Origin of the sequence: Pseudoduganella namucuonensis (assembly GCF_900116645.1) — a bacterium.
GTDB classification, from domain to species: domain Bacteria; phylum Pseudomonadota; class Gammaproteobacteria; order Burkholderiales; family Burkholderiaceae_D; genus Rugamonas; species Rugamonas namucuonensis.
Genome location: NZ_FPBO01000010.1, coordinates 1 through 55,882 on the forward strand (window position 1 = coordinate 1; position 55,882 = coordinate 55,882).

Below are 55,882 nucleotides of genomic sequence, written 5' to 3' on the forward strand. Positions count from 1 at the left end.
GATTGAACGTTTTGCGGCACGCCCGACACCGGTAGCGTGGAAGCCCGTGAGCCTGGCCATGTCGGTATAGCTCGGCCCCTCCACAATGAGGACAGCTCGTGCACGTGGTGGCGAGCATATCCCGGATCTCCCCAGCTTCAGCTCCCTTGCTCCATTCATTCAGCATTTCACGAATGACGCCCCGCTGCTCCGGTGACAGCTCAATTAATTGTGCCGCTAGCGCACTGAACTCACTCTTCTTCATCGCCGCCTCCCATGTCTGCAAGTACTTGTCAGACCTGAGTTTGGGCGGGCAGTTCCACACCTAGCCGCGACATAGCCAAAAAAAACGCCCCGCGGAAGGCGGGGCGTTCGGTGGTGGTGGGCTCAGCAGCAGCCGCCGCGCTTGCCGGCGCCGCCGTAGCGGGCCTCCTGGCGTTCGCGGAAGAACTCCTCGTAGCTCATCATCGGCTGGTCCGGATGGATCCTCTCGTGATGCGCCACATACGTGTCGTATTCCGGCAGCCCCACCATCAGGCGCATGCTTTGCCCGAGGTAGCGGCCGGCCTGGACCAGCTCGTCGAACATTATTGCACCGCCGGCATGGCGACCATCGGGCTTTCGTTCGCGGTCGGATGGGCCGCGGCGCGGGCGGCCAGCGCGGCGCGCACGCCGAAGCACAGCACGCTCAGCACCACCAGCATGAAGAAGCCGGCCAGCGACGCGTCCAGGTAGTCGTTGAAGACGATCTGGTGCATCTGCGCCATCGACTTGGCCGGGGCCAGCACCTTGTCCTCGGCGATGGCCGCCGAGTACTTGGCGGCGTGCGCCAGGAAGCCGATTTTCGGGTTGGCGTCGAAGATCTTCTGGTAGCCGGCGGTCAGCGTGCACAGCAGCAGCCACACGGTCGGCGCCATGGTCACCCAGGCGTAGCGGCCGCGCTTCATCTTGAACAGCACGCAGGTCGCCAGGATCAGCGCGATTCCGGCCAGCATCTGGTTGGCGATGCCGAACAGCGGCCACAGCGTGTTGATGCCGCCCAGCGGATCGACCACGCCCTGATACAGGAAGTAGCCCCAGGCCGCCACGCAGATCGCGGTGGCGGTCAGGCCGGCGAAGACGTTGCGCGAATCCTTCATCGACGGCGCGAACGCGCCCAGCAGGTCCTGCAGCATGTAGCGGCCGGCGCGGGTGCCCGCGTCCACGGCGGTCAGGATGAACAGCGCCTCGAACAGGATGGCGAAGTGGTACCAGAAGGCCATCATGGCCTTGCCGCCGATGACGTTGGACAGGATGTGGGCCATGCCCACCGCCAGGGTCGGGGCGCCGCCGGCGCGCGAGATGATGGAGTGCTCGCCGACGTCCTTGGCGGTCTGGGTCAGCATCTCGGGCGTGATGTGGAAGCCCCAGCCGGAGATCACGGCCGCGGCCGCCTCGGGCGTGGTGCCCAGCAGCGCGGCCGGGCTGTTCATGGCGAAATAGATGCCCGGGTCGATGGTGGACGCGGCCACCAGCGCCATGATGGCGACGAAGGACTCCATCAGCATGGCGCCGTAGCCGATGAAGCGGGCGTGGGCCTCGTTCTCGATCATCTTCGGCGTGGTGCCGGACGAGATCAGCGCGTGGAAGCCGGACACGGCGCCGCAGGCGATGGTGATGAACAGGAAGGGGAACATATTGCCCGACCATACCGGGCCGGTGCCGTCGACGAACTTGGTCACGGCCGGCATCTGCAGGTAGGGGGCGACGATGACGATGCCCAGCGCCAGGCCGGCGATGGTGCCGATCTTGAGGAAGGTGGACAGGTAGTCGCGCGGCGCCAGCAGCAGCCACACCGGCAGCACCGAGGCGACGAAGCCGTAGCCGACCAGCATCCAGGTCAGCTCGGTGCCGGTGAAGTCGAACAGCGGCGCCAGCGCCGGGTTCTCCTGCACGAACTGGCCGCCGACGATGGCCAGCATCAGCAGCACGAAGCCGATGATGGAGACCTCGCCGATGCGGCCGACGCGGATGTAGCGCGAATACACGCCCATGAACAGCGCGATCGGTATCGTGGCCATCACGGTGAAGCTGCCCCACGGCGAGTGGGTCAGGGCCTTCACCACGATCAGCGCCAGCACCGCCAGGATGATCACCATGATCATGAAGGTGCCCAGCAGCGCGATGTTGCCGGGGATGGGCCCCAGCTCGGACTTGATCAGGTCGCCCAGCGAGCGGCCGTCGCGGCGCATGGAGATGAACAGGATGATGAAGTCCTGCACCGCGCCGGCGAACACCACGCCGGACAGGATCCACAGCATGCCGGGCAGGTAGCCCATCTGCGCGGCCAGCACCGGGCCGACCAGCGGACCGGCGCCGGCGATGGCGGCGAAGTGGTGGCCGAACAGCACGTTCTTGTTGGTGGGCACGTGGTCCAGGCCATCGTTGAACTTGTAGGCCGGGGTCATGCGGCCGGCGTCCAGGCCGATCACCTTGGTGGCGATGAACAGGCTGTAAAAGCGGTAGGCGATCAGGTACACGCAGACCGCCGCGACGACGATCCAGACGGCGTTGATGCTCTCGCCCCGTTTCAGGGCGATGAAGCCGAGGGCGCCGGCGCCCAGCAGCGATAGCGCCGCCCAGCCGGCGCGGCTCAGGTTTTTGTTCATGCTTCCTCCAAGATGGTGTGTGGTTGTGCGCGCCGTTGTCGGACCCATGCACGGCTTATGGACAGTATTCAGGAATCAAATATCTGCCACAAGCGCAGCACTACGCAGTTGGGCTACGTACAAATACGGAGGGGGAGCAAGCCCGCCCGGCGTACAATTCGGCCATGAAACTGCGCCAAAAAGTCATCTTCCTCGCGATCGTCCCGCTGGTCCTGGCGCTGTTCGCGATCGCCCTCACGGTGCGGCACCAGGTCAACATCCTCGGCCAGCAGCAGCGCGATACCATCCAGCAAGCCTACTTGGCCAGCAAGGAGGCCGAGCTCGAGCACTACGTGACCCTGGCCAGGCACTCCATCAAGCGCCTGTACGAATCCGGCCGCGACGACCCGGCCACCCTGGACGAGGCCAAGCGCATCCTCGGCTCGCTCAGTTTCGGCGACGATGGCTATTTCTTTGTCTACGACATGCAGGGCCACGCGCTGATGCACCCGCGCCAGCCCGAGCTGGTGGGCCAAAACCTGTGGTCGCTGAAGGACCAGAACGGCACGCCGACCATCCAGCGCCTGCTGGCGCGGGCGAAGGAGGGCGGCGGTTTCGAGCGCTACTACTGGGTCAAACCGTCCAGCCACCAGGCCGCGCCCAAGCTGGGCTATGTGATCCCGATGGAAAAGTGGGGCTGGATGCTGGGCACCGGCATCTACCTGGACGACGTCGACCGGGCGCTGGCCAAGATAGACACCCAGCAGCGCGGCAACATCCAGGGCACCATGCTGTGGATCGCCTTCATCGCCACCGCCGCCGCCGTGGTGGTCGGCATCTCCGGCCTGGCGCTCAACATCAGCGAGTCGCGCGTGGCCGACGCCAAGCTGAAGGCGCTGGCCCAGCGCGTGGTGGAGTCGCAGGAGGAGGAGCGGGCGCGGCTGTCGCGCGACCTGCACGACGGCATTTCCCAATGGCTGGTGTCGATCAAGCTGCAGATCGAGGCCGGCATCATCCGCCTCGGCGGAAAGGCCGAGCAGCGCGAGAAGGCCCAGGCCGTGTTCGAGCACACGGCCGAGCAGCTGAACAACGTGCTGGGCGAGGTGCGGCGCATCTCGCACAACCTGCGCCCGGCCATCCTGGACGATCTGGGCCTGGCGGCCGCGCTGGACCACTTGGCCGAGGAATTCCGCGAAGGCAGCGCCATCCCCGTGCTGTTCACCACCGACGGCTGCACCGAGGAACTGGCGGACGTCGCCAACACGGTGCTGTTCCGCATCGCCCAGGAGGCGCTGACCAACATCGAGCGCCACGCCGGCGCCAGCCACATCGAAATCAGCCTGGTCGAGGACGTCCGCGACGAGCGCCGCGGCGTCACCCTGCGCATCGCCGACGACGGCCACGGTTTCGACGCCGACGGCATCGCGGTCCATCCCAAGCGCGGCATCGGATTGCGCAATATGATGGAGCGCATGGACGCGATCGGCGGAAAATTCAGCATCGCCTCCTCGCCGGGCGGCACCGTGGTGCTGGCCCATGTCGCCAACGAAACCTGAACGCCAACGAACCTGAAGCGGCCCATGACGATCAAGATACTTCTGGTGGATGACCACCCACTTGTGCGGGACGGCCTGCGGGCCCGCCTGGAAGCCGTGCCCCAGTTCGAAGTCGTGGCCGAGGCCGGCGGCGCGCAGGAGGCGCTGGAGCAGGCGCGGCACTGCGCCATCGACCTGGTGCTGATGGATATCAATATGCGCGGCGGCAACGGCATCGAGGCCACCGCCCAGTTCCGCCAGCTGTTTCCCGCCATCGCCGTGCTGATCCTGTCCATGCACGACAAGCTCGAATACGTGTCCCAGGCGATCCAGGCCGGCGCCCGCGGCTACGTGCTCAAGGACGCGCCCGGCAAGGACATCGTGGTCGCCATCGAGACCGTCATGTCCGGCGGCATCTATTACAGCACCGCGCTGGCGCGCCAGCTGGCCAAGCCGCTGACCCAGGACTCCCAGCTCACCTCGCGCGAGCACCAGGTGCTGCAGCACATCGCCAACGGCCAGTCCAACAAGCAGATCGCGCGCGACCTCGACCTGTCGGTGCGCACGGTGGAGACCCACCGCCTGAACATCAAGCGCAAGCTCGGCATCGAGGGCCAGGCTGAACTGATCCGCTACGCCGTCCAGTTCGCCAGCGGCCAGCCCTGAGCGGGGAGCGCGCACGCCAGCGCGCAAAACCTGTCCAATCAGCAATTTCTGATATATTCCTGCATCTTGATTCCCAAGAATATAGATTGATTGTTCGCATAGGATTGTGTGTTGCTTTTTGGTAAGCAAAATATTGCCTATCGTCAATATTTGTACTACCATGACAGACACTGCCAACACCGAGATACCGATGTCTTCGTCCGAACCGAGCCCGTTTCCGTTGGTGGGCCTCCAAGCGGTGTCCAACGCTCAGAACGAGTGGGTGGCGCTGTCTTTCCGCGTTCCGGCCGCCCCCGGCGACGCCCTGGCTGCGTTGCTGGCGGCGCTGGCGTATCCCGACGTCCACGCCGCGCTGGCGCCGCTGGACTACGTCGTCTCGCTGCCCGACCCGCTGGCGCTGGACGCCACCCACCTGGAACAACTGCCGCCGGCGCGCGTGGTGCTGGTGGTGCCGGCCGCCGCCTGCGCCGAGCCCGCCGTGCAGGCGCGCTGCAAGCAACTGGCCGAGCGGGGCTACCGCGTGCTGGTCGACGGCGAGGCCGGGATCCACGCCGGGCGCTGCGCCATCCGCGGCATGGCCCACGACTGCGCCCGGGAACTGCCGGGCCCGCTCGCCATGCTGACCATGTCCGGCCCCAACCTGGCGCGCAACGTCGGCGACGCGGCGCGGCTGGCCGAGGCGCGCCAGGCCGGATTCGACTGGTTCAGCGGCGACTACGCCCTGCATCCCGAGCGCGACGGCAACGGCGGCGACGGCACCTCGCGCAAGCGCCTGCTGGCGCTGCTCGGCCTGCTGGCGCGCGACGCCGACTCGCGCGAACTGGAAATCCTGCTCAAGCAAGACCCGGCGCTGGCCTACCACCTGCTCAAGGTGGTCAACTCCGCCGCGTTCGCCCCCAGCTCCCCGATCCACAGCTTCGGCCAGGCCATCAACGTGCTGGGCCGGCGCCAGCTGCAGCGCTGGCTGCAACTGCTGCTGTACGCGCGCCAGGCCGAGGACGGCGCCGCCAACGCGCTGCTGCCGCTGGCGGCCGTGCGCGCCGCGCAGATGGAGGCGCTGGTCAAGCAGCGCGGCGGCGACCGCGACCAGCAAGACATGGCCTTCGTGGTCGGCGTCTTCTCGCTGCTCGACGTGTTGCTCGACATGCCGATGACCGAGATCGTCAGCGCCCTCAGCCTGGACCTGGAAGTGGTGATGGCGCTGCTCGACCGCGCCGGCGCGCTGGGCGAGCTGCTGGCGCTGGTCGAACGCGACATCGCCGACGGCGGCGCGCTGCGCGGACTGGGGCTGGACCACGAAAGCTGGTGGGCCAGCCAACTGCAAGCCCACCACTGGGCCATCCAGGTCAGCAGGAACCTCTAACCATGCTAGCGCACCCGGTCGCCGACTTCCTCAGCAGCAGCGCAGCCTTGTGCGACGCGGTGCTGCGCCTGCGCGGCGCCGCGCTGGCCGACGAGTTGGGCCGGATCGCGCGCGGCGTCGTCAACAGCCCCGAGGGGCGCTACGTGGCCGCCGGCAGCGAAGCGCAGGCGCCCTACCAGGGCAGCCTGGTGCAGGAAATCCAGTTCGAGGACCAATACTTCGGCCACTTCGAAGTGGGCGGGCGCGCCCACTACAGCGACAGCGAGCGCCAGCACCTGGCCAGCCTGGCCACCCTGGCCGCCAGCGTGCTGCAAGTGCACTCCATCGCCCAGCGCAGCGCGCACGCCTACGTGCAGGTCGAGGCTCAACTGCAACACCAGTCCCAGATCCTCGACCAGATCCACGAATCCGTGCTCACGATGGACCTGAACGGCTTCATCACCAGCTGGAACAAGGGCGCCGAGCGGCTGTTCGGCTACAGCCCGGTGGAAGCGCTGGGGCGCAACATCCTGTTCCTGTACGACGACGAGGACATGGGCTTCCACGACGCCTTCCTCGAGCAGGGCGGGCGGCTGATGGAGGTGCGGCGCAAAAAGAAGTCCGGCGAAGTGTTCTGGGCCAGCCTGTCGCTGTCCACGCTGCACGACCAGGACAACAAGCCGGTGGGCCTGATCGCCTACCTGACCGACATCACCGAGCGCAAGCTGGCCGAGGAGCGCATCCACCACCTGGCCTACTACGACGCGCTGACCAACCTGCCCAACCGCACCCTGCTGACCAAGCTGGTCGACCAATCGCTGACGGCCGCGCAGCGCAACAAGACGCACGGCTGCCTGCTGTTCATCGACCTCAACCGCTTCAAGCTGATCAACGACACGCTGGGACGGCGGGTGGGCGACGAACTGCTGCGCGAAGTCGCGCAGCGCTTCCGGGTCGCGCTGCGCGACCAAGACCTGGTGGCGCGGCTGGGCGGCGACGAATTCGCCGTGGGGCTGTTCGACATCCACCAGCACTACGAAGCCAGCATGGTCGCGCAAAAGCTGCTCGCCACCCTGAGCGAGCCGTTCCTGATCGGCGGACAAGACCTGCGCGTGGGCGCCAGCATCGGCATCAGCGTCTTCCCGCAGGACGGCGCCGACGCCGAGACCTTGCTGAGGCTGGCCGACATCGCCATGTACCGCGCCAAGCAGCAGGGCGGCGACACCGATGGCGAGCACGTCGCCTTCTACAGCCGCGACATGAACCAAGGCATGCAAGAGCGCATGCGCATCGAAAGCGGGCTGCGCGCCGCGCTGGGCAGCGGCCAACTCGAACTGCACTACCAGCCCAAGTTCTCGATTTCCAGCGGACAAATCATCGGCGCCGAAGCGCTGGTGCGGTGGCGGCATCCCGAGCGCGGGCTGGTGCCGCCGGCCGAATTCATCCCCCTGGCCGAAGCCACGGGGCTGGTGGTGCAGGTGGGCGAATGGGTGCTCGAAGCCGCGTGTTCGCAGGCGCAGACGTGGAAGCAGGCGGGGCTGCCGCCGATACGGCTGGCCGTCAACGTCTCCGCGCGCGAATTCACCTCCGCCTTGCCCGGGCGGGTGACCGAGACGCTGAAGCGCTACGGACTCGAGCCGTCCTGGCTCGAGCTCGAGATCACCGAAAGCACGCTGATGCACAACATCGACCGGGTGATCGGCATCATGGACCGCATCACGGCGCTGGGCGTGACGTTATCGCTGGACGACTTCGGCACCGGCTATTCGAGCCTGTCATATCTGAAGCGGTTCCCGATCGACACCCTGAAGATCGACCGCTCCTTCACCACCGGCATCCCGAGCGACGCCAACGACTGCGCGATCGCCAGCACCATCATCAGCATCGCCCAGCAGCTCAAGCACAAAGTGATCGCCGAAGGGGTGGAGACGGTGGAGCAGCTCGCGTTCCTCAAGACATCCGGATGCGACGAAGTGCAAGGGTACTTGTTCTCCAAGCCCTTGCCGGCGGTCGAGTTCGAGAAGGCGCTCAGGGAGAATTGGACGCCGGTGCAAGTCCCTGTATAATGCTGCGGTCTAGGAAACGTGGCCGAGTGGTTGAAGGCAACAGTCTTGAAAACTGTCGACGGGGAGACCTGTTCGTGAGTTCGAATCTCACCGTTTCCGCCAAGAAATAAAACAAAGCCGCGTCAGCGGCTTTTTTTTATTCTCTTGGCGGAAACGAGCAGGGCGCCTGCGCGCCCTGCGCGTGAGATTCGAAGGTCCCGAGCGTACTCGCGAGGGGCCGCTCCGAATCGCCCAATTGCTGCCCGCGGGGCGGGCAGCTTCGCGCGCCGAGGGCGCGCGTCGTATCCCCTGACTTTCGGCCGCGCCAGCGGCAGTTTTTCCAAATAACAACAATTCCGACGCCATAGCCGGATGCTCGTCAAATCGAGCCTTAGCGCCATAACGGGTGATTTAACGAGCATGAAAGTGCGACAGTCGGCGGTACTCAGCACGAATGACGCCTTCGACATCGAGCAACGATGACGACCACTTGCGTAACCAAGACAAAGTGTCTACTGGTGGGGATGCCGATCCCAAGGGGCGCGAATGAAAAATGCCCGGAGATACCGGGCATTTTTGATTTCGCCGGGGTGATGGCTTCACTGATCCATTTTCTTCAACAGCTTCGCCACCACATTCGCCGCCTTCTTCGCGGTAGCCTGATCCGGATGCAGCCCATCGCCGATATGCGTAAAGTCCCGCCACATATCCACCACAACCGCGTTCGGCAACTCATCCTCCAAGCGGGTGCGAACCAGATCCCTGAGCAAATTGTAATCCTGCTCCCCGATCACCCAGGCCACCCCTGAAGAAGAGTGAAACAGCGGCAAATTCAAATCCTCATACTTCGGATACACATCAAAAATAGGCGTCAACCCCTTCGAGACAGCGAACTCCCCCAGCGCCACCAGCCGATCGGCAACCGCGTGCAACTCACCCAGCGAGCACGGAGCCGACTGCGGCTGCGGCACCCCCGCCCCGCCCGCGTGCAGACAATCATTACTGATGGTAATCACCACATACTTCGCGTTAAAGCTGGCGAAAGTCGGCGGCAGCGCCACGCGCGCCAGCGCCCGCTGAAGCTGGGTCTGATAACCGTCCCAAGCCGCCGGCCCGCAAGTCGGCGACCCCGGGGGGCACTGCAAACGATCAAAAGTCCCCGCGCCCGCCTGCGCCTCGTTGACGACATACCCCGGCAGTTGCTGGTCGCGCGTCAGCGCCTGTCCCAAGCTCAGATAAGTGCCGAACGCCACGGCCCCGCCGCCGCGCGGCGCGATGCCATTATTAAACGGCGTCTTGCCCTCGGAATAAGAGGCCCCGATCACCAGCAAAGGCAGTTGCGACGGCTTTTGCGACGCCGCCTGCTGCGCGACCGCGCCATGCATTGCCAGCACACTGAAAACGGCGACAGACCATTTTTTGATTTGCATTTTTATAATCCCCCATGGTGGTGACTGCTCCATGACCGACGTTTGTCATGAACAGTAATAATGACACCAAGGAAACGAAGATTGATAAAAATCAACACAAAAAACATGTATGTTGGCAACAGACAAGTGGCTAATCTTATGCTAGGGAGCTCGGCCAAAGCGCGCTGCGCGCCTCAGCGGCTGCGCAGCGACACCGCCGTCCCCCGCAACCCGTCCGCCTCCGCGCGCACGGTGATGGCGCCGGCGGTTCCCGGCTTGGCGCGCACGATGGCCAGCACGTGGCCGTTGAAGGCGCGCCGCGCCGGCGACTGGAAGGGCTCGAAGCTGGTCGGATCGCCGTTGTCGGTGGCGACGATCTCGCCCGGCCCCTCGACGCTGAAGCGCACGCTCTGGCTGGCGCGCGGCGCCGTGCGGCCGTCCCGGTCCACCAGCCGCACGGTGACGAAGGACAGGTCCTTGCCGTCGCCGGCGATCTCGGCGCGGTCGGCCTCGGCCCGCAGCGCCGCCGGCTCCCGCGCCGTCCGCACGGCGTCCCGCGCCCACTCCTTGCCATCCTTGTACGCCACCACGCGCACCTCGCCCGGCGCGTAGGTCACGTAGTCCCAGCGCAGCCGGTACTCGTACGGCGCCTTCTTCTTGCGCCCCTGCGACTTGCCGTTGACGAACAGCTCGGCCTCGTCGCCGGACGTGAACACGTGCACCGGCGTCACCTCGCCCTCGCGTCCCGGCCAGGTCCAATGCGGCAGGATGTGCGCCATCGGCAAGTCCGGCCGCCAGCGCGACTGGTACAGATAGAAGCGGTCCTTCTTGAACCCGGCCAGGTCGATGATGCCCGAGTACGAGCTGCGCGCCGAATAATAGGGCGTGGGCTCGCCGATGTAGTCGAAGCCGGTCCACACGAATTCGCCCGCCACGTAGGGATTCTGGTCCTGCGCCGCCCACGAACGGTCGGCCGAGCTGCCGAAGTCCGCCGCGAACAACTCGTAGGCGCTGACCTGCGCCGTCTTCGGATCGCCGCCCGATCCCGGCCGCACCGGCGCGCTGTTCACGCCCGGCACCGGGAACTGGTACTCGCCCCGGCTGCTCAGCGCCGACGCGCTCTCGGCGGACAGGATCATCTTGTCCGGGAACCTGGCGCGGAAGGCCGGGAACTGGCCGGGGAAGGCGCGGATGCCGGCGCCCTGGTAGTTCAGGCTGATCACGTCCATCGTCGCCGGCAGCGGCATGTCGGCCTTGGCGAAGTTCATCGCCGTGGTGGCCGGGCGCGTCGGGTCCTCCTCGCGCGTGATGGCCACCAGCCTGCGGCCGATGGCGGCGCCGGCTTCGCCCGTGTACTGTTCGCCCACCTCGTTCCCCACGCTCCACATGATCACGGACGGATGGTTGCGGTCGCGCCGCAGCATGGCGCGCAGGTCCTGCTCCTGCCAGTCCGGGAACAGCAGGTGGAAGTCGTGCGGCGTCTTCTTGCGCTCCCAGGAATCGAACACCTCGTCCATCACCAGGATGCCCATGCGGTCGGTCAGCTCCAGCAGTTCCGGCGCGGGCGGGTTGTGGCTCATGCGCAGGGCGTTGGCGCCCATCTCCCTCAGCAGCTCCAGCTGGCGCTCGGCCGCGCGCACGTTGAAGGCCGCGCCCAGCGCGCCCAGGTCGTGGTGGTTGTTGACGCCGTTGATCATGACCTTCTGGCCGTTCACATGCAGGCCGTGGTCCGGATCGAAGCGCAGCGAGCGGATGCCGAACGGCGTCTCGTAGCGGTCCAGCGTCCGGCCGTCGCGCGACACGGTGGTCACCGCCACGTAGCGGTTGGGGCGCTGCTGCGGCGGCGGGCCCCACAGCTTGGGCCGCGCCACGCGCGCGGCGCCGTTGACGGTGGCGCTGGCGCCCGCGCCCACCCGCACGCGCTCGGGCGCGATGGCGGCGACGGCGTTGCCGGCCGGCTTGCCGTCCGCGCCCAGCTCGAAGATCCGGGTGGCCACGTCCAGCTCGGCGGCGGCCGCGCCGTCGTTGTCCACCTTGACGGCCAGCTCCACGCGGGCCGCCTCCGCGGACACCTCCGGCGTGGTGACCACCGTGCCCCAGTGCGCCACGTGCACCGGCTGCGTCTTGGTCAGCCACACATTGCGGTACAGGCCCGCGCCGGGATACCAGCGCGCCGATTCGGCCGGGTTGTCCAGCCGGATGGCCAGCTGGTTCACGCCGCCCGGCACCACGTGCGGCGTCAGGTCGACGCGGAACGAGGCGTAGCCGTAAGGCCAGCCGCCCACCAGCCGGCCGTTGAGCCAGACCGTGGCGTGCGACATGGCGCCGTCGATGTCCAGGAACAGCGATTTGCCCTTGTCGCCGGCCGGGATGTCCAGCGCCTTGCGGTACCAGGCCGGCCCCCAAGTCTTGAGGCGGCCCATGCCGCCGTACGGCCCGCTCTCCAGGAACGGCCCGGCGATGGCCCAGTCGTGCGGCAGCGTGACGGCGCGCCACGCCTTGTCATCGAAATCGTGCCGGAGGTAGGAGACGTCGGGCGTGGGCGCAGCCGACGGCGGCCGCGCGCGGCGCGCGGGATCGGCCACGAAGGCGTTGCCGAAGGAGAGGACCCAGGGCTTCAACAGGCCCTCGGCGGGGCGCAGCGGCTTTTCCGCCTCGTCGGGCCGGGCGTCGGCCACCTTGCCGTCCGCGCTCTCCCGGATCTCCGGGCGCGTGTCGTACTGGAGCAGGGCGGCGGCGCCCTCCGGGTCGCCCATCTGGAAGCGCCAGCCCTCGTTGAGGGACAGGCGCTGGCGCGGACCGGCGGCCGGGGAATCCGCCAGCGACGCGGCGGCGGCGGGCCGGACGATCCAGCCGGCGCCGCCGTCGGGCAGGGCCAGCAGGCCGGAACAGGCGAGCAGGGCGAGTACCCCGCGCGCGGCGGGGACAGTGTAGGGTGTCAAACGGCTCTCCTTTATGTGCGGCGTGCTACCAGCTCATAACAATTTATGATAGCGCAACCATTTTTGGAGTCTAAGCAGTTTGACCGGCGCTGTCAATCGGGAAGGGGTCAGTAGTCGAACTTCGTGCTGCGGCCGGCCTTGACGCGCCGGGGCCGCACGATTTCAGGCTCCGCGGCCGCCGCGGCGGCGGCCTGCAGCCGCTGGGCGCGGCGTTCCTCGCGCGCCTGCTCGCGCCGCGCGTTTTCCTCGTCGATGCGCTGGCGCACCTTGAGGCGGTCGCGGCAGTCGAGCAGCAGGTTCAGCTTCTGCATCAGCGCCGCCAGCCAGGCCAGCGCGAAGGCCAGCAGCGCCACGGCGTAACCGTTCTGCCACAGGCCGAAATTCTGGTCGATCATAGGAAAGATGGGGCGCGCCTGCTCCAGGCAATGCTGGCCGAAGATGGCCAGCGCGGCCGCCATCACGCCCCACATCACCGTGGTGACGATTTGCCAGCTGGTGGCTTTCAGGCGTTCCTCCAGCAGGAGGCAGGTTTCCGAGACGTGGTTCATGGTTCCGGTGCGGCTAAAATAAAGCGTTCATGCGTGGGCAAATTATGTCACAAAATTGCCTATCCTTGAAGTAATGTTTCCTCGCGGAATTGATTTATATCGACCTCCACGCGCCGCGCCGTGCGACCATGGACGCCCACAAGGAGCCCCCATGGACATCGCCGTCTTCAGTACCCAGCCCTACGACCGGCGCTTCCTCGACGAGGCGCTGCGCCACCACCACGGGGACGGCGGCGCCGTGGCGCTGCGCTACCACGAGGCGCGGCTGACGCTGGAGACGGCGGCGCTGGCGCGGCGGTGCGGCGCCGTGTGCGTGTTCGTTAACGACGCGCTCGACGCCGCCGTGCTGGAGGCGCTGGCGGCGCAGGGCGTGCGCGCGGTGCTGCTGCGCTGCGCCGGCTACAACCAGCTGGACGTGGAGGCGGCCCGCCGGCTCGGCCTGTTCGTCGCCCGCGTGCCAAGCTATTCGCCCGAGGCGGTGGCCGAATTCACGCTGGCGCTGGTGCTCACCCTCAACCGCCACACGCACCGCGCCTACGCCCGCGTCCGGGAAGGCAACTTCGCGCTGGACGGGCTGTTGGGCAGCAATCTGCACGGCAAGACCGTGGGCCTGGTCGGCGTCGGCCAGATCGGGCTGGCGGCGGCACGCATCTTCCGCGGCTTCGGCTGCCGCGTGCTGGGCGCCGACCCGGCGCCGCTGCCGGAGTTCGCGGCGCTGGGCGAGCTGGTGCCGCTGCCGCGGCTGCTGGCGGAGTCGGACATCGTGTCGCTGCATTGTCCCTTGTTCCCCGAAACTCGCCACCTGATCGACGCCGCCGCGCTGGAGCGGATGCGGCCGGGCGCCATGCTGGTCAACACCTCGCGCGGCGCGCTGGTCGACACGGCGGCCCTCGTCTCCGCGCTCAAGACGCGCCACTTGGGCGCACTGGCGATCGACGTCTACGAGCAGGAGGCCGAGCTGTTTTTCCAGGACCGTTCGTCCGACATCATCCCGGACGACGTGTTCCAGCGCCTGCTGACCTTCCCCAACGTGCTGGTGACCGGCCACCAAGGCTTCTTCACCATCGAGGCGATGCGCGAAATCGCCGACGCCACCTTCCGCAACCTGGCCTGCCACCTGGCCGGCGCGCCTTGCGCCCACCGCGTGCCCGGCACTTGCTAGGGCCTGCTCTTACAAGCAGGGTAGGCATAATCCGATAGCTGCCTTGCCCGACTGGCCGCATGATGGGGTTACCGGAACGTATCCGCGAAGCGGACTAGCGCAGCTCATCCCTTCGCCGATGCGACTCCGGCCACTGACTGTCTCAACACTTCCAAGGAGAGCATCATGGCATCGTCGAAAAAATCCAGCGGCAAATCCAGCGGCAAATCCAGCAGCGCCAGCAAACAAAGCGCCGGCGGCGGCAACAGCCAGTCCGGCGACAAGGGCTCGGGCTCGGGCACCCAGGGCGGCACCCACGAGCAGCACGTGGCGGCCGGCAAGCAGAGCCACAAGAACGACGCCGGCAAGCAGTCCTCGTCCGGCTCCCGCTCCGGCGGCAAGCGCTGAGAGGCTGATTCCAGGGGGCGTGCCACGCCCCCGCACGCTTGAACACGGCAGGTCCGCGACGGGCCTGCTCATGTAAAATTCCCTCACCTGCCCCTACCGTCCGAACCATCATGCAAGCCGACGCCGCTCCATGTTCCGTACTGCTGATCGACGATGAACCGTTGGCGCAGCATTTCGTCCAGCGCGGACTGGAGAGCTGCGAGGGCGCCATCCTGCATTTCGACAGTTCCCCCGAGCGCGTGGTCGAGCGCGTGAAGGCGCTCGACGCCACCGTGGTGCTGGTGGACCTGCGCATGCCGGGCGCCGACGGCTTCGACGTGATCCGCTGGCTGCGCGCCGACCGCGACACCGAGCACGTGCCGGTGATCCTGATGTCGTCCGAGGAGGACCCCGAGATCAAGGCGCGCGCCTTCGACGCCGGCGCCAACGACTACCTGGTGAAATGGCCGGACCCGCGCGAGCTGGCCGCGCGCCTGCGCTACCACAGCGGCGCCTACCTGGCGCGCATGCAGCGCGACGCGGCCTTCCTGTCGCTGCGGCGCAGCCAGGACGAGCTGCGCGCCAGCCAGGCCGCGCTGCACCACGCGCAAAAGATGGAGGCGATCGGCCAGCTGACCGGCGGCGTCGCCCACGACTTCAACAACGTGCTGCAGATCATCGGCGGCAACCTGCAGCTGGCCAAGATGATCGGCACCGTCAGCGACGACGCGCGCGCCCGCATCGACCTGGCGCTGGGCGGCGTGGAGCGGGGCGCCCGTCTGGCCTCGCACCTGCTGGCGTTCGCGCGCCGCCAGCCGCTGCAGGCGGTGGTGACCAACCCCGGCACCGTGCTGCGCGACATGCAGGACATGCTGAACCATGCGCTCGGCCCGCGCACCACCATCGTCACCGACATCGCCGAGCCGCTGTGGAACACGCTGGTCGACGCCGGCCAGCTGCAGAACGTGATCCTGAACCTGGCCATCAACGCGCGCGACGCGATGGGGCAGGGCGGGATACTGACGCTGCGCGCCCGCAACGTGCCGCACAGCGCGCCGGCGCCGGCGGCGGCCTCCGGCGGCGACCACGTGCTGATCGAGATGGCCGACAACGGCGCGGGCATGACGCCGGCCGTGCTGGAGCGGGCCTTCGAGCCCTTCTTCACCACCAAGCGGCACGGCGAGGGCACGGGCCTGGGGCTGAGCATGGCGTACGGCTTCGTCAAGCAGTCCGGCGGCGAGATCACGCTGGACAGCACCGAGGGCGTGGGCACCTGCGTGCGCATCTATCTGCGCCGCTGCCACGAGGTGGCGCGCGAGGAGGACATGGACGCCGACCACACGCTGGTGGGCGGCATGGAGACCATCCTGGTGGTGGAGGACGAGGAGGCGGTGCGCACCGCCACCGTGGACCTGCTGTCGGCGCTGGGCTACAAGGTGCTGGCGGCCGCCACGGCCGACGAGGCGGTGGAGCTGGTGCGCTCCGACACGCCCATCGACCTGCTGTTCACCGACGTGATCATGCCCGGCCGGATGAGCTGCATGGAGCTGAGCGACGAGGTGCGGCGCCTGCGGCCGGACACGCAGATCCTGTTCACCTCCGGCTACCTGGAGGGCGTGCTGGCGCACCAGGGCCAGCTGGACCCGTCCATCAGCCTGCTGCAAAAACCGTACGGCGCCGACGTGCTGAGCGCGCGCATCCGCCACCTGCTGCGCCGCGCGCGCCGCAAGGACGCCGCCTAGGCGAGGCGGCGCGCGCCCGGCTTCACGCCGTCCGGGCCTTGCCCACCAGCGCGAGCTGGCGCGTGGCGGGCCGCGCGGCGGGCGCCGCGGCGCCGGCCTCGCTTTCCAGCAAGGTAAACACCCCCACCGCCTCCGACAGGGCGCCGGCCTGCCGCTTCAGGCTCTCCGACGCCGCCGCCGCCTGTTCCACCAGCGCGGCGTTCTGCTGCGTCATCTCGTCGATCTGCGTGATGGCCTGGTTGACCTGCTCGATGCCGGCGCTCTGCTCCTGCGCCGCCAGCACGATCTCGGACATGATGGCCGTGATGCGCTCCACGCTGGTGACCACGTTGCCCATGGCCTTGCCGGCGTCGGCCGCCAGCGCGTTGCCGGCGTCGACCTTCTGCACGCTGTCGTTGATCAGGTCCTTGATCTCCTTGGCGGCGCTGGCGCTGCGCTGCGCCAGGTTGCGCACCTCGGAGGCCACCACCGCGAAGCCGCGCCCCTGTTCGCCGGCGCGCGCCGCCTCCACCGCCGCGTTCAGCGCCAGGATGTTGGTCTGGAAGGCGATGCCGTCGATGACGCTGATGATGTCGACGATCTTGCGCGAGCTGTCGTTGATGGCGCCCATGGTCTGCACCACCTGCGCCACCACCTTGCCGCCGTTGCTGGCCACGCTGCTGGCGCTGTTGACCAGTTGGTCCGCCTGGCGCGCGTTGTCGGCGCTCTGGCGCACGGTGGAGGTGATCTGCTCCATCGAGGCCGCCGTCTGCTCCAGGTTGGAGGCCTGCGCCTCGGTGCGGGCCGACAGGTCCGAATTGCCGCTGGCGATGTCGGTGGAGGCGTGGCCGATGGTGTCGATGCTGCCGCGCACGCTGCTGACGATGTCGACCAGGCTGTCGTTCATGGTCTTGAGCGCCGCCATCAGCTGCGCCGTTTCGCTTTTCCCGCCCGATTTGAAGCGCGCCGTCAGGTCGCCCTGCGCGATGCGCTGTGAAATCCGGACCGCCTCGGACAGCGGCTCGCTGACCGAGCGCGCGATCATGCGGGCGATCAGGCCGGCCAGCGCCAGCAGGCCCAGCATGGCGCCTATCATCGTCCAGCGCGTCGCGCGCAGGTCGCCCGCCCGATCGACGAGCATGGTTTCCAGCTCCTTGCTGGCGGCCTGGTTGACGCTGAATTGCGCGTCGATGGCCCGGGTGGTCTGGGCCACGTAATCGACCGACGAATAGTCCAGCGTTTCCGGGCGCACGATATGGTCGGTGGCGATCTGCATGACCTTGCTGGTCATGTCGTTCGCCTCCTGCCACTGCGCCTCGAGCCTGGCCTTGAGCGCGGGATGGGCGGCGGCGGCCTTGTGGAAGGCGGTGCCGGTCTGCAGCAGCCGGTCGTGCACGCGCGCCACGATGGCGGCCAGCACCTGGCGGTCCTCCATCGTCGCTTCCTTCTTCACCAGCAGGCCGGCGCCCTTGGCGCGCATCTTGCCGGTTTCCTCGGCCAGGTAGGGCAGCTGGTAATACATGGACTGGATCAACTGGTAGCTGGCCACCTCCGGGTCCAGGCTCAGGCCGAACAGGTCGCCCGTCAGGTCGTTGACCACCAGCAGCTTGGGCACCAGGGCCGTGTGGGCGGCGTAGCTTTCCGGCACGGTGATGCCGCCGCTGGCGACGCGCGCGCGCAGCGCCGCCCAGTCGCGCTTGGGACCCTCCCACGCCTGTTCGATGGCCTTGTCGTTGAAGCCGCGCACCAGCGCATCCATTTTCTCGTAGGCCTGGTCGGCCTCGCGCTGCTTGGCGTCGCGCTTGTCCTTCGCCTCGGCCACGCCGCCCAGCACCAGGGCCGACAGGCCGCGGTGCTGCTGGGTGTACTGGATGACCTGGAGGATGGTGGCGGTCGGCGCCAGCCCCGCGATTTCCGTTTGCGCCGCCACCAGCGATTTATTGGCCTCGCGCAGATACAGGGCGGTGGGGATGCTGGCGAGCGCCAGCCCGATCACGCTGAGGATGATGAACTTCTGCCATAGCAACAGCCTGTCGAGCATCGAATGGATGTCCACGATGTATCCCCTTAAACGTTTATATGATTATTTTTTATGGGTCCAGCTGTTTAAATTGATTCTAGGCTTATTTCCCCGGGAATACGAGCGGGGTGTTGTATTGTCGCTAGGCAATATGCCGGCCGGCTCAAATCCGGTCGCTTTCCTTGCGCACCACGCGGCCGATGATGATGCAGTCGTTGCCGCGGCAGACCTTGCGGTGGTATTTGCGCTGGTCCGGATTGTCCGACGTGAGCCACCACTGGCCGGCGTCGCGCGACATGCGCTTGACCACCGGCTCGCCCTCGTAGTTGACGGCGAACACGGCGCCGTCCACCGGCTTGTTGTCGGCGGTGTTGATGATGACCAGGTCGTCCTCGTACAGCGAGGGCTCCATGCTCTCGCCGCGCACCTTCACGCCGATCAGCCGCTCGGGTATGTAGCCGTTGCGGTCGGCCCAGTGGCGCGGCACGCTGACGGTGCTGCCGTCGTAGGTTTCCGGTTCCACCGCGAAGCCGCTGATGCCGGCCGACAGGCGCAGCCTGACCTTCTGGATCTGGTAAAAGCGCGTGTCGTCCTCCGGCGCGACCACCACTTGCGAGAACGACGCGGGCGCCGCCGCCGCCGCGCCGCGCTCGCGCTGGCCGATGCCCTCGTGCAGCCACTCGAAGGTGACGTTGCAGGCGCTCGCCAGTTGCACCAGCGTGTGCGCCTCCGGCCCCTTCTTGCCGACACCGTTGAGGATGCGATTGATGGTGGGTTGCGGCACGCCGGAGGCGCGCGCGAGCGCGCTCTGCGATTCGAAACCCGCTGCTTTCATGGCTGAGTCCAGCCGGCTAGAGATGTCCATACACGTACTATACATCCTCGTATAGGACAAGGCAACTATTATCCATTCGGGTATTGATGATCTATTCATTCTCGTATATATTGTTCTTTATGGCAAGCACTTATCAGGAGGACAAGGGGATGACTATGGCTATGGATATCGTAAGCAAGGATGTAAACCAGGACGCGATTTTCACCAGCGCGGGACAGGCGGTGCACGTCGCCTACATGATCACGGGGCAGGACGCGCCGCAGGACGCGCCGCTGCGCAAGATGCTGATACGGATGCTGGAAAGCGCGCCGCACACCGGCAGCGAGCAGCGGGAGTGGCTGGAGCAGTTGCGCGGCGCGCCGTCGCGCCGCGTCAACTTCGCGGGACTGAGCCCGCTGGAGGTGCGCGCCCAGTGCGCGCTGATCGTACTGGCGGTGCGGAGCAAGCTGCCGTGCACGGAGATGTGGGCGCTGCAGGCGCGCTACGGCCACACCGACATGGAGGACGAGGACGGCGAGCGCCGCTTCGCCTTCTCGGCCGAGCGCATCGCCGCCATCAAGGGACTGTCCGACTGGCTGGCGCCGTCGTTCCCGGCGGTGCGGCCCTTCGCCGTGGACTGCATGATCGGCAAGCTGTACGCGAACCACAAGAAGATGGAGATCAGCTTCCGCGAACTAGCGGGCAATTTCGGCGGCAACCATATGACGTACGCGCGCGCCTATGAAAAAATGCGCGGCCGCCTGCGCGAACTGGAGCAACTGGCGCTGGACCGCCTGGAGCCCTATCTGCGCGAGCAGGGCGTGGTCGGCGACTTTTTTTGAGGAATGTTGAAAATAGTGCTTGACGGACTTGTTACAGCGCATATATGATTCAGTCATCATCGCAGTAATTGCATCAAAAGCTCGCCTAGGCGGGCTTTTTTATTGACCCCGCCCGGTTTCGCCGCGCGGGGTTTTTTTTCGTCTCAGGAGTCCGCCGACGTGACCGACAAACTACACAACCTGGAACAGCTGCACGAGGCGATGCGCGCCGGCCTCGCCGCCAAGCTGCCCGACGTGCCCACCGTGGCGCATCATCCGGCGGAGGGCGCCGCGCCGGCGCTGCCCGCCATCCTCATCGAACTGGCGCGGCTGGAACCCGGTCGCGACCCCGGCAGCGGCCAGGCCGGGCTGCGCGGCCGCTTCGAGGCCCGCATCGTGGCCGACGCGGCGGCGCCCGGCGCCGGCGCGCTGGTGCGCGAACTGGCGGCCCGGCTGGCGCTGGCGATCAAGGACGAGAACTGGGGCGTGCCGGCCGGCATGGCGCAATTCGCGCAGGCCGCGCCGGACACGTTGGTCGAGGCCGGCCGGGTGGCCTGGCGGCTGGAATGGACCCAGGAATTCGAGCTGGGCGAACCGGCCTGGCCCTATCCGGACAGCGGCGGCGCCGCGCTGATGCTGGGCCTGGACCCGGACACGGGGCCAGGCCACGAGGCGCGCTACTGGCAGGCCGGCGCCGAGCCGGCCGCCGCGGCTTGAAGGGGGCGGGTATGGACTATCCCATAGCGGAACTGGACCGCCGCCTGGCCGCGCTGATACAGGCGGGCGTGGTGGCCGAGGTCGACCACGCCTCCGCGCGCTGCCGCGTGCGGGTGGGCGAGTGGGTGTCGGCGCTGCTGCCCTGGCTCAGCCTGGGCGCCGGCGAGGCGCGCCACTGGCGCCCGCCGTCGGTGGGCGAGCAGGCCTTGCTGGTCTCGCCGTCCGGCGAACCGGCCGCCGGCTTCGTGCTGCCGGGCTTCTACGCCGCGGGCCACGGCCAGGCCGGCGACCGGCGCGCCAAGGCCGTGGCCTGGCGCATGCCGGACGGCTGCCTGCTGGAGTACGACTGGGAGGCCGGCGCGCTGAGGGCCACGGGCTGCGAGACGGTCAGCGTGGAGGCCAGCGGCGAGATCACGCTCAAATGCGCGTCGCTGCTGGTGGACGCGCCGCGGGTCAGCTTCAAGGGCGATGTCAGCATCGCAGGTAACGTCAAGGCCGGCGGCGACGTCGACGCCGCCGGCGCCGTCATGGATGGCGGCGGCAACAGCAACCACCACGTGCATTAACAACGCTTCATCCCCAACCAAGGCCCGCCCGCGCGGGCCTTTTTCATTTCAAGGAGAAAAACATGGCGAAAGCCGCACCCAAAACCCCCATCGTGTTCCGCGACACCGCGTTCAAGAGCCGCGGCATCGTGCTGGCCGACGGCACCATGCACCGCGTGGTGCAAGGCCACATCACCGCCGCCAGTCCCGAACTGATCGCCCACCTGGACCGCCACGCCGAATTCGAGCGCGTGCCGGTCGTGCGCGCGGCGGCCTGACCATGGCCATCGCCGGCATGGACAGGCAAACCGGCCAGCCCCTGGGCGGCGTGGCCCACCTGCTGCAGAGCGTGCGCGACATCCTGACCACGCCGCAGGGCAGCCGCCGCGAGCGGCCCGAGTACGGTTCGGACCTGCCGCGCATGGTGGACCTGCCGCTGACGCCGGGCTGGAAGTCCTCGGTGCAGGCCGAGGTGGCGCGCGCGCTGGGCCGCTGGGAGCCGCGCCTGGAACTGCGCTCGGTGACGGTGGAGTCGGTGATCGACGGCAGCGTCACGCTGAAGCTGCGCGGCGAGTTCCTCGGCACCGCCATGATTATGGAAGTGAACACATGAGCATCATCGACCTCACACAACTGCCTCCGCCCGACGTGGTGGAGGCGCTCGATTTCGAGCGCATCTACCAGGACATGCTGTCCGGCTTCCGCGCCTCCATGGGCGAGGGCTGGAACGCGGCCCTGGAGTCGGACCCGGTGGTCAAGCTGCTGCAGCTGGCCGCCTACCGCGAACTGCAGGTGCGGGCCCGCGTCAACGACGCGGCGCGCGCCAACCTGATCGCCTTCGCCGAGGGCGGCGACCTGGATCACGCGGCGGCCTTTTACAACGTTGAACGGCTGCGCGACGAGGCCGGCCAGGAAGAGGACGACGAGCGCCTGCGCCTGCGCACGCAGCTGCGGGTGGCCGCGCTGGCGGCCAACGGCACGCCGGAACAGTACCGCCACGTGGCGCTGTCGGCCAGCCTGGAAGTGCGCGACGCGGGCATCATGCCCTCGCCGCCGGGCAGCGTGGCGCTGGCGGTGTGGCCGCAATCGGGCGCCGACGCCGGCGCCGTGCTGGCCGACGTGCGGCGCGCCTTCGCGGCGGACGACGCCAAGCCGCTGGGCGTGCCGCTGTCCGTGGCGCTGGCGCTGCCGCGGGCGGTGGACGTGACAGCCACCGTGTACCGCGAAAGCACGGCGCCGCCGGACCTGGTGGCGCGACTGCGGGAGGCGCTGCCGCCGCAGATCGCCGCGCACGCCAGGCTGGGGCGCGACGTGCCGGCGTCCTGGATCTCCAGCCGCCTGCACGCGCAGGGCGTGTCGCGCGTGCAGCTCGACAGCGGCGGCGTCGCGGTGGCGCCGAACGAGTACGCGGCGGCCGGCGCGATCCAGGTGCTGGACGGGGGTGTCGCATGGTAGCGGCGGCGCTGGACGACGCGCCGGCGGACGCGGCGCGCCTGCTGCCATCGAACGGCACGCCGCTGGAGCGCGCGCTGGCGCGCGCCGCGTCGCGCGCCGCGCTCGACACGCTGGCCGACGCGCCGGCCGGCCTGCGCCACACCCGTCCGGCGGGCGTCGCGCCCTGGCAGGCGGCCGAGTGGCGGCTGGCCGAGTTCGCGCGCTATTTCGGCGGCACGGAGGAGCTGATCGCGCAGGGCCTGCCCTGGCTGCGGCAGCGCGGCAGCGCGGCGTCCGTCAAGCGGGCCTTGTCGTGGATAGGCTTCGACGCCGCCGTCGGCGAGGACGACCCCCATCTGCAGCTCGACCCCGGCGCGGCGGACGCCCCCGCGCGGCTGGCCGACATCCGCCACCTGGCGGAGGCCTCGCTGCCGGCGCACGTGCGGCTGTACCGGCTGTACCACGGCTACGACCTGCGGCGCGCCCGGTTGTCCGGCGCGACGGCGATGGACGCGGCCATGCTGTCCGACGATTCGGGCGTGTGGCGGGACGGCGTCAAGCTGTCCTTCGGCAGCGTGCACCGGGCCGGCGTGGACGCGGCGGCGGGCCGGCGCATCGCGCTGGGCCGCACCGACGGCCGGCTGGACCGCCTCTACATCGAGGACCAGTCGCGCCTGTCGGTGTCGCCGTACGACGTGGCGCCGGTGCTGAACCACCGCATCCTGGCGGGCCAGCTGATCACGGTCAGCAATCCGCGCCCGCTGGAGAACCCGGATTCGATCTCGCGGCGGCGCAACATCCGGCGCGCCAACATCGCGCTGTCCGACAGCGACGAGATCGGCGCCATCAACGCCGTGTTCCAGCGCGACTACTGGCACCAGCCGCCGGAGGTCATGCGCCTGTCGGCCGCGCCCCTGTCCGCCTACGACGGCCGCATCGAGCGGCGCCCGGTGGACGAGATCAGCACGCTGTACGCGGGCGCGCTGTCGTTCTCCGACGTGGGCGGCGCGCTGGCCTCGTTCGCGGTGGTGGAGGTGCGCTCGATCGGCGCGGTTCCGACCAACCAGCCGACGGCGCAGCCGCGGGTGGGCGTGGAGTTCGTGCGGCCGTCGCTGAGCCGCTTCGGCGCGGTACTGAATCCGGCCCCCGCCATGTGGGCCTTCGAAGGCGCCGGCCCCTGGTCGCAGGACGCGGCCACCGGCTGGGAAGAAGCAACACCGTGGGGCTCCGGCCTGCGGCAAACATGAACCTGATTTTTCACAAGGAGTTTTGAATGGCGATATTGACTTCCTCGGGTCGCGCGGCCGTCGCCGCGTCGATCAAGGCCATGCCCCTGCACCTGGCGTGGGGCGCGGGCCTGCCCTCGTGGGACGCGACCCCCGAACCCGAACCGGTGCTGGCCACCGCGCTGCAAAGCGAAATCGGCCGCCGCGAACTGACGCAGGCGCTGTTCTGCGTGCCGGACGCGAACGGCGAGGTGATCGTGCCGACCGGCCGCTTCTCGATCAGCAACGAGCCGACCAACAACCTGTACCTGCGCTTCAACTTCGACTTCGCCGACGCGGCCTCGTCGGACATCCGCGAGGTGGGCGTGTTCGTCGGCACCGTCGTCAAGAGCGGCCTGCCGCCGGGCCAGAAGTACTTCACGCTGGCCGAGCTGCAGCAGCACGGCCAGCTGCTGGCGCTGGAGCGCCTGCCCAAGTTCAGCCGCAACGCGGCGGTGCGGCAGACGTTCGAATTCGTGATCACGTTCTAAGGGAAAACCATGGCTGAAAATCTGTTACACCATTACGACCGCCACGACCCGGCGCGCAACTACGAGAAGCACCTGTTCCGCGCCGGCTACGTGCTGCAATCGGCGGAGCTGAACGAGATCCAGAGCGCCTCGCTGCAGCGCCTGAAGACCGTGGCCGACGCGCTGTTCAAGGACGGCGACATCATCCGCGACGCGCAGATCAACGTGAACCAGGCCACCGGCGTCACCAAGTGCGGCGCCGGCGCGGTCTACCTGCGCGGCGCGGTGCGCGGCGTGGCGGCCAGCCAGGTCGCCATCCCGGTGGACAAGACCGTCTCCATCGGCATCTACCTGGTGGAGCGCGTGGTCACCGAGCTGCAGGACCCGGCGCTGCGCGACCCGGCCTCCGAGGTGCGCAACTACCAGGAGCCGGGCGCCGGCCGCCTGGAGGTGTCGACCGCGTGGGGCTGGCAGGCGGCGGGCCAGACCGACGGCAAGGTGGGCGAGTTCTATCCGGTGTACGCGGCCGACATGGGCGTGCTGCGCTCGAAGTCCACGCCGCCGCAGCTCGATTCGCTGTCGCAGGCCATCGCCCGCTACGACCGCGATTCCACCGGCGGCGACTACGTCGTCAACGGCCTGAAGGTGACCATGCTGCCGGACCTGAACGGCGTGCAGCAGTACAGCGCCGACGCCGGCTCGGCGCGCGTGAACGGCTTCGCGGTCGAGATCCCGGCCTCGCGCCGGCTGCCGTACAGCGCCGCGCCGGACATCAAGTTCATCGATTCCGAACCGTGGCTGTCGACCACCATCGGCGCGCAGCGCGTCACCTTCGACCGCACGCCGGTGCAGAACATCACGCAGGTGCGCGTCACGGCCGAGAAAAGCGCCGAGATCGTGCACGGTTCCTTCCTCGGCTCGCAGGACGCGCTGCCGAACAGCTCCATCGTCGAGATCGTGGAGGTGAAGCAGGGCGGCACCACCTACGCGCAAGGCGTGGACTACAAGCTGACCGGCCAGAAGATCGACTGGAGCCTGGACGGCGCCGAACCGTCCATCGGCTCGACCTACACCGTCAAGTTCCGCCACATCGCCTCGGTCTCGCCGACGGCGGTGGACGAAACCGGCTACACGGTGACCGGCGCCGTGGTGGGCACGCTGATACAGACCTCGTACAACGTCAAGTTGCCGCGGGTGGACCGCCTGTGCCTGACGCAGGAGGGCGTGTTCGAATGGGTGCGCGGCACCTCGACCGACTTCGATCCCGTGCCGCCGCCGGTGCCCAACCAGTTCCTGCCGCTGGCGCTGGTGCGCCAGACCTGGTCGTCCGACCGCGGCCTGCAGAACGACGGCCTGCGCGTGGTGCCGATGAAGGACCTGGAGGAGATCAATTCCCGGCTGGACCTGATCACCGACATGATCGCCCAGCAGCGCCTGACATCGGACGCCAACGCCCGCGACGGCGCGGCCAAGAAGGGCATGTTCGTCGATCCCTTCCTGAACGACAACCTGCGCGACGCGGGCATCGCGCAGACGGCCGCCATCGTGCGCGGCGAGTTGATGCTGCCGATCTCCGCCACCTTCCTCCGTCCAAGCGCGGACGTGACCGCGCCGCTGGTGTTGAACGGCGCCCCGACCACGGTGTTCCAGCAGGGCGCGATGACGGGCTCGATGCTGATCAATCCATACCAGGCGTTCGAACCGATTCCCGCCACCGTGCGCCTCGATCCGCCGGCGGACCGCTTCACCGTGACCAACACCTCCTGGACCAGCGCCGCGACCGAAGTGATGTTCACCGGCGGCGGCCTGCTAACGCAGACGCTGGTCAACACGACGACGCAGGTGGTGTCGAGCAGCACGCGGGCGCTGGAATACCTGCGGCCGATCGAGGTCGCCTTCCAGATCGACGGCATGGCGGCCGGCGAGACGCTGACATCGTTCACCTTCGACGGCGTGACCGTCACCCCAGTCGCAGTTTAATCCGGAGCAGACATGGCGTTAATCGCAAACAACCAAGGCCGCATCAACGGCAAATTCACCATCCCGGCCAATGTGCCGGCCGGCCGCAAGGAAGTGGCCATCGGCGGCTCGCAGGGCAACCGGGGCACGGCCATGTTCGTGGGCGAGGGCAGCGTCACCGAGCAAGTGCTGCGCTCCTTCACCACGATCAACTTCAACCGCTACGACCCGCTGGCGCAGAGCTTCTCGCTGCTGCAGGCCGAGCAGGTGAAAGCCATCGACCTGTTCATCGTCGCCAAGGGCGTCAAGCCGGTGCGCGTGCAGATACGCGAGACCGCGTTCGGCGTGCCGACTCAGACGGTGCTGAGCGAGGCGGTGCTGATCGCCTCGGCCATCAGCGCCGGCGCGTGGAACCGCTTCGAGTTCCCGTCGCCGGTCAGCCTGTCGCCCAACGTGGAGTACGCGATGGTGGTGCTGAGCGAGGAGGCCACGCCGGCGCTGGGCATCGCGGAACTGGGCAAGTACGATTCCGCCGCCGCGCGCTGGGTCACCAGCCAGCCCTACCAGGTCGGCGTGCTGCTGTCGTCGTCCAACGCGTCGACGTGGACGCCCCACCAAGACCGCGACATGGCCTTCCGCATCGTCGGCCAGCGCTATTCGGAGTCCAGCCGCAAGGTGGACCTGGGCGTCATCAACGTCGGCAACGTGACCGAGTTCCGCCTGCAGGGCCTGATCGAGGCGCCGGTGGCCGGCGCGACCGGCGACTATGAACTGGAGTTCCCCGACGGCCGCGTGGTCAGGCTGGGCAATGGCCAGATCGTGTCGCTGGCGTCGCCGGTGACAGGCGTGGTCAAGGTGCGCGCCGCGGTCTCCGCCACCGCCGCGCATTCGGCCGTGCTGCACCCCGGCACCTTCGTCGCCGCCGGCAATATCGCCAGCTCGGCCGAGTACGTGACCCGCGCCATCGACGCCGACGCGCTGGGAGCCGACGTGCGGGTGGTGTTCGACGCCATCATCCCGTCCGGCGCCACCGTCAAGGCCTACCACAAGGGGCTGGACGCGGGCGACAACTGGGTCGAGATGGCGCTGGCCGGCACGCCCAAACCGCTGGACGACAAGCTGTATGAATTCAGCTTCGCCAGCAACGACGTGATGGAGGCGCGCCTGCGCATCAAGCTGGTGCTGACCGGCTCCCCGGCCGCGCGGCCGCGCGTGCGCAACCTGCGGGTCACTGTGCTTTAACCTGGACCAGACATGATCGATCAAAAAACCCCCCATCAGAGCTATCCGCTGCCGCACGCGGATAACGCGCTGGGCTTCGACGTGGCCCGCGTGCGGGACGCCGTCGCGGCCATCGATGGCGACGTGTTCCTGGCGACGTCGATCGCCACCGCCGCCAAGCAACTGGTCGATGGCGTGATCGCGAACACGGTGGCCGCCGCGCAGCCGGGCAAGGTGCTCAAGCTCGACGCCAACGCCGCGTTGCCGGCCAACGTGACCGGCAACGCAGGCTCGGCGTCCAGGCTGGAGACCGCCCGCACCATCGGGCTGTCCGGCGACGCCAGCGGCCAGGCCGGTTTCGACGGCACGGGCAACATCACCATCCCGGTGACCATCGCCGACGACAGCCACCTGCACGCCTTCGGCAACCTGACCGGCAAGCCGGCCACGCTGCTGGGCTACGGCATCGTCGACGCCTACACCAAGACCGAGGTGGACAACCTGGTCACGGGCCTGGACATGAAGGAATCGGTGCGCGCGGCGACCACCGGCAACATCACCCTGTCCGGCCTGCAGACGGTGGACGGCGTGGCGCTGGCGGCGGGCGACCGCGTGCTGGTGAAGCAGCAGTCCACCGCCGCGCAGAACGGCATCTACCGCGCCGCCGCCGGCGCCTGGACCCGCGCCACCGACGCCGACAGCAACGCCAAGGTCACCTCGGGCATGTATGTGTTCGTCGAGGACGGCACGGCCAACGCCAGCGCGGGCTGGGTGCTCGCCACGCGCAACCCGATCGCGCTGGGCACCACCGCGCTGTCCTTCGTGCAGTTCAATGGCCTGGGCCAGGTGGGCGCGGGCACGGGGCTGGCCAAGGCCGGCAACACCATGAGCCTGGCCAACACGGCGGTGACGCCGGCCGCCTACGGCTCCGGCACGCAGACGCCGACCTTCAGCGTGGACGCGCAAGGCCGGCTGACCGCGGCCGGCGCCGTGACCACGGCGCCCAGCTGGATCAACGTGGCCGACAAGCCCGCCACGCTGGGCGGCTACGGCATCACCGACGCGGCGGCGGCGGGCCACAGCCACGCGCTGGCCATCGGCGACGGCACGATACAGAAGCTGACGGTGGCGACCAACGAGCGGCTGGACCTGGTGGCCGGCTCCAATGTCTCGCTGTCGTACAACGACGCGGGCAACGCCATCACGATCTCCACCAGCGGCCAATTGTCGGGCAACGTGGAAACCGCGACGCGCCTGCAATCGTCGCGCACCATCTCGCTGTCCGGCGACGCCACCGGGCAGGTGGACTTCGACGGCGCGGGCAATGTGACGCTGCCGGTGACAGTCGCCAACGACAGCCACACGCACGCGTTCACCAACCTGACCGGCAGGCCCAGCACGCTGCTGGGCTACGGCATCGGCGACGCCTACACCAAGACCGAGGTGGACAACCTCGTCACGGGTCTGGACATGAAGGCCTCGGTGCGCGTTGCCAGCACGGGTAACCTGGCGTTGACTGGCCTGCAGACGGTTGATGGCGTTGCGCTGGTCGCCGGCGACCGCGTGCTGGTGAAGGACCAGGCCACCGCGTCGCAGAACGGCATCTACGCGGCCTCCGCCTCCGCGTGGACGCGGGCCGCGGACGCCGACGTCAACGCCGAGGTCACGTCGGGCATGTACGTGTTCGTCGAGGACGGCACGGTCAACGCCAACGCAGGCTGGGTGCTGTCCACCAAGGGCGCCATCGCGGTCGGCACGACGGCGCTGGCCTTCGTCCAGTTCAACGGCCTGGGGCAGGCCAACGCCGGCACGGGGCTGGTCAAGTCGGGCAACACGCTCGGCATGGCCAACACGGCGGTCGCCCCGGCGGCGTATGGCTCGGCGACCTCGACGCCGACCTTCACGGTCGATGCGCAGGGCCGGTTGACCGCGGCCGGCGCGGTGACGCCGACGCCGTCGTGGAACAACCTGCTCGACCGGCCCACGCTGCTGTCGCAAACGAGCATCGGCGACGTCTACACCAAGACCGAGGTGGACAACCTTGTCACGGGCCTGGAGATGAAGGCGTCGGTGCGCGCCGCCACCACGGCCAACATCGCGCTGACCGGCGCGCAGACCGTGGACGGCGTGGCGCTGGTGGCGAACGACCGCGTGCTGGTCAAGGACCAGGGCACCGCGTCGCAGAACGGCATCTACGTCGTGGCGGGCGGCGCCTGGGCGCGCGCGGCGGACGCCAACAGCAACAACGAGCTGGGTTCGGGCAGCTACGTGTTTGTGGAGGAGGGCGCGGTCAACGACAACTCCGGCTGGGTGCTGGCGACGAACGGCCCCATCGCGCTGGGCACGACGGCGCTGAGCTTCGTCCAGTTCAACGGGCTGGGACAGGTGACGGCGGGCACGGGCCTGCAAAAGTCCGGCAACACCATCGGCCTGGCCAACACCGGCGTCGGCGCGGGCCAGTACGGCGGCGCCACGGTCGCGCCGGTGATCACCGTGGACGCGCAAGGCCGCGTGACGGCGATGTCGACGGCGACCATCGCGCCGCCATGGTCGGCGATCACCGGCAAGCCCACGCTGCTGGGCGACTACGGCATCACGGACGCGCAGCCCAAGTCCGCCGAGCTGACGGCCGAATCCGGCTTGGCCGCGACGGGCCTGATCGCCCGCACGGCCGCCGGCCAACGCGCCGCCCGCGCGCTGACGGCCGGCACCGGCATCACGGTGGCCAACGGCGACGGCGTGGCCGGCAATCCGTCGGTCACGCTGGCCAATACGACGGTGGCGGCGGGCGCATATGGCAACGCGACATCGGCCGCGACCTTCACGGTGGATGCGCAGGGTCGCCTGACAGCTGCAAGCAGTACGCTGATCACACCGGCCTGGGGTTCGGTCCAAGGCAAGCCTACAACGCTGGGAGGCTACAGCATCACCGATGCGCAGCCGTTAAATGCCAACTTGACCGCAGTGTCGGGAGTGGCCGCCAACGGTATGATGGCTCGGACTGGCGGCACGACGGCGGCTGCTCGCACGCTGACGGCCAGTACTGGAATCACTGTCAGTAATGGCGACGGCGTGGCCGGCAACCCCATCATCGGGTTGACGAATACCTCCGTGCCAGCCGGATCTTATGGTTCCGCGACTGCTGTTGCCGCGTTCACTGTCGACGCGCAGGGACGGCTCACCGCCGCTTCCAGTGTCCCGATTACAGCGCCTAGTTGGGCGGCTATCAATTCTAAGCCGACAACGCTGGCTGGCTTTGGGATTACAGATGCGTTACCCGCTTCGTCAGGCTCGACGTACGCGAGCTTGGCAGGTGCGGCCTTTACAGGACTGGTAACACTGTCGGCTGATCCAACGAGTAATCTACATGCGGCAACGAAGCAATATGTCGACAAGGCGTCATCTAACGGAAGTGTCAACACTCAAACAATAGGCTCCGCTCTGGTATTAAACGGAAGCGCGGCAAGGTTGCAAAGGCTGACACCTAACTCCACCGGTTTGGATGTTTTGTTGCCTGATGCCACATCGATCAGCTCAGGCCACAGCATTTATAAGATCAAGAACTTAGGTGCGCCCGCATTGGGTTGTTGCGATCAGTCCGGAGCGCCAATCGGCTACTTGCGGAGTGGTGATGATGTTGTGTTTGATCTGATCGCGAATACGACTTCGGCAGGTGTGTGGGAGGCTAACTCAGGTGCGCCACTCGATGTTGCCGATGCTGTTAGTTCGATAGGGGGAGGCGGCAGCAATGGTGGGGGACATGAAAGACTTCAAAGCATCGCCTTGACGTCAAGCCTTGGATTGGTTGTGTATGTCAACAGTACAGGAAATACATGCGTGGTCGCGGTAGATATGCAAAATGGAACCCTCGGAGTGCCGCTTGCCATAAACGGCGACGGAACTTCGATAAGTCAAGACTGTGGATTGTTTTATTTGAATTCCACGCAAGCGCTGCTTATCTATAATCAAAAGCGAATGGTGGTTCTTACAGTTTCCGGCTTGTCAGTAACGTCTGGGATATCCGTGAATTTAAATTCGTCATACGGGCTTTTTTACGCATCTCCGATAGGCGGGTCCAGTGCAAATATAGTAAGGCTATCATCATCTACGTTCTTAACGGTGGGAGGCTGGGGAGGGCGGCCCACCGTTACTTGCATAAGTATTTCAGGTTCTGCAATTTCGCAGTCAACAACGGACATCCCTTATGTCAGCGAAATATGGTACGGGTCTTATGCATGGGCGCCATTAAGTTCATCGACAGCGGTACTGTCGATGATGACAGCTACTGGTAACAGCTCTCCCTATTCAAGCCTTGCATGTGTAATTACCGTTACCGGAGGTGTGCCGGCATATGGAGGAACATATTTTAATACGCCCGCGAATACGCAAAGTTATCCGGATGTGCTCATTCCATATAGTAGTACAAAAGTGTTGCAGGTTTGTGCACCGTCCAACTCCAATACGTATGCTAGGGTGTTAACAATATCCGGAACGGCCATCACGTCGGGTGGAGATGTGTTGATTCGATCGGATGGCGACGGAAGCGGGGCTTCCGGTTCTATAATTCCGAGCGCGACATACAATTCTGGGGTGTGGAGCTCATTACGATATTACTCGGCGTTTCCGATTGGAGGTACTTACTTCGCATCGATAACAAAGAGCGGCTATTTGGATTTATTGAATGTTAATTTTTCCACTGGTGCAATTGCTGTATCCACCATCGCTTTGCCTGCAGATAAATACCTCTTGATGGACTCGGGAATTATTTTTGCTATGAAGTACAACAGCGGCGTGCTTTCGGCAACCAGGTACCAGTTGAACGCATCAGGGGCGACGGCCTTGGGAACAATTTCTGTGGCCGCACGAGATGCAAGTTTTTTTGCATATAGCGTAGGAAAATACTACGTCTATGCGGTTGGGGCATCCCCATCTGGAACGAACGTTTCATATACGTTCTTGTTCTCGGAGAATTCATTGAAGGGAAGCGCGCGATATAGGCTAGGGCAGGTAGCGACGACATTGAGATCAGCCACCGAATATCCTTTGCAGTTCCCAGTGGGGGGCAGAATTTTTGCAACTCAATCGACAAACAGCGGAGTGGTATCGATTTCCCGTCTATTGTGACTGAATGCTTCAATATTGACTTGTCATGTGGGCGGCAGCAGACCTTGCTTGACCATTTTTTTTGCCAACCCGCCCCGTGCGGGTTTTTTCATTTTTAGGAGATACACAATGCCAGCAGCATCCTTCTTTCACGGCGTAACCGTCACCCTGGTCGACACCGGCCCGCGTTCCATCGCCACGCCATCGAGCTCGGTCATCGGCCTGGTGGACAGCTACACCCCCGGCGCCGGCCTGGCCGCCGCCAACACGCCTGTGAAGATCACCTCGCTGCGAGAGGCGGCAGCCGCCTTCGGCGCCGACAGCGCCATCTACAAATCCCTGCGCGCCATCTACGCCCGCACCAGCGCCGTGGTGGCCGCCATCGGCGTGGCCAAGGCGGCGGACGCGGCGGCGCAGGCCACGGCCGTCGTCGGCGGCGTCACCGCCCAGGGCGCCCGCACCGGCCTGCAGGCGCTGCTGGACGCCAAGTCCACGCTGGGCCTGCATCCGCGCCTGCTGGCCGCGCCCGGCCACTCGGCCACGCTGGCCGTGGCCGCCGAGATGGACGCCATCGCCGGCAAGCTGCGCGCGGTCGCCATCGTGGACGGCCCCAACACCACCGACGACGCGGCCATCGCCCACGCGCTCAACTTCGGCAGCAAGCGCCTGTACATGGTGGACCCCGGCGTCAAGGTGTGGGACGCGGCCGCCGGCGCGGCGGTCGACGCCCCGGCCTCGGCCGCCGCCGCCGGCCTGTTCGCCTGGACCGACGCCGAATACGGCTTCTGGGTCTCGCCATCCAACAAGGAGATGGCGGGCGTGGTCGGCACCAGGCGTCCGGTCGAGTTCCTGGACGGCGACGCGACCTGCCGAGCCAACCTGCTGAACCAGGCCAACATCGCCACCATCATCCGCGACGGCGGCTTCCGCCTGTGGGGCAACCGCACGCTGTCGGCCGATCCGAAGTGGGCCTTCGTGACCCGCGTGCGCACCACCGACATGGTGATGGACGCCATCCTGTACGCCCACAAGTGGGCGGTGGACCGCGGCATCACCAAGACCTATGTGAAGGACGTGACCGAGGGCCTGAACGCCTTCATGCGCGACCTGCGCAACGCCGGCTGCATCATCAACTTCGAGGTGTACCCGGACCCGGACCTGAACTCGGCCAGCCAGCTGGAGCAGGGCAAGGTGTACTGGAACATCCGCTTCACCGACGTGCCGCCGGCCGAGAACCCGAACTTCCGCGTCGAGGTGACCAACCAGTGGGTCACCGAGGTGCTGGATTCCGCAAACTGATCGACCATCCCCAACCAACACAAGGACCACAACATGATTCCCCAGACTCTCTACAACTTCAACCTGTTCGTCGACGGCTCCAGCTACGCGGGCGTGGTCACCCAACTGACCCTGCCCAAGCTGAAGGTCAAGACCGAGGATTACCGCGCCGGCGGCATGGACGCCCCGGTCAAGATGGACATGGGCCTGGAGGCGATGGACGCGGCCTTCTCGATGAGCGGCGTGGCCAAGGACGTGCTGAAGTACTTCGGCGTGGCCGACGGCACCGGCTTCAAGGGCACCTTCCGCGGCGCGTTCAAGGACCAGAAGGGCGCCGTGGTGGCGGCCGTGGCGACCTTCAACGGCATGCTGCAGGAGGTGGACATGGGCGACTGGAAAACCGGCGAGAAGGGCGAGACCAAGTACACCGTCAACTGCGGCTATTACAAGCTGGAGGTGGACGGCGCGGCCGTGATCGAGATCGATCCGGTGGCCGGCATCCGCGTCGTGAACGGCGAGGACCAGCTGGCGGGGGTGCGCGCGGCGGTCGGCATGTAAGCCCGGCCCTTCCCGTATGACCACGCGCCCGGCCATCGCGCCGGGCGTTTTCACTTTTTGCGAGAGAACACATGGATAAAAACACCGTACCCGCCTGGCTGCGTCCAGGCACCGACGCCATCACCGTCACGCTGTCGCGCGCGGAGGCCTTCAACGGCGTGAAGACCAACCAGCTGGTGCTGCGCGCGCCCACCGTGCGCGACATGCGCGGCGCGCAGAAGCTGCATCCGGACGACGTGGAGGAGCGCGAGCTGGCGCTGTTCGCGAGCCTGGCGCAGGTGGCGCCGGCGGACCTGGAACAGCTCAAGCTGACCGATTACAACCGCCTGCAGGACGCCTATTTTCGCCTGGTTTCCGATGCTGCGACTGAGTCCGCGGCAGGTGCGCGGCCTGGCCACGCGGCTGGCGCGTGAGTACGGATTCCAGCCGTCCGAGATCGATCGCATGACGCTGGACGACATGCTGTGGTGGCTGGATGACCAGGCCAAGGAAGGAGGTGCTTGATGGCGAACGAAGAGCGGGACGGCGAAGCCCTGGAGCGGGGCAAGGCCCTGGGCGACGCGGGCAAGAGCGTCGGCGCGGCGCTGATGAAGACGGTGGGCGCGTCGGCCGAATATCAATCCATCCTGCGCGACATCGCGAAGCCGGCGGGGCCGGAAGACAAGGTGGATGAAAAGAAGGTCGCCACGCGGTTGGCGGACATGTCCGCCGAAAACGGCATGGACGCGGTGGTGCTGGGCAAGGCGGTCCGGCGGATGATGGACGACGGCGTCGAGCGGCAGGCGGCGCTGGCGGCGGCGCCGGTGCTGGCCCGCTTCTCGGTGGGCCAGGGCGCCGACGCCGACGACAGCGCGAAGCTGGTGAGCGCCCTGAGCCGGAAAGCGGGCATCCCGGTGGAGCGGATGGAGGCCGCGCTGGGCAGCGTGGCCAAGTTCGGCAACGACAACAACATCAGCCGCGCCGACATGGCCAAGGTGCTGCCGGGCATGTTGCGCGATCTGGAAAGCCTGGGCATCACCGGCATGGACGCGGTGCACCAGGCCAACGCGGTGCTGAAGGCGCAGTTGGGCGACAGCGCCGATCCGAAGGAGATCGCCAAGCACTTCCATGCGCAGGCGGTGAAGCTGCGCGGCAACGGCAGCGAGGCGGACATCGCCAAGGGGGCGGCCACCGTCAGGAAGCTCGTGCCGGTGGGGCTGGTCGAGCAAGCCGAGCCGGACTACCTCGAGCGGGACGTGCGGCATGAGCGGGACAAGTCCGAAACGAAATGGAGCGAGGCGGGCCGGGCGGGACAGGGCGTGTCGATCGCCATCGGCGACGCCTTGCGTCCGGCCAGCGATTTCGCCGCCGAGCAGCTGACCGCGCTGGGCAACGGCGCGGCCTCGCTCGCGAGGGCGTTTCCGGCGGCGGTGGTGGCGCTCACTGGCGCGCTGGCGGTGGGCGCGACGGTGGCCGCCGCGAGGACGCTGCCCAAGGCCGGCAAGGCCGCATGGAATACCGCCAAGACTTATCTGCTGGGGAAGGGCGGCGAGCCGGGCGCGGCGCCGGAGGCGGGAAGCGACGCGCCGGCGGGCGGTGTGCAGCGTGTGTTCGTCACCAACTGGCGCGATGAGGGACAGCATGACGGGCCCGGCGGAACCGGCGACGGCGCCGGTGAGCGACGCGGACGCGGCAGGCGCGGCGGACCAGGCGGACCAGGCGGACGAGGCGGACGAGGCGGCAGGAGCGGGAACGGGAACGGGAACGGGAACGGGAACGGCGGGAGTGGCGGGAGTGGCGGAAGCGGAGGAAGCGGAGGAAGCGGCGGGCCCGGGCGCGGTGGCGGTCCCGCGGCCGGGCAGGGCGGCGCGGGCAGGCCGGGCTTGCTGCGCCGCGGCTGGTCGGCGATCCGCGATTCCGGCGCCGTCGGCCGGGTGGCGTCGGTGGGCAGGGCGGTCGCGCCAGCGGCGCTCGGCCTGGCGCGGACAGCGGCCGGGATAGGCCTGGCTTATCAGGGCCTGAGTCTCATCAAGGCGCTGGCCGGCGGTACGCCGACGGAGCGGATGCGTGAATTCGGCGGTCTGCTGGCCGCGGGGGCCGGAGCCGCCGTCGGGCGGGTCGGCGGGGCGCTGGCCGTGCGCGCCGTTGGTGGCGCGCTCGCGGCGCGCGTCGTTGGCGGCGGCTTGGGGGCGCTGCTCGGGCCCGCCGGCATGTACGCGGGGATGACCGCCGCCCATTTCCTCTGGGCGAAGTATGGGGACACGGCGGTCGAATGGTTCAACAAGCCCCGCCCGCAAGTCCAGGCGGCCACGCCCGCCCCGGTCCCGGCGGGGTTCGGCAAGGCGCCCAACGCCTTTCAGAATCTGGCCGCGCAACATGGCGCGGCGGCCGGAAGCGGCGTCCCCGGTCTGCTGCCCGGCCTGCTGACGGCGGCGCCACCCGCGTTGACGCCGTTGCTGTCATCGCAGCCGGTGGCGTGGGCGCCGGCCGTTGCGGCAGTCAGCTTTTCCACGACGCGGCGTCCGGCCCATGCGCCTTTGTCGACAACGCCGGACAACGCCGCGGAGCTGACGGCCGCCGCCGATGCCGCGGCGCGCGGCGCGACGGCCGGCACGGCGGCAGCTGTGGCCGCGGCGGCGAAGGCGGCAACGGCGACAACGGCGGCGGCGGCTACCGCGGCTGCGGCCGTGGCGCCGCCGGGCGTCGCCGCGAGCGCGCGGCGCGCCGGCCCGGGGGCACCGGCGCCCGCGCCGGTTCCCCAGCAATTCAATTTCAAACCCAACGTGATGATCACCGTGCAGGGCGACGCGCGCGATCCGCTCGGGATCGCCAACGAACTAATGCCGCACCTGCGGCTGCTGTTCGAGCAATTCCAGGCGCAGCAGCGGCGCGACGCCATGCACGATCCAGTAACGAGTTTAGGAGGTTCTTGATGAGCATCACTTCATGGATCAGCCAAGCCACCGGCGAGGTGGCCCGCGCCGCCGAGCGCGTGAACAAGGCGGAGTCGGAACTGGCGCGGCGCGTCGAACGCCAGGCGGTCAAGCTCACGACGGCGGCGGACCAGGCCGTCGGCCATATCGAAAACGCGGCCAGGCTGGTGGCTTCCGCCGCCGGAACGGTGACCCGCGCGCTGCCTTTGCTGGAGGGCGACGTGGTGCGCCGCGGCATCGGCGTGATCGGCGCCGCCGCCGGCAAGCTGGCGGCCAGCCGCATCGAGGCGGTGCGGGGCGCGGCGGCCACGCTGCGGGGCGCCGTCGCCGGCCTGGAGCAAAAGGTGGGCGCGCTGGGCGGCGTGGGCGCGGCGGCGCAGGCGCCGCCCGTCGTGCCGTCGTCCACGCTCAAGACGGCGCCCACGGCGGCCGACACACCGGCCGCGGCGGCCGCCATGAAGCACCTGCTGGTGCTGTGCGCGGACGACGGCGCGCGCTACCACTTCGGCCTGTCGTCGTCGGCGTTCGACTCCTTGCGGCGGCAATCGACCTTCGGCATCGAAGGCGTGCCGCGGCTGGGCAGGCGGGACGCGACGCAGGCGGTGGGCCAGGGCTCGGAATCGCTGTCGCTGTCCGGCACGGTGTTCGTGTCGAAACTGGCGGCGCGGGAGGCGGCCGCGACGGGCCCGTACGCGGACCTGGAGCAGGACGTCGCCGAGCTGGACAAACTGCGCCGGATCGGCCTGGCCCTGCGGCCGCTGCTGCTGACCACCGGCTATGGTGACGTGCTGGGCCGCTGGTACATGGGCGCGCTGACCGAGGAGCAGGGCGGCCTGCGCGCGGGCGGCCACGCGAGGAAGCAAACCTTTACTTTGGAGTTCAAACGCTATGGCGATGATTATCAGAAGCGCTGACGGCGACGTGCTGGACAGCCTGTGCCACGCGCACTACGGCCGGCTGGCGGGGACGGTGGAGGCGGTGTACGCGGCCAATCCCGGCCTGGCGGCCAGGCCGCAGCCGTTCGCGGCGGGCGTGGTGATACGCCTGCCGGACCTGGTCCCGCCGCGCGCCGACGTGGTGCGCCTATGGACTTGAGGAGCGGACATGCGCGCTGAATTCCAGGTGCTGGCCGACGGCAGCGACATCTCGCCGCTGCTGCGAGACCGGCTGATCAGCATCCAGATCACCGACAAACCCGGCCTGGCGGCCGACACTTGCGAGATCCGCATCGACGACCGCGACGGCAAGGTGGCGGTGCCGCCCAAGGGCGCCAGCCTGCGGGTGTCGCTGGGCTGGGCCGGCCGCGGCCTGTCGGCCATGGGCACCTTCAAGATCGACGAGGTCACGCTGGAGAGTTCGCCGATGACGCTGACGCTGCACGGCCGGAGCGCGGACTTGCGCAAGGGCGCCAAGTCGCAGCGCAGCGAGGGCTACGAGGCCACCACGCTGGCGGCCATCGTCGGGCAGGTGGCGCGGCGCCAGGGCTGGAAGCCGGAGTGCCGGGTGGAGGCCGCGGTGCCGCGCGCTGACCAGATCAACGAGAGCGATCTGCATTTCATCACGCGGATGGCGCTCGCCCACGGCGCGACGGCGGCGGTGAAGGCGGGCCGGCTGCTGGTGCTGCCGCGCGGCGGCGGCAAGTCCGCCGGCGGCGCGGCCCTGCCGGTGACCACCCTGATGCCCTACATGCTGTCGCACTACCGCTTCACCTTCGCGGACCGGGCCAGCGTGGGGGCGGTGAAAACCGTGTCGCACGACGCCGCCACCGGCCGGCAGGCGGTGGCCGTGGCGGGCAACGCCGGCGGCGCGGCCGATGGCGCCGTGCTGATCGAGCGCCATGTGTGCGGCAGCCCGCAGGCCGCGCAGGCGTCGGCCTCGGCGCGGCTGGCGGCGCTGAACCGGGCCACGGCCAGCGGCGTGCTGACCATGTCCGGCCGCGCCGACATCGGCGCGGAGTGCAGGCTGGCGCTGGAAGACTTCAAGGCCGAGCTGAACGGCGTGTACCTGGTGGAGTCGGTGACCCACATCCACGACGGCAAGTCGTGGCGGATGCAGGTGGCCGTCAACGCCGACAACGGCGGCAAGACCGGCGCCGCGACAGGGAAAGGAAAGGAGGGACCCGCGCTGGTGGCCTGAAAACCGGGCCCGCGCAACGCCGCCCCCGGGCGGCATTCTTTTTTGAAAGGAGAGCATATGACAGAACCCGCAAGCTCGACCGCGTCGATCGCCATCGCCGCCGGCACCATCACGCTGAGCGGTTCCGTGTTCGGCGTGCAGTACGACGCGCTGCTGGCCGGCTTTTTCGGCGGCCTGGTGTCGTTGGCCTACCTGCCGGCCATGTCGGCGCTGAAGGTCGCCAGCACGGTGGCCGGCTCGGCGCTGGTGGCCGGCTTCTTCGCGCCCGTCATCGCGGCCACTGCGCTGCACTATTTCCCCTGGCTGCTCAGCGTGGGCGACTTCATGCGCCTGGCCGGCGGCGCCGCACTGGGCATCGCGTCCCAGGTGCTGATCCCCGCCGCGCTGAAACGCCTGCGCGGCTTTATCACCAAACAAGGAGACATCCCATGATACTTTCCCTGCTTTCCATGCTGGGCGGCGGCCTGCTGCGCCTGCTGCCCGAGCTGTTCACCATCCTCGGCAAGAAAACCGATTACGCGCACGAACTGGCGATGCTGGACCGCCAGTGCCAGCTGGAGCGGACGCGCGCGGCCGGCCGCCAGGCGCTGGCGGAATACCAGGGCGGCGTGGCCGAGACGCTGGCGCTGCTGGACGCGCAGCAGTCCGCGCTGCGCGGCCAGATGCGCCCGCTGGGCATGCGCTGGGTGGACGCGCTGAACTTCCTGGTGCGCCCGCTGGCCACGTATTACGTGCTGGCGCTGTACGGCCTGGCCAAGCTGGCGATGTACATGACGGCGACCGCTGCCGGCATTTCCGGCTGGGACGCGATCCTGCGCATCTACGACGCGGAGGACCGCGCCATCCTGTCCGGCATCCTGGCGTTCTGGTTCGTCGGCCGCGTGTTCGACCGGCGCAAATGACGATGGCGGAGAACGATCATCCGGAGGCGCTGCTGGCCGCGCTGGCGCTGATACGCCGTTTCGAGGGCTGCCGCCTGCGCGCCTACCAGGACGTGGCGGGCGTCTGGACCATAGGCTGGGGCGAGACGCTGGACGTGCGCCCCGGCATGGTGTGGACGCGGGGCGAGGCCGATGCGCGATTGCTGGCGCGCGTGGCCGAGTTCATGCTGGCGGTGCTGCGGCGCTGTCCGGCGCTGCACCTGGAGCCGCCGCCGCGGCTGGCCGCGTGCACGTCGCTGGCGTACAACATCGGCGTCGGCGCGTTCGGGGCCAGCTCGGTTTGCCGCCGGCTCATGAACGGCGACGGCGCCGGCGCGGCCGACGGTTTCCTGCTGTGGAACAAGGCTGGCGGGCGCGTGGTGGCGGGACTGGCCCGCAGGCGCGAGGCGGAACGCGCGCTGTATCTGTCTTGCGACGACGCGCACATTGTTTAAGCTGGATCAAGGCGGACTGTGCGACGTTGCGCAATGCCATCGCTATACTGCAAAGATCGCGCGGCGTTTTCACGGCCGCCGTTCTTGGGAGAACCGTCATGCGCCCGCATCCCGTCAATGCGTGCATCTGGGAGCGCCTGCAAAAGCTCAGGGGCCTGGAACAGCGCCTGGTCGCCATCGGCCTGCCCGGTTTCCTGGCGCGCGTGCCCTACTGGCTGTTTTCCCTTCAGTACTGTTACGAGATGGAAGCGAAAATCGCCCGCATCCGCCGCATTTCCCACCGCATCCGCAGCTGGCACGATTCGATGCAGACCCTGTGCACGCGCGAGGGCGCCGAGCTGGAACTGATCGACATCGGCCTGGGCATGCGCGACGACATCGAATCCACCAAGCGCACGCTGGCCGACCTGCGCGAGATCTGCATGGATGTGACGCGGCTGTTCGGCGGCGTCGGCTACAGTTCGCGCCGGCTGTTGCGCATGGAGGACGATTTCGTCGGGCTGCTGTCGCAGTCCTACGAGACGGCCAACGCCCTGCAGAGTTTGCTGGCCGACCACGACCGGAAGGCGCTGGCCATGCTGCGCCAGCAGCACGACGCGGCCGCCGCGCAGGAACGCGCTTAAAACCCCTCCAGCACGATCTTGCCCTTGGCGCGGTTGCTCTCGATCAGCGCGTGCGCGCGCTTCAGGTTGGCCGCGTTGATGGTTCCGTAGCGTTCGCCCAGCGTGGTCTTCAGCACGCCGCTGTCGACCAGTTGCGCCACGTCGTTGAGCAGCGCGTGCTGCTTCGCCATGTCGGCGGTCTCGAACATCGAGCGGGTGAACATGAATTCCCAGTGCAGCGACACGCTCTTGCGCTTGAGCAGGCGCACGTCCAGCGCGGCCGGGTCGTCGATCAGGGCCAGCTTGCCTTGCGGCGCGATCAGTTCGGCGATGGCGGCGAAATGGGCGTCGGTCTGGTTCAGCGCCGCCACATAATTCACCAGCGGCAGGCCCAGGCGCTTGATCTCCCGGTCCAGCGGCTGGCCGTGGTCGATCACGTGGTGGGCGCCCAGGCCTTCGACCCAGGCCGCCGTGTCCGGGCGGGAGGCGGTGGCGATCACGGTCAGCCCGGTCAGCTGGCGCGCCAACTGCACCAGGATGGAACCGACGCCGCCGGCGGCGCCGATCACCAGCAGCGACTGGCCGCGCGCGTCCGGCGCCCGGGCCACCTCCAGCCGGTCGAACAGCAATTCCCAGGCGGTGATGGCGGTCAAGGGCAGGGCGGCGGCCTGGCCGAAGTCCAGCGTCCTCGGCTTGTGGCCGGCGATGCGCTCGTCCACCAGGTGCAGCTCGCTGTTGGTGCCGGCGCGCGTCAGCGAACCGGCGTACCAGACCTCGTCGCCCGGCTTGAACAGGGTCACGTCCGGCCCCACGGCCTTGACCACGCCGGCGGCGTCCCAGCCGATGACTTTCAGCTCGCCCTCCGCGGGCGCGACATTCCTGCGGATCTTGGTGTCGACCGGATTGACGGACACCGCCCTCACCTCCACCAGCAGGTCGCGCCCGGACGCTTGCGGCGCCGGCAGTTCGACGTCGATCAGCGCGTCGTCGTGGGTGATGGGGTGGGAGGCGCGGTAGGCGACGGCTTTCATAAGGTGATACTCCTGTCGTTTGTTCAATACGGGTATCATCATTTATTTGCCGGCGAAGAAAAAGAGCCTTATCCGTGAAACACTTTCAAAGGAATCGAGAGAATGCTGCGGCTGGATGATTTGACCGTGTTCGTGCGCACCGCCGACCTGGGCAGCCTGTCGGCGGCGGCGCGCAGCCTGGAGATCTCGCCGGCGCTGGCCAGCGCCGCGCTCAAGCGGCTGGAGACGGAACTGGGCCTGCGCCTGTTCGCGCGCACCACGCGCTCGCTGCGCTTGACGGATGAGGGGGAGCAATACCTGCGGCAGGCGCGCGAGGCGCTGCGCCTGTTGAAGGAGGGGCGCGACAATCTGATGCAGCGCATGGAGGCGCAGGGCGGCACGCTGAAGATCGCGATGCCGTCCGACCTGGGCCGCAACGTGCTGCTGCCGTGGCTGGACAAGTTCCAGGCCCGCTATCCCAAGGTGCACTACCAGATCAGCGTCAGCGACCGGCAGGCCGACATGTACCGGCAACCGGTGGACCTGGCGCTGCGCTATGGCAGGCAGGACGACTCCAGCCTGATCGCCATGCCGATCGCGCCGGACAACCGGCGCGTGCTGGCGGCGTCGCCGGACTATCTCCGCAAGCACGGCGGCCTGGCCTCGCTCGACGAGCTGGGGCGCCACAACTGCCTGTGCTACGCGCTGGACGACGTGGTCCACGACCGCTGGACCTTCCACCCGCCCGACGGCGCGGGGCCGGTGACGGTGGCCGTGCGCGGCGACCGCTGCGCCGACGACGCCGACCTGGTGCGCCGCTGGGCCGTGGCCGGCGCGGGCATCGCCTACAAATCGAGGATGGACCTGTCCGAGGATCTGCGCGCCGGCCGGCTGCAAGCGCTGCTGCCCGATATCCCGGGCGAACCGACGCCGCTGCACCTGGTCTGCACGCACCGCTCGCAAGTGACGCCGACGGTGCTGCTGTTGCGCGACTTTCTCAGGGCGCAGTACCAGCAAATGTAGGGGAGCGGCGCCGCCTTAATGGGCGCGGGACAGGATCAGCAGCCAGCGGCGCAGCAACAGGATCTCCACGTGGCCGGCCTGCACGCCGGTGTCGCATTCGATGAGCGGGTTGACGGCGTAGTAGCGCTTGCGGAAGTCGCGGCAGACCAGCACTTCGCGCTTGCCGAAGCGCGCCAGGAAGGACGTAGGGGCATATTCCAGGCCAAAACGGGAGCCGAAGCCGCTGTTAAGAGTAGTCATCGCTGTTCCTTTGTGTGTTGATCATTAACGAGCCACCACTGTATCACAACTACTGTTTGAAAACACAGTACTGTATGAAATATCAGTAGAATTAAACAACTGTTGTTTTTTTATGTGCGCTGGCCAACGGACATGCCGCCCGGCATTATCCAGAATGCATGGACACACCAGCGGAGCGCACCATGAACGCCAACAACCACAGCCCGATCCACACCGACACCGGCCACGGCCTCCTGCAAGCGGAACTGCATGTGCTGGACGGCCTGCCGCCGGAACTGGCGCAGGGCATGTTCGCCGGCGCGGCCGCGTATCCCACGCTGATGCGCCTGTCCGGCGCGCCGGGGTCGCGCGCCATGTCGATCAAGGTGCTGGGCCTGGACCGCGGGTCCATGCCGGGCGCGGCCGGCCAGCGCGTCCAGGACTTCGTGCTGGGCGGCGAACCGGACCACTACCTGCTGGGCGAAACCTATTTCAGCCAGGCCCGCATCCTGTTCGGCGCCCGCATCGCCCAGGTCTGCGTGACGCCGGTCTCGGCCGCCTCCACCAAGGCGCCGGACGGCCCGGCGCTGCGCGAGGCCATGGTCGAGCATTTCGCCCGCTTCGGCGCGGAATGGGAGTTGCGCGTGTCGATCGAGGACGGTCCCTTCGGCTGGCTGGAGGACGCCAGGCGCTACCGCGCCGTGGCGCGCATCGTCGCCCGTCCGCAGCCGGCGTGGAGCAGCGCGCTGGCGCGCGTGGTGGAGCGGGGCATGTCCTTCAGCCCCTGGCATTGCGTGGCCGCGCACCAGCCCATGGGCGCCATCCTGCGCGGACGCCGCGACGGCTACGGCGCGGCGGCGCGCTTCCGCGGCGAGCGGCCGCGGGTTAACATGCGGGAACCCTACAATGCCTGCCTGCTCCCATCTTGAAGCCATCCGCGCGATCCAGACTATTCCGCTTTATCGAAGCCCGGCTCACCCCGGGCGGTGAGTTCGGCCTGCACCTGACCGCGGGCGTGGCCCTGCTGGTGGCCGCCGTCGCGCTGTTCGGCGAGGTGGCCGAGGACATGGCCGAACTGGACGGCCTGGCCGCGTTCGACCGCCACGTGTCCGATTGGATGCACGGCCACGCGCGCGAGCCGTACACCAGCCTCATGCTGCTGCTCACGCATATGCACAGCGTGGCGGGCATGGCGGTGCTGGTGTCGCTGCTGGCGCTGTACTTCTGGCGCCGCCGGGCGCGCTACTGGCTGCTGGCGCTGCTGTTGACGGTGCCCGGCGGCATGCTGCTGAACGTGCTGCTCAAGCATGTCTACCGGCGCGCGCGGCCCGTGTTCGAGGAGCCGCTGCTGGCGCTGCCCACCTACAGCTTTCCCAGCGGGCACACCGCCGCCGCCGCCCTGTTCTACGGCCTGCTGGCGGCCTATGTCGTGATGACGGCGCGGCGCTGGCGCGTGCGCGCGCTGGCCGTGGCGGGCGCGGCGGCGATGGTGGCGCTGGTGGCCGTCAGCCGCATCTACCTTGGCGTACACTATCCCACCGACACGCTGGCGGCGGCGCTGGAAAGCTGCGGCTGGATGGCGGTGTGCATCACCGGCTGTTCCACGCTGCGGCGGCGCCGCGAGGCGCGGTCCTTGAAAGGGGAGACATGATGGGCGACACGGTGGCCGTCATCATCAACGCCGGCGCGGGGCTGGGCTATTGCGCCGACTGGTCGGCCCAACTGCGCGGCAAGTTCGCCGCGCACGGCATGGCGCCGGACATCACGCTGGCGCAAGGCGGCGCCGAGATGATCGCGGCGGCCGAGGCCGCCGTCCGGCGCGGCGCGCCGATGGTGGTGGCCGGCGGCGGCGACGGCACCGTCAACGCGGTGGCCTCGGTGCTGGTGGGAACGGACATCCCCTACGGCGTGCTGCCGCTGGGCACATTGAACCATTTCGCCAAGGACTTGAAGATCCCGCTGGAACTGGACGCGGCCATCGCCAACCTGGCGCGCGGCCGGCCGCGCAAGGTGGACGTGGGCGAGGTGAACGGCCGCATCTTCCTCAACAACTCCAGCCTGGGCCTGTACCCGGACATCGTGCGCGACCGCGAGCGCCAGCAGCGCCGCCTTGGGCGCGGCAAGTGGCTGGCGTTCAGCTGGGCGGCGCTCTCGGCCCTAAGGCGCTATCCTTTCCTCAGCGTGCGCCTGTCGGTGAACGGCGAGGCGCACGCCCGCCGCACGCCTTTCGTTTTCATCGGCAACAACGAGTACCTGATGCAGGGCTTTAACATCGGTGAACGGGCGCGGCTGGACGGCGGCACGCTGAGCCTGTACGTGGCGCAGCGGCCCTCGCGCCTGGGGCTGGCGCGGCTGGCCTGGCACGCGCTGACGGGCAGGCTGGCGCAGCAGCGCGATTTCGACGTGGTGCTGGCGTCCGAACTGGCGGTGGACACGCGCCACAAGCGCATCCGCGTGGCGACCGACGGCGAGGTCACCGTGATGCAGACCCCGCTGGAGTACCGCCTGCGCACCGGCGCGCTGACGGTGATGGTGCCGTCTTAACCTGGAGAAGCTGTATGCGAACGATAGTGCATCTTTCGGACCTGCATTTCGGCCGTGTCGACGAGGCCCTGCTGGCGCCGCTGCGGCGCTGCGTGGAGGGCTTGCGGCCGCACGTGGTGGTGGCCTCGGGCGACCTGACGCAGCGGGCCCGCAGCGCCCAGTTCAAGGCCGCCAAGGCGTGGCTGGACACGCTGCCCCAGCCGCAGATCATCGTGCCGGGCAACCACGACATCCCGCTCTACAATGTCGCCGCGCGCTTCCTGACGCCGCTGGTCAAGTACCGGCGCCACGTCACGCCCAACCTCGCGCCCGAGCACGTGGACGACGAGATCGCCGTGCTGGGCCTGAACACGGCGCGCTCGCTGACCTTCAAGGACGGGCGCGTCAACGAGGAGCAGATCGCGCGCCTGCGCCGGCGCTTCGCCGCGCTGCCGGCGCGCCTGACGCGCGTGGTGGTCACCCACCACCCCTTCGACCTGCCGGAACACCACGACGAGGACGACCTGGTGGACCGCGCGCCGATGGCGATGACGGCCTTCTCGCAATGCGGCGTCGACCTGCTGCTGGCGGGCCACCTGCATTCCAGCCACGCGGGCAACAGCGCGCAGCGCCACAAGATCGCCGGCTACGCGGCGCTGGTGGTGCAGGCCGGCACGGCCACCTCGACCCGCAAGCGCGGCGAGGAAAACTCCTTCAACGCCATCCACGTCGAGCACGACCGCATCACGGTGGACCGCTACAGCTGGCGCGAGGAGGAGGCCAGGTTCCACCCCGGCCGCTCGGAGACCTTCGTGCGCACCGGCGAGGTCTGGCTGCCGGAGCGGCCGCCGGAAGCCGTCACAGCCAATAATCCATAAACCGCGCCGACCATTCCTTGACGCGCATGCTCCACGGGCGCTTGCGCCAGCCTTCCCTGGTGACCTGGGTGGAGTTGCGCACGTCCTCGCGGAAGGCGCGCTCCATCTCCTCGCCGAAGCCGGCCCCCATGACGATCACGCTGACCTCGCTGTTGTGCAGGAAGCTGCGCGTGTCCAGGTTGGTCGAGCCCACGGTCGACCAGACGCCGTCGATCACCGCCGTCTTCGAGTGCAGCACGGCCAGCTTCAGCTCGTGGATCTTCACGCCCGCCTCCAGCAGTTCGTCGTAGAAGGCGCGGCCGGCGTGGAACACCAGGCCGCTGTCGGACACGCTGGGCAGCACCAGGCTGACGTCCACGCCCCGCTTCGCCGCGTCCACCAGCGCGGCCAGGGTCTGGTCGTCCGGCACGAAATAGGCCATCGTGATGTGGATGGATTTCTTGGCCTCCCGCATGGCCAGCAGGTAGGCCTTGAAGATCTCGAACTTGCCGCCCGGCTTGCTGCCCAGCACGCGCACGATGCGGTCGCCCGCCACCACCGGTTCCGGGAAGTAGTCGGCCTCGCGCAGGTCGTCCACGTCCTGGCCGGTCCAGGCCTGGATGAACAGCCACTGGAGGGCGGCCACGGCCGGGCCCTCGATCTTCACGTGGGTGTCGCGCCAGCCCACCTGCGACTGGTCGGTGGACTTGTTCTTGGAGCGGAAGGGCGAACTCTTGGAATAGGTGTCGCTGATGTTGATGCCGCCGGTGAAGGCGACCTTGCCGTCCACGATCAGGATCTTGCGGTGGTCGCGGTTGTTCACCTTCCAGCCGTTGCCGCGCACCTTGGCCGGGTTGACCGGGTTGAAGGCCACCAGCTTGATGCCGCCCTCGCGCATGCGGTCGAAGAACTTCTGCGGCACGCCGAGGGTGCCCACGCTGTCGTAGATGATGTTGACCGTCACGCCCTGGCGCTGCTTGTCGATCAGCAGGTCGGCGAACTGGTTGCCCAGCTCGTCCTCGTCGAAGATGTAGGTCTCGAAATTGATGTTGTTGCGCGCCGCCGCGATGGCCGCGATCATTTCCTTCATCGTGGCCGGGCCGTCGAACAGCAGCTGCACCTTGTTGCCGGCGATCAGGGGCACGCCGGTGGCCGCCTCCTCCAGCTTGGCCTGCTGCGCCAGGTCCAGCGCGCCCTTGGCCCAGCGTTTGCGTAGCAGCGAGGCGCCGGCGTCGGCCGGCAGCTTGCCGTCGGCGCCCTGGATCAGCGGCTTGGCCGGGGCCTGCGCCTTGGCGATGTCGGCCTCGACGGTGGGCAGCGAGGCGCACGCCACCAGGGACCAGCAAGTCATCAGGGTCGCCAGCCAGTAGCGCGCGCGGGTGGGGTTCATTTTTGTCTCGTGGTTGTCATCTCGTCCGGCGATACGGGGGCCGTGTCCCTGGCCCCGAGGAAGAAGTCGACCGGCGCGGCCAGGAAGCGCCGCCCCAGCGTTTTGAGCAGGGCGTAGCCGTGCCTGAAACGCACTTGCCGGGAGCGCAGCGCCACCCACAGGGCGAGGCTGAAACTGACCAGCAGGTTGACCGCGCCGATGGCCAGGAAACCCGACACGGACTTCAACACCAGTTGCCAGCTTACATTGTGGTCCAAGGCCACGATTGCTGTCGCAAAGTTGGCCGATGAGAACGTCACGTGCCGGATGTCGATGGGCAGGCCGAGCAGGAAGCCCAGCGTGCCGATGGTGCCGAGCAGGATGCCGAAGCACAGATTGCCCATCAGGCCGCCCAGGTTGTTCTCCAGGTACAGGCCGAGGCGGTCCAGCCGGTGCTGGCCGATCAGCCGGCCCGGGCCGCGCAGCTGCGACACGCGCCGCGCCCAGCGCGTGTACAGCGCCTGGTTGTCGTAGTAGCCCGAGATCAGTCCCGCCAGGAACAGGCAGACGCCGGCGATGGCCGCGTACGCCAGCGCGGGGCCGCCGACGGGATCGATGTCGCGCAGCAGGTGCATGGCCTTGTCGGGCGTCACCAGGTGCGCGCCGGCGAGGCGCCGCCAGCTCCAGGCGATCAGCCAGGCGCAGGGGATGGCGGTGGCCAGGTTGCCCAGCACGGCCACCAGCTGGGTGCGGAACACCTTGTTGACCAGTTCGGCCATGCTGTCGGTGTCGAGGTGCTTGCCGTCCTTGCTTTGCAGGCCGGCGGCGATGCGCGAGGCCGTCATCGCCGGCTGCTTGGTCGCCACCGTGAAATGCAGCAGGTGGATCAGCATGAAACCCAGCGAATAGTTCATGCTGAACAGGAAGGCCTCCACCAGCGGCGCCGCGCGCAGCTTGCCCATCAGGATCTTGATCAGCGCCATGAAGCCGATCACCAGGCCGGCGCCGGCCGAGGACAGGAACATGCCGGCCAGCTGGGCGCGGTTGTCCGCCACGTAGTGCTCGCCGGTGCGGCTGGCGTTCTCCGTCACGTTGCGCGCCAGCAGGTGGACGTTGTCGGCCAGCAGTTCGCGCACGCGGTATTTCTTGTTGTGCGCCTCGATCAGTTCCAGCGCCAGCGCAACGCCGGCCGCGCGGCGCAGGCTGGAGGGCGCGCGCGGCGAGCGGTGCGGCGGCGTCACCGCCTCCGACACGGCGCGCACGTCGAGCGTGGGCGCGCTGGGCAGTTCGCCCGAGGTGTCGACCAGGAACAGCAGCTTGCGCAGGCGGTCTATGCTTTGCGTCAAGGTCACTAGCAGGTAGGTCAGGGCGATGCTGGTGCCCTGCGCCAGCGCCTTCTTGCGGATCTTGGCGACCACCGCGTCGCACTGGTCCAGCATCACCAGCAGGTGGCGGGCGTCGTCCACGCGGCCGTCGAGGTAGGCCTGCACTTCGCGGTTCTGCTCGGTGAACGGGGAATCGAACACCTCCATCTCGGTGTGGAAATTGGTCAGCTTCGGTTCCAGGCCGATGGCGGCCACGCGGTAGGACAAGGTGCGGATCGCCTCCAGCAGGCCGGGCAGCATCACATTGGCCATGCCGGGGATGGGCGTGAAGATGGTGTCGAACAAGGCCAGCCAGTCGGCGGCGGGCACGGCGCGTATCCACAGGTAGTCGGTGTCCAGGAACATCAACTGGTCGACGGCGTCGCTCAGGTACTCGTCGCCCAGCGCCGGCGGCAGCACGCGGTAGGCGACGCGGCGCTTGAGTTCGGAGAAGAAGCCGTCGTTCGACAGCACGCCGATTTCCGTGTACAGGCTGGCGTGGCGGCGACTGGTGAGCAGGCGCAGCATATAGTCGCGCAGCGTCCGCGCCTGGCGCGGATCGGCCTTCAGCAGGCGGGTCAGCGTGCGCACCCGTTCGGTCGCCGCGCCAGTGTCGGCGGGGCGTTCGGGGCGCAGCGTGTGGAAAAGCCGGACCAGCGCGTCGATGCCGGTGGTCGCATCGGAGATGCTTTCAAGGATGTCTAGCATCCCCGCAGTCTAGCCGAAATGCTGCGACCGCACATTTCCGCAGGCGCGCCGCGCGCCCGCGCCGGGCCCTGTTCGCCTCAGCAGAGGTTGATCTTGGCGGCGGCGGCGCGCAGCTCGGCGCGGAAGTCCGGGTGGGCGATGCCGATCAGCGCGTCGGCGCGCTGGCGGGCCGACTTGCCGCGCAGCTGGGCCACGCCGTACTCGGTCACCACGTAGTTGACGTCGTTCTTGCTGGTGGTGACGTGCGTGCCGGCCGAGAGCGTGGGGACGATGCGGCTGATGGCGCCGTCCTTGGCGGTCGAGGGCAGCACGATGAAGGCCTTGCCGCCGCGCGAGCGGTTGGCGGCGCGCACGAAGTCGACCTGGCCGCCGGTGCCGGAATAGGGCAGGTGGGCGATGCTCTCGGAGCCGCACTGGCCCAGCAGGTCCACCTGCAGGCTGGCGTTGATGGCGACCAGGTTGTCGTTCTGGCCGGCCGTCCACGGGTCGTTGGTGAAGTTCACCGGGTGCATCTCGAGCATGGGGTTGTGGTGCATGAAGTCGTACAGCCGCTTCGATCCCAGCGCGAAGGTGGCCACCATCTTGCCGGGCAGGTGGGTCTTGCGGCGGTTGGTCACCACGCCGGCCTCGACCAGCTTGAGGATGCCGTCGCCTATCATTTCGGTGTGGATGCCGAGGTCGCGCTTGTCCGTCAGCTGCATGACGACGGCGTCGGGGATGCCGCCGTAGCCGATCTGCAAGGTCGAGCCGTCGTCTATCATGTCGGCCACGTATTTGCCGATCGCCTCCTGCACCGGGCCGATCTTGGGCAGGCCGACCTCGAACACGGGCTCGGCGCTTTCCACCAGCGCCGCCACCTGCGAGATGTGGATGTGGCACTGGCCGTGCGCGAAGGGGACGTTGGGGTTGACCTCGAGCACGACGGCGCGCGCCTTCGCCACGGCGGCCATGGTGTAATCGGCGCCCAGGCTGAGCGACAAATAGCCGTGCTCGTCCATCGGCGAGGCCATCGAGAACACCACGTCGGAGGCGATGTGGCCGCGCTCGATCAGGCCGGGCAGTTCGGAGAAGTAGGCGGGGATGAAATCGGCCCAGCCGGCCTGCCCGGCGGCGCGCGAGGCGCCGCCGAAGAACAGCGCCACGTGGCGCACGTGGCCGACCGTGTCGCAGTCGAAGTAGCCGTATTTGCGCAGCGCGAGGATTTGCGCGACCTTGACGTCGCGGTAGTCGCGTCGCCGCTCGGACAATGCGCCCAGCAGCGTGGGCGGCTCGCCGGCGCCCGAGGGCACGATGATGAAGTCGCCGTCGCGCACGTGGCGGATGGCGTCGTCGGCGGACATGCGCTTGTCGTCGTACAGCGCCCGGGCGGTGGGGTGGGTCATGGTCTCCTGCCTTTCAGTTTGAATGTTTTGATTCACTATACGCGCGGCGCACCTTGAGGAATGTCAACGGGACGACACTCATCTTGCAAGTGTGTGTGTCGTCGCACAGATCGCTGATATTTCGCAGATGTAAGCTGGAGGTAAGCTTTAACAGTTCAGACGCCATCGAGAACATCATGAAGACCCCGTACTGGATGCTCGCACTACTGAGTCCGCTGGCGGCCGGCGCGCAGAACCCGTCGGCCGTCACCGTGTACGGCGTGCTGGACGCGGGCGTGGTGGCCGAGCGCGGCTGCGCCGGCGAGTGCGCCGGCGCGCGCATCGGCGGCGGCGTGGCGAGCGAGTCGCGGCTGGGCGTGCGCGGCCGCGAGGCGCTGAACCAGGACGTGGCGGCGGTGTTCACGCTGGAGGCCGGCGTGCAGGCCGACACCGGCGCCTCCGACCCCGACGGCAAGCTGTTCGGCCGCCAGGCCTTCGTCGGCCTGGACAGCCGCTGGGGCGCGCTGACCCTGGGCCGCCAATACAACCTGCAGTACGAGACGCTGGTGGAGGTGGCCGATCCCTTCCACGGCGGCATGGCGGGCACGGCGACCAACCTGGCCGGCTACGTGCAGCGCCGCTACGACAACACCATCAAGTACGTGACGCCCACCGTGCGCGGCTGGAGCGCCGGCGCGATCTACGCGTTCGGCGAGTCGCCCTATAGCAGCAAGTTCAACCGCGCCTACGGCGCCACCATCGGCTACGAGCACGCGCCGTTCAACATCCGCATCGCCCACCAGCGCAAATACAACCTGTCCGACGCCACCGGCGTGGTGCCGGCGGTCGACTACTCGTCGCGCAACACGCTGGTCGCCGCCAACGTGGTGTTCAAGTCCGCCACGCTGTACGCGGCCTACGGCGTCAACCGGGGCATCGGCAGTTCGCCCTGGGACCCCTCCTATCCCTACGGCGCGCTGGTGGTGCCGAGCGCGTCGGACCGCAGCCACGACATCATCACCGGCGTGTCGCTGCCGAGGGGGGCGGCCACGTTCATGGTGTCGTACATCCACAAGAACGACCGCACCCTGGCCAACCGCGACGCCGACCAGCTGGCGGCCGGCGTCAGCTACGCGATGTCGCGCCGCACCAGCGTCTACGCCGCCTACGCCCGGATCAAGAACCGCAACGGCGCCGGCTACACGGTGGGCAACGCCTCCAGCGGCGGGCGCGGCGACAGCGCCGTCAACGTCGGGCTGCGCCACGCCTTCTGACGCGGGGCCCGCGCCGGCGCGGCCCTACTTGGCGGGCGCCTTGCCGCCGCAATCGGCGCCCAGCCACCGTCCCGTGCTTTCCACCGCCATCGTCTCCGGCTTGCCGCGCGCGCTGCTGGTGACGTTCATGTTCATCGTGTAGCCGGTCTCGCCCTGCAGGCGCACCTGTCCGGTGCCGCTGGACGGCGGCTTGGCGCATTGGAAGCTGACGTTCATGCCGCCGGCGACCGGCGTGCTGGTGGAGGTGCATTGCTCGCCCTGGCCGGTCGGCAGTTCCTTGCGCTCGGCCATCTCCCTGGTCATGCAGTAGGTGATGCGGACGCCGCCGTCGCTGCCCATGGTCATGCCGACGCCCTGCTTGGCCATCATGTCTTCGATCATCTTGCGTTGTTCAGGGGGGAGGTTGGCCAACTGCTTTTGCGCCTCGGCCATGGCGGCCGTGGCCTGGCTGTCGCCGGATTTGACCTTGCTGTTCATTTCCCACAGGCCGGGGCGCATGGAGGTCGTGGCGGCGGAGCAGAAAGCGGCGCTGGCCGCGAGAGCGGCGGCCAGGACCAGTTGACGTTTGTGTTTCATGGCAACTCCCGGGGTTGGAAGCCGCCAGCATACTCCAGATTCCGGGGGCGGGGTGCGCTGCCATGATGGCAGCGCTAGATGCCTCTTCCGCTGATCAGGCGCAGCAGCACCATGACGATGGCCACAACCAGCAGGATGTGGATGAAGCCGCCGATCGTGTACGAGGTCACGATACCGAGCAGCCAGAGAATAATCAGTACGACAGCGATAGTGTAGAGCATGATAGTGTCCTCTCGAATCGGATGTTTATGTAGGAGATTTCATTATCGTGCCGGCACGTTTTCTGATCTGTTCGTTGCCGTACACACCATTCACTTCTTGGCGCCGAGCCGGGCGGCGGGGCCCGGTATCCAGCCCAGCAAGCCCACCAGGCCGGTCGCGCCCAGCAGGCCGATCAGCAAGCCGCCCGTCAGCAGCAGCGTGGCGGTGATTTCCGGCGATTGCGTCTCCGGCGCGTAGATCTCGTTGTACCCCATCCGCGCCAGCAGCAGTCCGGCCAGGATGGTCCAAGCCCAAAATACTTTACCCATTTTATTATCCCCTTTAGTGAAAAGCGGACGCCTTGTGTCACGGCGTAAGACCATTGTCGGGGGGCATGAGAAAGATGCTCTGTGCGATATCACACATACCGTAAAAAAGCCCGGAGCCTGGCCACAAAGCGGCCAGGGTCCGGGCAGGTCCCAGGGGAGGACAGGAGCCGGTTCAGCCCGCGCGCAGCGCGCCCTTGACGACACGCACCTGGTCGCCGTTGCGCCAGCCCGGCGGGGTGCTTTGATGGAAGGTGCGGGTGGCGCCGTTGTCCATGCGCACGGTGATGGTGTAGCTGCGCGTGGCGCGCACATTGCCCTCCACCTGGTTGCCCAGCACGGCGCCGCCGACGGCGCCGGCCACGGTGGCGATCTGGCGTCCGCTGCCGCCGCCGATCTGGTGGCCCAGCAGGCCGCCGACCACGGCGCCGGCGCCGGCGCCCAGGCCGCTGCCCTCGGCGCGCTTGGTGGTTTCACGCACGCTCTCGACCACGCCGCAGTTCTTGCAGACGGCGGGCGGCGGCGCGATGCGTTCGCGTTCGCGCACGGGGGCCGGCGCGGCTTGCGCCATCACCGGTTCGACGCGGCGCTCGGGCGCCGGCACATATTGGGTTTGCGACCGGGACGTCGATGCCGGCTCGGGCGCGACGGCGCCCAGGGCGGCCGCGCCGCCGTTGGCCGAGGTGCTCGACAGCGCGGGGGCGGCGCTGTAGCCGCCGCCGGTCGACGAGGGCAGCCAGCCCAGCAGGGCGGCCACGCCCAGCGTGCAGAACAGCACGACGGCGACGGCGGCCGCCAGCAGCAGCGGATGGGTGCCCGGACGGGTGGTGGGATTGGTGCTCATGGGGTTCTCCTTTTCGGCATATCGGACTGATGCACGGATTCTGCTCCGCCAGCGCCTCCGGTTCCGTGCGTCACCGTACATACATGGGGATTCATAGCCATTACGCTCTAAGCCAATGATGAAGAAATGTTAACTGCCGACTCCAGCCCATGAACCTGACCCACGACACCGCCTACGGCAGCTCCGGACCGCCGCCCCTGCAGGAGAATCGCCTGCTGGCGAGTCTGCCGGAGGACGACTTGCTGCATCTCGAATCCATGTGCGAGGCCGTGCACATGGAGATGGGCGACGTGCTCTATGAACCGGGACAGGCCATCCAATACATCTACTTCCCCAGCGACAGCCTGATTTCCCTGCTGGCCGTGGCCGAGGGGCGCATGACGCTGGAGGTGGGCTCGGTGGGCCGCGAGGGCATGATAGGCTCGTCCGTCGCGCTGGGGCACCAGCTGGCGCAGGTGCGCGCCGTGGTGCAGCGGGCCGGCGGCGCGCTGCGCATCCACGCGGCCGACTTCTGCGCCGAGTTCACGCGCATGGAGTCGCTGCAGCGCCTGCTGTACCGCTACACCGACACCCTGCTGGCGCAGGCGATCCAGATCGCCGTGTGCAGCCGCTTCCACGTGCTGGAGGCGCGCCTGGCGCGCTCGCTGCTGATCAC

At 68.0% G+C, this 55,882-nt stretch carries 52 protein-coding genes, 1 tRNA gene and 1 pseudogene (1 of these 54 cut by a window edge); 37 read left to right on the forward strand and 17 right to left on the reverse strand.

Annotated elements, in window-relative coordinates; translation table 11 throughout:
• The 3 genes and pseudogenes from BM436_RS37830 to BM436_RS12490 form a co-directional block, all read right to left on the reverse strand.
• Positions 1-103: pseudogene (locus BM436_RS37830) on the reverse strand (transposase-like zinc-binding domain-containing protein); the annotation flags it as partial.
• 263 nt (positions 104-366) lie between these two features.
• Positions 367-567, reverse strand: coding sequence for a YbdD/YjiX family protein (locus tag BM436_RS12485; protein WP_093555856.1), 201 nt, complete (start codon positions 565-567; stop codon positions 367-369).
• Positions 567-2,627 carry a carbon starvation CstA family protein gene (locus BM436_RS12490; protein WP_093555857.1) on the reverse strand — a complete coding sequence of 687 codons (2,061 nt, stop codon included), beginning with the start codon at positions 2,625-2,627 and terminating at the stop codon, positions 567-569. The genes BM436_RS12485 and BM436_RS12490 overlap by 1 nt, the downstream gene beginning before the upstream one ends.
• A gap of 164 nt (positions 2,628-2,791) precedes the next feature.
• On the opposite strand from BM436_RS12490, the gene BM436_RS12495 reads away from it, so the two are divergent.
• The 5 genes from BM436_RS12495 (at position 2,792) to BM436_RS12515 (ending at position 8,317) form a co-directional block, all read left to right on the forward strand.
• On the forward strand, positions 2,792-4,162 hold the full coding sequence (locus BM436_RS12495; protein ID WP_093555858.1) for a cache domain-containing protein: 1,371 nt from the start codon (positions 2,792-2,794) through the stop codon (positions 4,160-4,162).
• A gap of 24 nt (positions 4,163-4,186) precedes the next feature.
• Positions 4,187-4,807: a response regulator gene (locus tag BM436_RS12500; RefSeq protein WP_093555859.1), complete on the forward strand. Its 621-nt coding sequence runs from the start codon at positions 4,187-4,189 to the stop codon at positions 4,805-4,807.
• A gap of 190 nt (positions 4,808-4,997) precedes the next feature.
• Entirely contained in the window at positions 4,998-6,170 is a 1,173-nt protein-coding gene (locus BM436_RS12505) for an HDOD domain-containing protein (RefSeq protein WP_093555860.1), read from the forward strand.
• A gap of 2 nt (positions 6,171-6,172) precedes the next feature.
• Complete coding sequence (locus tag BM436_RS12510; protein WP_093555861.1) at positions 6,173-8,215, forward strand: putative bifunctional diguanylate cyclase/phosphodiesterase; 2,043 nt, start codon at positions 6,173-6,175, stop codon at positions 8,213-8,215.
• A 12-nt stretch (positions 8,216-8,227) separates the two neighbouring features.
• Positions 8,228-8,317 (forward strand) — tRNA-Ser (locus BM436_RS12515).
• A gap of 476 nt (positions 8,318-8,793) precedes the next feature.
• Here BM436_RS12515 and BM436_RS12520 read toward each other — a convergent pair.
• From BM436_RS12520 to BM436_RS12530, 3 genes are all read right to left on the reverse strand, one after another.
• Positions 8,794-9,624: an SGNH/GDSL hydrolase family protein gene (locus BM436_RS12520; RefSeq protein WP_093555862.1), complete on the reverse strand. Its 831-nt coding sequence runs from the start codon at positions 9,622-9,624 to the stop codon at positions 8,794-8,796.
• Positions 9,625-9,797: 173 nt separating this feature from the next.
• On the reverse strand, positions 9,798-12,545 hold the full coding sequence (galB, locus tag BM436_RS12525) for a beta-galactosidase GalB (RefSeq protein ID WP_229490166.1): 2,748 nt from the start codon (positions 12,543-12,545) through the stop codon (positions 9,798-9,800).
• Positions 12,546-12,652: 107 nt separating this feature from the next.
• A complete protein-coding gene (locus tag BM436_RS12530; RefSeq protein WP_093555863.1) occupies positions 12,653-13,093 on the reverse strand; it encodes a hypothetical protein in 441 nt (146 codons plus the stop codon).
• Positions 13,094-13,244: 151 nt separating this feature from the next.
• Between BM436_RS12530 and BM436_RS12535 the strand changes: the two genes are divergently transcribed.
• From BM436_RS12535 to BM436_RS12545, 3 genes are all read left to right on the forward strand, one after another.
• Positions 13,245-14,255, forward strand: coding sequence for a 2-hydroxyacid dehydrogenase (locus tag BM436_RS12535; protein ID WP_093555864.1), 1,011 nt, complete (start codon positions 13,245-13,247; stop codon positions 14,253-14,255).
• 165 nt (positions 14,256-14,420) lie between these two features.
• Positions 14,421-14,642 carry a hypothetical protein gene (locus BM436_RS12540; RefSeq protein ID WP_093555865.1) on the forward strand — a complete coding sequence of 74 codons (222 nt, stop codon included), beginning with the start codon at positions 14,421-14,423 and terminating at the stop codon, positions 14,640-14,642.
• A 110-nt stretch (positions 14,643-14,752) separates the two neighbouring features.
• Positions 14,753-16,363 carry a response regulator gene (locus tag BM436_RS12545; RefSeq protein ID WP_093555866.1) on the forward strand — a complete coding sequence of 537 codons (1,611 nt, stop codon included), beginning with the start codon at positions 14,753-14,755 and terminating at the stop codon, positions 16,361-16,363.
• 22 nt (positions 16,364-16,385) lie between these two features.
• Here BM436_RS12545 and BM436_RS38475 read toward each other — a convergent pair whose 3' ends face one another.
• Together BM436_RS38475 and BM436_RS12555 are read right to left on the reverse strand one after the other, a co-directional pair.
• Positions 16,386-18,398: a methyl-accepting chemotaxis protein gene (locus tag BM436_RS38475; RefSeq protein ID WP_307665297.1), complete on the reverse strand. Its 2,013-nt coding sequence runs from the start codon at positions 18,396-18,398 to the stop codon at positions 16,386-16,388.
• Positions 18,399-18,525: 127 nt separating this feature from the next.
• Positions 18,526-19,296 carry an XRE family transcriptional regulator gene (locus BM436_RS12555; protein ID WP_307665299.1) on the reverse strand — a complete coding sequence of 257 codons (771 nt, stop codon included), beginning with the start codon at positions 19,294-19,296 and terminating at the stop codon, positions 18,526-18,528.
• 56 nt (positions 19,297-19,352) lie between these two features.
• Between BM436_RS12555 and BM436_RS12560 the strand changes: the two genes are divergently transcribed.
• From BM436_RS12560 to BM436_RS12660, 22 genes are all read left to right on the forward strand, one after another.
• Positions 19,353-20,018, forward strand: coding sequence for a hypothetical protein (locus BM436_RS12560; RefSeq protein ID WP_229490175.1), 666 nt, complete (start codon positions 19,353-19,355; stop codon positions 20,016-20,018).
• Positions 20,019-20,177: 159 nt separating this feature from the next.
• On the forward strand, positions 20,178-20,714 hold the full coding sequence (locus tag BM436_RS37050) for a hypothetical protein (protein WP_177307153.1): 537 nt from the start codon (positions 20,178-20,180) through the stop codon (positions 20,712-20,714).
• An 11-nt stretch (positions 20,715-20,725) separates the two neighbouring features.
• The gene (locus BM436_RS12565; RefSeq protein ID WP_177307155.1) at positions 20,726-21,280 is read left to right on the forward strand and encodes a phage baseplate assembly protein V; all 555 of its coding nucleotides are present in this window, start codon (positions 20,726-20,728) and stop codon (positions 21,278-21,280) included.
• A 62-nt stretch (positions 21,281-21,342) separates the two neighbouring features.
• Positions 21,343-21,537, forward strand: coding sequence for a hypothetical protein (locus tag BM436_RS12570; protein ID WP_093555869.1), 195 nt, complete (start codon positions 21,343-21,345; stop codon positions 21,535-21,537).
• Between the two features lie 2 nt (positions 21,538-21,539).
• Positions 21,540-21,872, forward strand: coding sequence for a GPW/gp25 family protein (locus tag BM436_RS12575; RefSeq protein ID WP_218164847.1), 333 nt, complete (start codon positions 21,540-21,542; stop codon positions 21,870-21,872).
• Positions 21,869-22,714 (forward strand): baseplate assembly protein, encoded by an 846-nt coding sequence (locus tag BM436_RS12580; protein WP_093555870.1) that lies wholly within the window; start codon positions 21,869-21,871, stop codon positions 22,712-22,714. Before BM436_RS12575 ends, BM436_RS12580 begins: the two co-directional genes overlap by 4 nt.
• On the forward strand, positions 22,708-23,940 hold the full coding sequence (locus BM436_RS12585; protein ID WP_093555871.1) for a phage tail protein: 1,233 nt from the start codon (positions 22,708-22,710) through the stop codon (positions 23,938-23,940). Before BM436_RS12580 ends, BM436_RS12585 begins: the two co-directional genes overlap by 7 nt.
• 26 nt (positions 23,941-23,966) lie before the next feature.
• Complete coding sequence (locus tag BM436_RS12590; protein ID WP_093555872.1) at positions 23,967-24,449, forward strand: BW3TFN family phage tail fiber component; 483 nt, start codon at positions 23,967-23,969, stop codon at positions 24,447-24,449.
• Positions 24,450-24,458: 9 nt separating this feature from the next.
• On the forward strand, positions 24,459-26,408 hold the full coding sequence (locus BM436_RS12595) for a DUF4815 domain-containing protein (protein ID WP_093555873.1): 1,950 nt from the start codon (positions 24,459-24,461) through the stop codon (positions 26,406-26,408).
• Positions 26,409-26,420: 12 nt separating this feature from the next.
• Positions 26,421-27,629 carry a hypothetical protein gene (locus BM436_RS12600; protein WP_093555874.1) on the forward strand — a complete coding sequence of 403 codons (1,209 nt, stop codon included), beginning with the start codon at positions 26,421-26,423 and terminating at the stop codon, positions 27,627-27,629.
• Positions 27,630-27,641: 12 nt separating this feature from the next.
• Positions 27,642-32,732, forward strand: coding sequence for a beta strand repeat-containing protein (locus BM436_RS12605; protein ID WP_093555875.1), 5,091 nt, complete (start codon positions 27,642-27,644; stop codon positions 32,730-32,732).
• A 108-nt stretch (positions 32,733-32,840) separates the two neighbouring features.
• Positions 32,841-34,010, forward strand: a complete 1,170-nt coding sequence (locus BM436_RS12610) for a phage tail sheath subtilisin-like domain-containing protein (protein ID WP_093555876.1) — start codon at positions 32,841-32,843, stop codon at positions 34,008-34,010.
• 33 nt (positions 34,011-34,043) lie between these two features.
• Positions 34,044-34,547 carry a phage major tail tube protein gene (locus BM436_RS12615; protein ID WP_093555877.1) on the forward strand — a complete coding sequence of 168 codons (504 nt, stop codon included), beginning with the start codon at positions 34,044-34,046 and terminating at the stop codon, positions 34,545-34,547.
• 71 nt (positions 34,548-34,618) lie between these two features.
• Positions 34,619-34,960, forward strand: coding sequence for a phage tail assembly protein (locus BM436_RS12620; protein ID WP_093555878.1), 342 nt, complete (start codon positions 34,619-34,621; stop codon positions 34,958-34,960).
• A gap of 90 nt (positions 34,961-35,050) precedes the next feature.
• A complete protein-coding gene (locus BM436_RS38480; protein ID WP_093555879.1) occupies positions 35,051-37,459 on the forward strand; it encodes a phage tail tape measure protein in 2,409 nt (802 codons plus the stop codon).
• Positions 37,459-38,373, forward strand: a complete 915-nt coding sequence (locus BM436_RS12630; protein WP_093555880.1) for a phage tail protein — start codon at positions 37,459-37,461, stop codon at positions 38,371-38,373. Before BM436_RS38480 ends, BM436_RS12630 begins: the two co-directional genes overlap by 1 nt.
• The gene (locus BM436_RS12635) at positions 38,348-38,554 is read left to right on the forward strand and encodes a tail protein X (RefSeq protein ID WP_093555881.1); all 207 of its coding nucleotides are present in this window, start codon (positions 38,348-38,350) and stop codon (positions 38,552-38,554) included. Before BM436_RS12630 ends, BM436_RS12635 begins: the two co-directional genes overlap by 26 nt.
• A 9-nt stretch (positions 38,555-38,563) precedes the next feature.
• Complete coding sequence (locus tag BM436_RS12640) at positions 38,564-39,595, forward strand: phage late control D family protein (RefSeq protein ID WP_093555882.1); 1,032 nt, start codon at positions 38,564-38,566, stop codon at positions 39,593-39,595.
• Positions 39,596-39,652: 57 nt separating this feature from the next.
• A complete protein-coding gene (locus BM436_RS12645) occupies positions 39,653-40,027 on the forward strand; it encodes a hypothetical protein (RefSeq protein ID WP_093555883.1) in 375 nt (124 codons plus the stop codon).
• On the forward strand, positions 40,024-40,497 hold the full coding sequence (locus tag BM436_RS12650; RefSeq protein ID WP_093555884.1) for a hypothetical protein: 474 nt from the start codon (positions 40,024-40,026) through the stop codon (positions 40,495-40,497). The genes BM436_RS12645 and BM436_RS12650 overlap by 4 nt, the downstream gene beginning before the upstream one ends.
• A gap of 2 nt (positions 40,498-40,499) precedes the next feature.
• Positions 40,500-40,970 carry a lysozyme gene (locus BM436_RS12655; RefSeq protein WP_093555885.1) on the forward strand — a complete coding sequence of 157 codons (471 nt, stop codon included), beginning with the start codon at positions 40,500-40,502 and terminating at the stop codon, positions 40,968-40,970.
• 98 nt (positions 40,971-41,068) lie between these two features.
• The gene (locus tag BM436_RS12660) at positions 41,069-41,593 is read left to right on the forward strand and encodes a hypothetical protein (RefSeq protein WP_093555886.1); all 525 of its coding nucleotides are present in this window, start codon (positions 41,069-41,071) and stop codon (positions 41,591-41,593) included.
• Here BM436_RS12660 and BM436_RS12665 read toward each other — a convergent pair.
• A complete protein-coding gene (locus tag BM436_RS12665; RefSeq protein ID WP_093555887.1) occupies positions 41,590-42,603 on the reverse strand; it encodes a zinc-binding alcohol dehydrogenase family protein in 1,014 nt (337 codons plus the stop codon). The genes BM436_RS12660 and BM436_RS12665 overlap by 4 nt on opposite strands.
• 102 nt (positions 42,604-42,705) lie before the next feature.
• Between BM436_RS12665 and BM436_RS12670 the strand changes: the two genes are divergently transcribed.
• Entirely contained in the window at positions 42,706-43,605 is a 900-nt protein-coding gene (locus tag BM436_RS12670) for a LysR family transcriptional regulator (protein ID WP_093555888.1), read from the forward strand.
• A 15-nt stretch (positions 43,606-43,620) separates the two neighbouring features.
• On the opposite strand, the gene BM436_RS12675 is transcribed toward BM436_RS12670, so the two are convergent.
• Positions 43,621-43,845, reverse strand: coding sequence for a hypothetical protein (locus BM436_RS12675; protein ID WP_093555889.1), 225 nt, complete (start codon positions 43,843-43,845; stop codon positions 43,621-43,623).
• 182 nt (positions 43,846-44,027) lie between these two features.
• Between BM436_RS12675 and BM436_RS12680 the strand changes: the two genes are divergently transcribed.
• From BM436_RS12680 to BM436_RS12695, 4 genes are read left to right on the forward strand one after another with little or no spacing between them, the layout of a single operon-like run.
• Positions 44,028-44,753, forward strand: a complete 726-nt coding sequence (locus BM436_RS12680) for a catalase family protein (RefSeq protein WP_093555890.1) — start codon at positions 44,028-44,030, stop codon at positions 44,751-44,753.
• The gene (locus tag BM436_RS12685) at positions 44,750-45,475 is read left to right on the forward strand and encodes a phosphatase PAP2 family protein (RefSeq protein ID WP_093555891.1); all 726 of its coding nucleotides are present in this window, start codon (positions 44,750-44,752) and stop codon (positions 45,473-45,475) included. Before BM436_RS12680 ends, BM436_RS12685 begins: the two co-directional genes overlap by 4 nt.
• Positions 45,472-46,368, forward strand: coding sequence for a diacylglycerol/lipid kinase family protein (locus BM436_RS12690; RefSeq protein WP_093555892.1), 897 nt, complete (start codon positions 45,472-45,474; stop codon positions 46,366-46,368). The genes BM436_RS12685 and BM436_RS12690 overlap by 4 nt, the downstream gene beginning before the upstream one ends.
• A 14-nt stretch (positions 46,369-46,382) precedes the next feature.
• Positions 46,383-47,225, forward strand: coding sequence for a metallophosphoesterase family protein (locus BM436_RS12695; RefSeq protein ID WP_093555893.1), 843 nt, complete (start codon positions 46,383-46,385; stop codon positions 47,223-47,225).
• Here BM436_RS12695 and cls read toward each other — a convergent pair.
• The 3 genes from cls to BM436_RS12710 form a co-directional block, all read right to left on the reverse strand.
• Positions 47,206-48,594, reverse strand: a complete 1,389-nt coding sequence (gene cls, locus BM436_RS12700) for a cardiolipin synthase (RefSeq protein WP_093555894.1) — start codon at positions 48,592-48,594, stop codon at positions 47,206-47,208. The genes BM436_RS12695 and cls overlap by 20 nt on opposite strands.
• The gene (locus BM436_RS12705; protein ID WP_093555895.1) at positions 48,591-50,645 is read right to left on the reverse strand and encodes a site-specific recombinase; all 2,055 of its coding nucleotides are present in this window, start codon (positions 50,643-50,645) and stop codon (positions 48,591-48,593) included. Before BM436_RS12705 ends, cls begins: the two co-directional genes overlap by 4 nt.
• Before the next feature lie 77 nt (positions 50,646-50,722).
• Positions 50,723-52,027 (reverse strand): acetyl-CoA hydrolase/transferase family protein, encoded by a 1,305-nt coding sequence (locus BM436_RS12710; protein WP_093555896.1) that lies wholly within the window; start codon positions 52,025-52,027, stop codon positions 50,723-50,725.
• 176 nt (positions 52,028-52,203) lie between these two features.
• On the opposite strand from BM436_RS12710, the gene BM436_RS12715 reads away from it, so the two are divergent.
• The gene (locus tag BM436_RS12715; protein ID WP_229490184.1) at positions 52,204-53,280 is read left to right on the forward strand and encodes a porin; all 1,077 of its coding nucleotides are present in this window, start codon (positions 52,204-52,206) and stop codon (positions 53,278-53,280) included.
• 24 nt (positions 53,281-53,304) lie between these two features.
• On the opposite strand, the gene BM436_RS12720 is transcribed toward BM436_RS12715, so the two are convergent.
• The 4 genes from BM436_RS12720 to BM436_RS12730 all read right to left on the reverse strand — a co-directional run bounded on the left by BM436_RS12720 (position 53,305) and on the right by BM436_RS12730 (position 55,227).
• The gene (locus tag BM436_RS12720) at positions 53,305-53,856 is read right to left on the reverse strand and encodes a DUF3617 domain-containing protein (protein WP_093555897.1); all 552 of its coding nucleotides are present in this window, start codon (positions 53,854-53,856) and stop codon (positions 53,305-53,307) included.
• Positions 53,857-53,930: 74 nt separating this feature from the next.
• Positions 53,931-54,077, reverse strand: coding sequence for a lmo0937 family membrane protein (locus BM436_RS36160; protein WP_143133101.1), 147 nt, complete (start codon positions 54,075-54,077; stop codon positions 53,931-53,933).
• 90 nt (positions 54,078-54,167) lie between these two features.
• Positions 54,168-54,386, reverse strand: coding sequence for a hypothetical protein (locus tag BM436_RS12725; RefSeq protein WP_093555898.1), 219 nt, complete (start codon positions 54,384-54,386; stop codon positions 54,168-54,170).
• A gap of 172 nt (positions 54,387-54,558) precedes the next feature.
• Positions 54,559-55,227, reverse strand: coding sequence for an outer membrane lipoprotein (locus tag BM436_RS12730; RefSeq protein WP_093555899.1), 669 nt, complete (start codon positions 55,225-55,227; stop codon positions 54,559-54,561).
• 149 nt (positions 55,228-55,376) lie between these two features.
• Here BM436_RS12730 and BM436_RS12735 point away from each other — a divergent pair, with 149 nt between their 5' ends.
• A protein-coding gene (locus tag BM436_RS12735) for a Crp/Fnr family transcriptional regulator (protein ID WP_093555900.1) crosses the window boundary here: on the forward strand, positions 55,377-55,882 show its 5' portion. It continues 241 nt past the right edge of the window; only the first 506 of its 747 coding nucleotides appear in the window; its start codon is at positions 55,377-55,379; the stop codon falls past the right edge of the window.

Coding starts and splice junctions, on each gene's coding strand:
- BM436_RS12485 (WP_093555856.1), bottom strand. CDS start 567: ATGTTCGACGAGCTGGTCCAGGCCGGCCGCTACCTCGGGCAAAGCATG.
- BM436_RS12615 (WP_093555877.1), top strand. CDS start 34,044: ATGATTCCCCAGACTCTCTACAACTTCAACCTGTTCGTCGACGGCTCC.
- BM436_RS12660 (WP_093555886.1), top strand. CDS start 41,069: ATGCGCCCGCATCCCGTCAATGCGTGCATCTGGGAGCGCCTGCAAAAG.
- BM436_RS12535 (WP_093555864.1), top strand. CDS start 13,245: ATGGACATCGCCGTCTTCAGTACCCAGCCCTACGACCGGCGCTTCCTC.
- BM436_RS12540 (WP_093555865.1), top strand. CDS start 14,421: ATGGCATCGTCGAAAAAATCCAGCGGCAAATCCAGCGGCAAATCCAGC.
- BM436_RS12570 (WP_093555869.1), top strand. CDS start 21,343: ATGGCGAAAGCCGCACCCAAAACCCCCATCGTGTTCCGCGACACCGCG.
- BM436_RS12495 (WP_093555858.1), top strand. CDS start 2,792: ATGAAACTGCGCCAAAAAGTCATCTTCCTCGCGATCGTCCCGCTGGTC.
- BM436_RS12560 (WP_229490175.1), top strand. CDS start 19,353: ATGGCTATGGATATCGTAAGCAAGGATGTAAACCAGGACGCGATTTTC.
- BM436_RS36160 (WP_143133101.1), bottom strand. CDS start 54,077: ATGCTCTACACTATCGCTGTCGTACTGATTATTCTCTGGCTGCTCGGT.
- BM436_RS12605 (WP_093555875.1), top strand. CDS start 27,642: ATGATCGATCAAAAAACCCCCCATCAGAGCTATCCGCTGCCGCACGCG.
- BM436_RS12520 (WP_093555862.1), bottom strand. CDS start 9,624: ATGCAAATCAAAAAATGGTCTGTCGCCGTTTTCAGTGTGCTGGCAATG.
- BM436_RS12675 (WP_093555889.1), bottom strand. CDS start 43,845: ATGACTACTCTTAACAGCGGCTTCGGCTCCCGTTTTGGCCTGGAATAT.
- BM436_RS12715 (WP_229490184.1), top strand. CDS start 52,204: ATGAAGACCCCGTACTGGATGCTCGCACTACTGAGTCCGCTGGCGGCC.
- BM436_RS12720 (WP_093555897.1), bottom strand. CDS start 53,856: ATGAAACACAAACGTCAACTGGTCCTGGCCGCCGCTCTCGCGGCCAGC.
- BM436_RS12545 (WP_093555866.1), top strand. CDS start 14,753: ATGCAAGCCGACGCCGCTCCATGTTCCGTACTGCTGATCGACGATGAA.
- BM436_RS12585 (WP_093555871.1), top strand. CDS start 22,708: ATGGTAGCGGCGGCGCTGGACGACGCGCCGGCGGACGCGGCGCGCCTG.
- BM436_RS12695 (WP_093555893.1), top strand. CDS start 46,383: ATGCGAACGATAGTGCATCTTTCGGACCTGCATTTCGGCCGTGTCGAC.
- BM436_RS12610 (WP_093555876.1), top strand. CDS start 32,841: ATGCCAGCAGCATCCTTCTTTCACGGCGTAACCGTCACCCTGGTCGAC.
- cls (WP_093555894.1), bottom strand. CDS start 48,594: ATGAACCCCACCCGCGCGCGCTACTGGCTGGCGACCCTGATGACTTGC.
- BM436_RS12565 (WP_177307155.1), top strand. CDS start 20,726: ATGGACTATCCCATAGCGGAACTGGACCGCCGCCTGGCCGCGCTGATA.
- BM436_RS12530 (WP_093555863.1), bottom strand. CDS start 13,093: ATGAACCACGTCTCGGAAACCTGCCTCCTGCTGGAGGAACGCCTGAAA.
- BM436_RS12650 (WP_093555884.1), top strand. CDS start 40,024: ATGATACTTTCCCTGCTTTCCATGCTGGGCGGCGGCCTGCTGCGCCTG.
- BM436_RS12725 (WP_093555898.1), bottom strand. CDS start 54,386: ATGGGTAAAGTATTTTGGGCTTGGACCATCCTGGCCGGACTGCTGCTG.
- BM436_RS12580 (WP_093555870.1), top strand. CDS start 21,869: ATGAGCATCATCGACCTCACACAACTGCCTCCGCCCGACGTGGTGGAG.
- BM436_RS12680 (WP_093555890.1), top strand. CDS start 44,028: ATGAACGCCAACAACCACAGCCCGATCCACACCGACACCGGCCACGGC.
- BM436_RS12670 (WP_093555888.1), top strand. CDS start 42,706: ATGCTGCGGCTGGATGATTTGACCGTGTTCGTGCGCACCGCCGACCTG.
- BM436_RS12490 (WP_093555857.1), bottom strand. CDS start 2,627: ATGAACAAAAACCTGAGCCGCGCCGGCTGGGCGGCGCTATCGCTGCTG.
- BM436_RS12645 (WP_093555883.1), top strand. CDS start 39,653: ATGACAGAACCCGCAAGCTCGACCGCGTCGATCGCCATCGCCGCCGGC.
- BM436_RS12705 (WP_093555895.1), bottom strand. CDS start 50,645: ATGCTAGACATCCTTGAAAGCATCTCCGATGCGACCACCGGCATCGAC.
- BM436_RS12595 (WP_093555873.1), top strand. CDS start 24,459: ATGGCTGAAAATCTGTTACACCATTACGACCGCCACGACCCGGCGCGC.
- BM436_RS12630 (WP_093555880.1), top strand. CDS start 37,459: ATGAGCATCACTTCATGGATCAGCCAAGCCACCGGCGAGGTGGCCCGC.
- BM436_RS12640 (WP_093555882.1), top strand. CDS start 38,564: ATGCGCGCTGAATTCCAGGTGCTGGCCGACGGCAGCGACATCTCGCCG.
- BM436_RS12710 (WP_093555896.1), bottom strand. CDS start 52,027: ATGACCCACCCCACCGCCCGGGCGCTGTACGACGACAAGCGCATGTCC.
- BM436_RS38480 (WP_093555879.1), top strand. CDS start 35,051: ATGGCGAACGAAGAGCGGGACGGCGAAGCCCTGGAGCGGGGCAAGGCC.
- BM436_RS12500 (WP_093555859.1), top strand. CDS start 4,187: ATGACGATCAAGATACTTCTGGTGGATGACCACCCACTTGTGCGGGAC.
- BM436_RS12690 (WP_093555892.1), top strand. CDS start 45,472: ATGATGGGCGACACGGTGGCCGTCATCATCAACGCCGGCGCGGGGCTG.
- BM436_RS12655 (WP_093555885.1), top strand. CDS start 40,500: ATGGCGGAGAACGATCATCCGGAGGCGCTGCTGGCCGCGCTGGCGCTG.
- BM436_RS12505 (WP_093555860.1), top strand. CDS start 4,998: ATGTCTTCGTCCGAACCGAGCCCGTTTCCGTTGGTGGGCCTCCAAGCG.
- BM436_RS12665 (WP_093555887.1), bottom strand. CDS start 42,603: ATGAAAGCCGTCGCCTACCGCGCCTCCCACCCCATCACCCACGACGAC.
- BM436_RS12635 (WP_093555881.1), top strand. CDS start 38,348: ATGGCGATGATTATCAGAAGCGCTGACGGCGACGTGCTGGACAGCCTG.
- BM436_RS12590 (WP_093555872.1), top strand. CDS start 23,967: ATGGCGATATTGACTTCCTCGGGTCGCGCGGCCGTCGCCGCGTCGATC.
- BM436_RS12510 (WP_093555861.1), top strand. CDS start 6,173: ATGCTAGCGCACCCGGTCGCCGACTTCCTCAGCAGCAGCGCAGCCTTG.
- BM436_RS12730 (WP_093555899.1), bottom strand. CDS start 55,227: ATGAGCACCAATCCCACCACCCGTCCGGGCACCCATCCGCTGCTGCTG.
- BM436_RS12555 (WP_307665299.1), bottom strand. CDS start 19,296: ATGAATAGATCATCAATACCCGAATGGATAATAGTTGCCTTGTCCTAT.
- BM436_RS12575 (WP_218164847.1), top strand. CDS start 21,540: ATGGCCATCGCCGGCATGGACAGGCAAACCGGCCAGCCCCTGGGCGGC.
- BM436_RS12600 (WP_093555874.1), top strand. CDS start 26,421: ATGGCGTTAATCGCAAACAACCAAGGCCGCATCAACGGCAAATTCACC.
- BM436_RS12620 (WP_093555878.1), top strand. CDS start 34,619: ATGGATAAAAACACCGTACCCGCCTGGCTGCGTCCAGGCACCGACGCC.